This window comes from Streptomyces sp. NPDC007875, from assembly GCF_042868035.1.
Classification (GTDB): Bacteria; Actinomycetota; Actinomycetes; order Streptomycetales; family Streptomycetaceae; genus Streptomyces; species Streptomyces antimycoticus.
In genome coordinates, this window is record NZ_JBIADZ010000018.1 from 1 (window position 1) to 55,445 (window position 55,445).

A 55,445-nucleotide genomic window follows, 5' to 3' on the forward strand; every position below is an offset into this window, starting at 1 on the left:
CCGCACCTGTCGATGGTGCGCCCGGTCTCCCCGCGCAGCCCCGAGGGGTGCGAGGAGTGCCTGCGCCTGGGGTCCCCCTGGGTCCATCTGCGGCTCTGTCTGACCTGCGGACACGTCGGGTGCTGCGACTCCTCGCCGCTCAAGCACGCACGTTCGCACGCGTACGCCGAACAACACCCGATCGTCGAGCCCCTGGAAGCTGGCGAGACATGGCGGTGGTGCTACGCCCACGAGGCCATGGCCTGATGTGATGACGGACGAGGACCGGTCCCGGGGGGCCGCACCGGAGGAAGCCGTACCGGACGAGACCCCGGACGCTTACGGCGCGTATCCGCGGCTGACGGACGAGCAGATCGCCTTCCTCTCCCGGCACGGCACCCGCCGGTCCGTGGTGCCCGGTCAGGTGCTCATCCGCGACGGCGGGCGGCCCCCGGATTTCTTCGTCGTCCTCAGCGGCTCGGTCGCGATCACCGAGCACCGCGGCACCCCGGACGAGCGGCTCCTGAGGGTGCACGGCCCGGGGCGCTTCCTCGGCGAACTGGGCCTGCTCCAGGGGCAGGTGGCCTTCTACACCGCTCACGCCCGGGAGGCCGGGGAGGTGCTGGCCCTCCCGGTGGACCGGCTGCGGGCGCTGCTGGCCCGCGACCCCTGCCTCGGCAACCTCGTCCTCCGCGCCTATCTGGGCCGCCGCGCCCAGCTGGTCGGGGGCGGCGTCGGTTTCCGCATCCTCGGCTCGCGCTACTCGCCCGACACCCGGCGGCTGCGCGAGTTCGCGGCCCGCAACCGGCTGCCGCACCGCTGGATCGACCTGGAGGCGGACCAGGAGGCCGAGGCGCTGCTGCGCCGCGTCTCGGTCAGCCCGGAGGACACCCCGGTCATCATCTGGCGCGAGCACCACGTGCTGCGCAACCCCAGCAACGCCGAACTGGCCCAGCTCATCGGCCTCTCCCCACCGATGACCGCCCACAGCCACTGCGATCTGCTGGTCGTCGGCTCCGGCCCGGCCGGGATCGCCGCCGCCGTCTACGGCTCCTCCGACGGGCTGACCACCACGGTCGTGGACACGGTGGCCCCCGGCGGCCAGGCCGGCACCACGTCCCTGATCGAGAACTACTTCGGCTTCCCGGCCGGGATCCCCGGCTCGGAACTCGCCGAGCGGGGCATGCTCCAGGCGCGCAAGTTCGGGACGCAGGTACGGATCCCGGCGGAGGCGACCTCCCTCGAACCGGGCCACGGCCACTACCGCGTCACCTTCGCCGACGGCAGCGAAACGCTGTGCCGTACCGTCGTCCTGGCCACCGGCGCCCGGTACCGCCGACTGGACGTCCCCGGGATGGAGCGGCTGGAGCGGACGAGCGTCTACTACGCGGCCACCGTCTACGAGGCGCGGCAGTGCGGCGCGGCCCCCGTCGCCGTGGTCGGCGGCGGCAACTCCGCGGGCCAGGCATCGCTCTTCCTCGCCGAATGGGTGCCCCAGGTGCACCTGCTGATCAGGGGCTCGTATCTGGGCGCCCGGATGTCCCGCTATCTGGTCGACCAGATCGAGCGCCATCCGCGGGTGAACGTGGTGCTGGACAGCGAGCTCCGCGAGGTGCGCGGCGACGACGCCCTGCGGACGATCGTGGTCGAGCACCGCCGCACCCGGGAGCGCCGCACCCTGGACGCCTGCGCCCTGTTCGTCTTCATCGGGGCCAAGCCGTGCACCGACTGGCTCACCGGCGTCCTGGCCCTGGACGACCAGGGTTTCGTGCTCACCGGCGACGAGGCCGAGGCCCGGGCGGCCCACGGCGTCCGGGAGGGCCCCGGCCGCGGCTGTCTGAGCCTGGAGACCACGCTGCAGGGGGTCTTCGCCGCCGGTGATGTGCGCAGCGGCTCGGTCAAGCGGGTGGCCTCGGCGGCCGGCGAGGGGGCGATGGCCATCCACCACGTCCATGACCGCCTCGCCCGCACCGCCGCCGGGCCCGCCCACCCGAGCGCCGCCCCTCCAGCTCCGTCCGGCCGGTCCGCCGCGCCGGGCGGTGATCCGCACGTGTCCGCTTCACCTGCGCACCGCAACACCCGCGCAGCCGCTCCACCTGACCGGAGGACGAACACCATGGTTGCCACAGGCTTTGCCTCCTTCGACACGACGGTCGACAAGACCAACCGGCTCCTCAAGGAGATCGAGGACGCGTACGGCTGGCCCAAGGAGCGCCGCAAGCAGTCCTACGCCGCCCTGCGCACGGTCCTGCACCAGCTGCGGGACCGGCTGACGGTGGACGAGGCCGTGCAGTTCGGCGCACAGCTCCCGATGCTGGTGCGCGGCATCTACTACGAGGGGTGGAGACCCGCGGAGACGCCCGTGAAGATGCACAGCGAGGAGTTCTACCGGCGGATCCGGCACGACTTCCCGTACTCGATCCAGGGCGATATCGAACAGCTGGTGCACACCGTCCTGGAGACCCTGCAGCGCCATATCAGCGAGGGCGAATGGCACGATCTGCGGGCCCGGATGCCCGCCGACCTGGTCACCGTCATCCCGGCCTAACATGAACCACCTGGTGGTACTGTCGCACCGTTAGACGGTCTATGCGTAGTGCGGCGAGGAGGACGGGCGATGGGGACGGCAGCCGGAGAGGGCGGCGAGGGAGTACGGAGTGTACTGCGCGCACTGGATCTGCTCGCCCTGTTCGACGAGTCCCACCGCTCCCGCAGCGTACGGGAGTTGACCGACGCCACCGGACTGGCCAAGTCCACCGTGGTCCGTCTGGTGGCCACCCTTGAGCAGCGCGGGCTGCTGTGGAGCCGGGGGGACGGCCGGCTCACCCCCGGTGCGGGCCTGCTGCGCTGGGCGGCGCTCGCACAGGACGCCTGGCGGCTGCCCCCGGAGGCGGTGGAGTGCCTGCGCGTCCTCTCGGCGCGGTCCGGCGGCGAGTCCTCGCGGATCTACATCCGCCAGGGGGCCTCCAGGGTGTGTGTGGCCCAGCACGAGGGCACCCAGCAGCTGCGCCATGTGGTGCGCATCGGCGAGGAGATGCCCCTGTGGGCCGGTGCCTCCGGGCATGTCCTGCTCATCGGCGGCTCGCCCCGGACCCTGAGCCGGGTGGCCTCGGCGGCCGGGCGCGACCCCGACTTCGCCTCCGTCCTGGCCGAACGGGCGCGCCTCGCCGCGCAGCGGGGCTGGGCGGTCAGCCACGGCGAGCGCGAGGACGGGGTGTCCGCCGTGGCCGCCCCCGTCACCGACGCGGCCGGGCAGGTCGTCGCCGCGGTGGGCCTCGGCGGCCCCACCAGCCGCTTCACCGAGGAGCGCGTCGAGTCGTTCCGCCCGGCGCTGACCGAGGCCGCGAGGCGGCTGTCGGAGCTGCGGTTCCTCGGCGAGAGCGGCTGACGCTCACGCGCCCTCCGCACGCCCTGTGTTCCTTGTGCTGCCTGGGCTCCCCTCGCTCTCCGGCCGGATGAGGTCCCGGGGGGCCGGGCCCTCGTAGGAGGGCAGCAGCCGCCGGGGAAGAGGACCCTTGATCCTGGCCCCACCGGACGTCTCCTCCCAGGCGTGGGAGAGGATGCCCACGCCGCGGGAGAGCACGAACAGCCCGCGTCCGAGCTCGGGCGGAAAGCCGAGTTCGCTGTAGACGATGGCGGTGGCGCCGTCGATGTTCATCGGCACGGGACGGCTGCGGCCCTCCGCGAGCGCCCGCTCCAGGGCCGTCCCGGCGCGCAGCGCCCAGCCCGGGGCCTCGCCGTCCGCCACTGCCGCACCCACCAGGTCGAGCAGGGGGGTGCGGCGCGGGTCGTACGGGTGGAACCGGTGGCCGAATCCGGGGACATGGGAGCCCGTGGCACGGTACTCCGCCACCAGGTCCTTCGCGGCGTCATCGACGTCCGCCCCCTCGGCCACGGCCCGCTCCAGCTCGGTCAGCACCCGCATGCACTGCTGACCGGCCCCGCCGTGGACGTCTCCCAGGAGGTTCACCCCGGTGGCCACCGCGTTGTTCAACCCCAGGCCGCAGGTGGCCGCCATCCGGGCGGCGGCGATCGACGGGGCCTGGGGCCCGTGGTCGACGGCGGCGACGAGCGCGGCCTCCAGCAGCCGGCCCTGGGGCGGGGTGGGCAGCTCGCCGCGCAGCATCAGCCAGATGGTCTCCGCGAAGGACACCTGGCCGATCAGCTGCTCGACCGGGTAGCCGCGCAGCAGGATCTCGCCCGGCCGGATGCGGCTGACGGCGGTGGACCACCAGTCGGTGACCTCCCGCGGATCCATGACGCGGTGCTCACCGGCGGCCTCGCCCCGATGCTCGCGTCCGCCCTGCTGCTCTGGTTCGACCACAGCGTCACCGGCGTGGTCGTCTTCATCGCCCTGATGAGCGCGCTCACCGTGGCCACGGTGGCACTGGCGCGGGAGACGCGCGGGGCCGCCGAACCGACCGAGGAGGCGGCCGCACGGAAGCAGGACGTCCGGACGGCACCGTGACACCCCGGGGCGGGCGCTGCGGCCGCCGGGTCAGGCGCTGCCGGGGCACGCGCCGGCGGGTCAGGCGCTGCCGGGGTCCTCGAGGAACGTCCGCAGCCGGCGCAGCGTCTCGTCCGGAGCCTCCTCGGGAAGGTAGTGGTCGCACGGCAGGGCCTGCCCGCGCACATCGTCCGCGTAACCGCGCCAGATCTCCGGTACGTCGTAGTGACGGCCGACGAAACCGTGCGCGCCCCACAGAGCCAGCAGCGGTGCGGTGACCCGTCGGCCCGCGGCGGCGTCCGCGTCGTCGTGGACCAGGTCGATGGAGGCGGCGGCGCGGTAGTCCTCGCAGCTGGCGTGGATGGCCGCGGGATCCGAGAAGCAGCGGATGTACTCGGCCTGGGCCGCCTCGTCGAACGGGGTTCCGCCACCGTGGCGGGCCCCCATCCGGGTACGGATCCAGAACGCGGGGTCCTGGCCGATGAGGTGTTCCGGGATGCCGTTCTGCGCCGCCAGGAAGAACCAGTGGTAGTACCCGAGCCCGAAGTCCTTGTCGGCGTGCTGGAAGACGTACCGCGTGGGCACGATGTCGAGCACCGCGAGCGCGGAGACCGCCGCTGGGTGGTCGAGGGCCAGCCGGTGGCCGACCCGGCCGCCCCGGTCATGGCCGACGACCGCGAAGCGGTCGAAGCCCAGCTCCCGCATCACCAGTAGCTGGTCGCGCGCCATGGCCCGCTTGGAATACGTGGTGTGCTCGGCGTCGGACACGGGCTTGTGGCTGTCCCCGTAGCCGCGCAGATCGGTCAGGACCACGCGGTGGGTGGCCGCGAGCGCCGGGGCGATGTGGTGCCAGATCATATGGGTCTGCGGATAGCCGTGCAGGAGCAGGACGGGCGGCCCGTCCCCGGCCGTGCGCACGTTGATTCCCACACCCTCGACGTCAAGGGTGCGGCGGTCGAAGTCGCCCAGCAGCTGATCGCTCATGATCCGATCCCAGCAGCCGCCGCGGTGCGCGTCCAAGACCCGTTGACGACAATCCTTATAGGCGCCACCTATGGTCCGGTGAGGGTGGCAAGCGGACCTATGAACGCGGTGAGCGGCCTGTGAGGGTGGCGGGCGGACCCATGAGGGCGGCAAGGCGCGGGGAGGCGGCGCGGTGGATGTGCGGCAGTTGGAGTACTTCCTGGCCGTGGTGGACCACGGCGGATTCAACCGGGCGGCCTCCGCGCTGTATCTGTCCCAGCCCTCCCTGTCCCAGGCCATCCGCGCCCTGGAGCGCGACCTGGGCAGCGACCTCTTCCACCGCATCGGCCGCCGGGCGGTCCTCACCGACGCGGGCACGGCGCTGATCGCACCGGCCCGGGAAGCGGTGCGCAGCCTGCAGCTCGCGCGGGCCAGTGTGGAGTCGGTGCACGGGCTGCGCGGCGGCCGGGTGGACATCGCGGCCCCGCCCTCACAGGCCGTCGAGCCGCTGACGGGGCTGATCGACCGCTTCACCCGCGCCCATCCCGCGGTGTCCGTACGGGTGCAGGCCGCGTTCACCCCGCGCGATGTGACGGAGATGGTGCGCACCGGCGTGTGCGAGCTGGGGCTGCTGGCCTCCCCCGACGCCGCGCCCCAGGGCGATGTGCGCACCTATCCACTGCTCGAACAGCGCTTCGTCCTCCTGACACCCCCGGACGGGCCGTTCCGCCCCGGTGTGCCGGTGCGCCATGAGCAGCTGGCCGGACATCGGCTGATCGTGGGCCAGAAGGGCACCGGGATGCGCCGTTTCGTCGACGACCTCCGGGCCGAGGGCGTCGCGCTGACCGTCGTGGTCGAGACCGAGCACCGGGTGGCGATCCTGCCGCTGGTCCTGCGGGGCGTCGGCCTGGCCGTGGTCGCCGACGCCTGGCGCGGCCTCGCCGAGCGGGCGGGGGCGCTGGTCCTGGACCTCGAGCCGAGCACCAGCCTGCATATCGCCCTGGTCAGCCGGCGGGCCCCGCTGACGCCGGCGGCGGAGGCGTTCGTAAGAACCGCCACGGGCCAGGGAGGAACAGCCACGGGGCGTCCATAAGGCGGACCTATAAGACACATGGAATCTGCGTCTTGGACGCGGAAGACGCTCCCCTGCTGCAATCCCCTCCATGACGAACCGCCGCACGACCACCCACCGCATCGCCCTGATCCCCGGCGACGGCATCGGCAACGAGGTCATCCCGGCCGCCCGCCGCGTCCTGGACACCGTGGCCGCCCGGCACGGCCTCGGCTTCAGCTACGAGACGTTCGACTGGTCCTGCGAGCGCTATGTCAACCAGGGCGCGATGATGCCCGACGACGGTCTGGAGCGACTGCGCGGCCATGACGCGATCCTGCTCGGCGCGGTCGGCTACCCCGGCGTCCCCGACCATGTCTCGCTGTGGGGTCTGCTGATCCCCATCCGCCGGGGCTTCCAGCAGTACGTCAATCTGCGCCCCATCCGCGTCTTCGAAGGCGTGCCCAGCCCGCTGCGCGAGGCGGGGCCCGGCGATGTGGACCTCGTCGTCGTCCGGGAGAACGTCGAGGGCGAGTACGGCGAGATCGGCGGCCGCCTGGGGCGGGGGCTCCCGGAGGAAATGGCCGTCCAGGAGGCGGTGTTCACCCGTAAGGGCGTCACCCGTGTCCTGGACTACGCCTTCTCGCTCGCCGAGCGGCGCGGCGGCCACCTCACCTCGGCCACCAAGTCCAACGGCATCATCCATACCATGCCGTTCTGGGACGAGCTCGTGGCCGAACGCGCCGCCGCGTACCCGGAGGTGGCCTGGAGCCAGGAGCACATCGACGCCCTCGCCGCCAAGTTCGTCCTCGACCCGCGGCGCTTCGACGTCGTCGTGGCCTCCAACCTCTTCGGCGACATCCTCAGCGACCTGGCCGCCGCGGTCGCCGGCAGTATCGGCATCGCCCCCGCGGCCAACCTCAACCCCGAACGCGACTTCCCGTCCATGTTCGAACCCGTCCACGGCTCCGCCCCCGACATCGCCGGACGCGGTATCGCCAACCCGCTCGGCGCGATCTGGTCCGCCGCCATGATGCTCGACCACCTCGGTCACCCCGAGGCGGCCACCCGCATCACCGACGCCATCGCGACCGTTCTGGCGAAGACCCCCGTCCGCACCCCGGACCTGGGCGGCACGGCCACCACGGAGGAATTCACCGACGCCCTGCTCGAACTGGTCTGACGCGCCCGGGGTGGGGCTGGCCCCAGGGCGATCCGGGTGGCTGACCGGATCGCTCCCGGGCCCGGCGGCCTCTAGCGTGGCCATTCGGTCGCGCGGGGGCTCGGAGGGGGACATCGAATGAACGTGATCAAGCGCAGGCGGGTGCGGGGTGGATTCCTCACGCTGGCGGTGGCGATAAGTGTCGCGGCGGTGACACCGGCCGATACGCCGTGGCGGAACACGGCCGCCACGGCCACGGTGGCCGAATCGACCGCGGCCGAATCCACTGCCACCACATCCACCACTGCCACGTCCGCCAACGCCGCCGACCACACCCGGCTGCGCACACTCCTGCGGCGGCTGACCACGGTCGACGGCGCGCCCGGAGCGCTCGTGGAGGTGCGGAACCGGCGCGGCGGCAGCTCGGTGCTGACCAGCGGCGTCGCGGACGTGAGAAGCCATGCGCCGATACACCGCGACAGCAGGTTCCGGGTCGGCAGCATGACCAAGTCGTTCGTGGCGACCGTCGTGCTCCAGCTGGTGGGCGAGCGTCGCGTCGTCCTCGACGCGCCGGTGGAGCGCTATCTGCCCGGGGTCGTCCGCGGACACGGGAACGACGGGCGGCGGATCACCGTCCGCCAGTTGCTCCAGCACACCAGCGGCCTGCCCGACTACCTCGCCTACCTCACCCCGCAGGAGATCCTCGAGGACCCGCTCGCCCACCACGACATCCGCGACCTCGTGAACATCGCGCTCGCCCATCCGCCGACCTTCAAGCCCGGCACCGGCTGGCGTTACTCCAACACGGGCTATCTGCTCGCCGGGATGATCATCGAGAAGGTGACCGGCCACAGCTACGGCGAGGAGATCCACCGCCGCATCATCGCGCCGCTCGGGCTGCGCGAGACGTACGTACCGGGCGACGACCCGGCGATCCCCGGACCGCATCCGCGCGGGTATGCGCGGCCGGGCGAGGACGCCCCGCTCGTGGACGTCACCGCGGTCAACCCTTCGGTCGCGGGCCCGGGCGGCAGCATGATCTCCAGCGGCACCGACCTCAGCCGGTTCCTGGCCGCCCTCGTCGGCGGCAGGCTGCTGCGCCCGGCCCAGCTGCGGCAGATGATGAACACCCGCCCGACCGGCAACCCGGACGGCCGGGCGTACGGCCTCGGACTGGAGAGCAGGCCCCTGCCCTGCGGCGGCCTCTCCTGGGGGCACACCGGCGACATGCTCGGGTACGGGACGATGGGCGGCGCCACGGTCGAGGGCAGGCAGGCGACGGTCATGGTGAACGTCGACCCGGGCGGCTCGGACGCACAGGACGACGACATGCAGGCCGCCGTCCAGACGGCGCTCTGCGGGAGCCGGTAGCTCGGGACGCGGTACCGGCGTGCCCCGGCCGCACTGACGACGGGGCTCCCCGTGCCCGGGCGCGGCCGCGCCACGTGCTCGGGGAGCCCCGTTTCGGTGTCACTCGGCAGAGCGCCTCAGATCAGGATGATCAGGACTGGGGCCGGCTGCCGTGGTTGGCTCCGTTCTTACGACGGGCCTTCTTCTTGCGACGTCGCTTCGACGACATGTCGCCTCCTCTCCAACGATGCTTTCGCCCTATATGTACCGATCGCATCGGTATCTCAAGCGGTGATCACGCGGGCGCGTACCCAGCCCCGCCCCTCGCTACGTCACCCGCTTCCGTGAAGCACCTCACGTCACGGCCTTGCCTTGCCATCCCGAGGTGGGCGGGGCCACTGTGGAAGCGCCTGCCCCGCGAGTCACGGCACGAGCCACCCGAGTATCGGGGTCGACTGCAGGTAGACGAGCAGACACAGCGCAGGCACGAGTACGGCCGACGCGGTGTCCGCACCGCGAGTCCGGGCCATTCGAAGGTCAAGGTCGTAGCCGCCAGGGCGCCACTGTGTCAGGCCCAGGGTCGCTGGAATCGGCCCCGAGCCTGGCACGAGAAGCGGGTATTCAGTTCGAGTAGCCGACTCAGGCGGGGCCGGTGCTCGAGGAGTGCGCATTCGCGCGAGAACTTCCCGGAAGTCCCTGGAGGAACAGGGACGGGCCGCGATACAGCCGACGCGGCCAGGCGGCTGATGGCGGACGAGTCGGCCTGTACGCCGGGTTCTGTCTCCCGGGGACCTTGCGGACCCCGGGGAGGCGGCCATCCATCTAGGACCGGCGTTGCCGCCGGTCTCGTGCGGTCTACCCGCGGACTCGGGCGGGCAGCCCTCGATCGTCCGCGCAGAGCCGCCGTGTGGCGGCTCCTCTTGACCTTGCTCCAGGTGGGGTTTACCGAGCCGTCCGAGTCACCTCGGACGCTGGTGGTCTCTTACACCACCGTTTCACCCTTACCGGGGGCCGAAGCCCTCGGCGGTCTGTTTTCTGTGGCACTGTCCCGCGGGTCACCCCGGGTGGGCGTTACCCACCACCTTGCCGTGTGGAGCCCGGACGTTCCTCGGCGGGGCCCGAAGGACCCCGACGCGACCGCCCGGCCGGCTCGTCCGCCGTGATGACCATGATACCCGGCACCTCCGCCCGGCCGGCGACGGTCTGGCTGCGCTGGCCGGAGGTCGTAGGCTCGGGCGGGGCCGGGCGTGGTTCTCCGGGGCCGTCCCGCGCCCTGCCGTCCAACGACCCGTCGCTCCTGCCGCCAACGACCCGTTCGAGGAGATCCGCCGTGCTCGTCCTGCTGCCGCCGTCCGAGGGAAAGGCCACGGGGGGCTCCCGCTCCCCGCTGGACCTGGGAGCGCTGTCGCTGCCCGAACTGGGTGAGGCGCGGGCGGAGGTCCTGGACGAGCTGGTGTCGCTGTGTTCGGGCGACGAGACGAAGGCCGCCGAGGTGCTGGGGCTGAGTGAGGGGCTGCGCGGCGAAGTCGCGAAGAACGCGGCGCTGCGGGAGGCCGGGACCCGGCCCGCGGGCGAGATCTACACCGGGGTGCTGTACGACGCGCTCGGCCTGGCCACCCTGCCCGCCGCCGCCCGGCGCCGCGCGGGCCGGTCGCTGCTGGTGTTCTCCGGGCTCTGGGGCGCGGTGCGGATCGGCGACCGTATCCCCTCCTACCGCTGCTCGATGGGGGTGAAGCTGCCGGGGCTCGGCGCACTGGGCACGTACTGGCGGAACCGGACCCCGATGGCCGAGGTGATTCCGCAGGCCGCCGGGCGCGGGCTGGTGCTGGACCTCAGGTCGGCGGCGTACGCGGCGGCGTGGAAGCCCAAGGGGGCGCTGGCCGAGCGTACGGCGACGGTGCGGGTGCTCCAGTCGAAGATCGTGAACGGGGTCGAGAAGCGGTCCGTCGTCAGCCACTTCAACAAGGCGACGAAGGGCCGGATGGTACGGGACCTGCTGACCGCCGGGCTCGCGCCGAGCGGGCCCGGTGAGCTGGTGGAAGCGCTGCGGGGGCTCGGGTACGTGGTGGAGGCCGCGCCGCCGGAGCGGGCGGGGCAGGCGTGGGGGCTGGACGTGGTGGTGACCGAGCTGTAGGGCCTGGGAGCCGCCCGGGTGGCATTGGTGTTGCGGCATGTGCAACCGCCATTGCGCAGTGCGCGCACCATGGGCAGGATGGGCGCCGTGACTAGCACCGTGCCCTCCCCCGGTTTTCCGGACTCCTCGCTGCTCGACCTCGCCCCCGTCATCCCCGTGGTCGTCGTCCACGACGCGGCCCAGGCGGTCCCGCTGGCCCGTGCCCTGGTGGCGGGCGGGCTGCCGGTGATCGAGGTGACCTTCCGGACGCCCGCCGCCGCGGACGCGATCCGGGCGATCGCCGAGGAGGTCCCGGACGCGGTCGTCGGCGCCGGGACCGTCCTGAGCCCGGAGCAGGTGGAGACGGCCGTCGCCGCCGGGTCGCGCTTCCTGGTCACGCCCGGCTGGACGGACCGGCTGCTGGGCGCACTGGACGCGTCCGGTCTGCCGTATCTGCCGGGGGTCTCGACCACCTCGGAGGTCGTGGCGCTGCTGGAGCGCGGGGTCGAGGAGATGAAGTTCTTCCCGGCGCAGGCGGCCGGGGGCACGCCGTATCTCAAGGCGCTCGCCTCACCGCTCCCCCAGGCCCGCTTCTGCCCGACCGGCGGCGTCAACGCCTCGAACGCCCCCGAGTACCTGGCCCTCCCCAACGTCGGCTGCGTGGGCGGCACATGGATGCTGCCCGCAGACGCGCTGGCGGCGGGCGACTGGGGGCGCGTCGAGTCCCTGGCCCGGGAAGCCGCGGCACTGCGAGGGTGACAGCCGCTGCGGTCGGCGCCCCTGGTGCAGCTTCCCCGTGCCCCCCCTACCGCAGATGCGCCGTCTCGTTCAGCAGTCTCAACGACGCGTTCCCGTCCGCGTAGTACGCCACCGCCGACAGCGAGGCCGCCGAGAGCTCCATGCGGAACAGGGTCTCCGGCGGGGCGCCCAGGGCCAGCCGGACCAGGGTTTTGATCGGTGTGACATGGGTGACCAGCAGCACCGTACGGCCCGTGTAACGGGCGATCAGCTTGTCACGGGAGAGCGCGACTCTGCGCGTGACCGCCGCGAAGCTCTCGCCGCCGCCGGTCGGGGCCACCTTGCTGGAGGCCAGCCATGCCTCCAGGTCCTCCGGGTGGCGCTCCTTGACCTCCGCGAAGGTCAGGCCCTCCCACGCGCCGAAGTCCGTCTCCCGCAGCCCCTCCTCGACCCGGACGTCCAGGCCCAGGCGCCGGGCCACCGCGTCGGCGGTCTCCCGGCAGCGCCGCAGCGGTGAGGTGACGATGGCCTGGATGGTGCCGCGCGCGGCGAGCGCCGCCGCCACCCGCTCGGCCTGGTGGCGGCCCACGTCGGAGAGTCCGGGGTCGGTGCCGCCGCTGCCGGAGAAGCGCTTCTCGGGGGTGAGCGGGGTCTCCCCGTGCCGGAGCAGGACGAACGTGGCGGGGGTGCCCAGATCCGCCGAGCCCCAGCCCACCGCCGGGGCGCCGGTGGCGGCGGGCTCGGCGAGGGCGTCGTCGGCGGGGGCCGCGGACTCCGGCGCGCCCGCCGTCGGCGTGCCGCCGGGCGGCACGTTCGGCTGCCACTGCTCGCCCCGCTTGCCCGCGTCCATCGCCTCGTTGGCGAGCCGGTCCGCGTGCTTGTTCTGCTCGCGCGGGATCCACTCGTACGCCACCTGGCCGGGCGGCATGATCGCCTTGGCCTCGGCGGCGAGCGGCCGCATATCGGGGTGCTTGATCTTCCAGCGGCCCGACATCTGCTCGATGACCAGCTTGGAGTCCATCCGCACCCGGACCTCGGCCGCCGGGTCCAGGGCGTACGCCGCCCGCAACCCGGCGATCAGGCCCTTGTACTCGGCGACGTTGTTGGTCGCCGTGCCGATGTACTCGGCCACCTCGGCGAGCGGCTCACCGGTCTCCGCGTCGAGCACGACCGCGCCGTAGCCGGCCGGCCCCGGGTTGCCCCGGGACCCGCCGTCCGCCTCGACGACGAAGCGCCGCGCCATCGCCCTACAGCCCCGACTCGGGCGTACGGATCAGGATCCGGCGGCAGTTCTCGCACCGCAGCACCGTGTCGGGGGCCGCCGAGCGCACCTCGTTGAGCTCGGTGATGGCGAGCTCCTGGCGGCAGCCGTCACAGCTGCGCTGGTAGAGCCGGGCCGCGCCGACACCGCCCTGCTGCTCGCGCAGCTTGTCGTAGAGCTTCAGCAGATCGGCGGGGATGGTCCCGGCGATCACCTCGCGCTCCTTGGTGGCGGTCGCGATCTCGGCGTCGATCCCCTCGGCCGCCGCGTCCCGGCGCGACTGGGCGTCGCCGATCTTGGACTGGAGGGACTCCACCCGCTCGGTCAGCTCGGCGATCCGCTCCTGGACGGACTCCCGGCGCTCCATGACCTCCAGGACGACGTCCTCCAGGTTGCCCTGGCGCTTGGCGAGGGAGGCGATCTCGTGCTGGAGGTTCTCCAGATCCTTCGGCGAGGTGACGGCACCGGAGTCCAGGCGCTTCTGGTCGCGGGCGGCGCGCTGGCGCACCTGGTCCACGTCCTGCTCCGCCTTGGTCTGCTCGCGGGCGGTGTCGCTCTCCTCGGTCTGCGCGGCGATGAGCAGGTCGCGCAGCTGGGTGTGATCGGCGTTCAGCGTCTCGATCTCGGCGTGCTCGGGCAGCGTCCTGCGCTTGTGCGCGAGTTGCGACAGCCGGACGTCGAGCGCCTGGACGTCGAGGAGGCGGATCTGATCGGCGGGCGCGGCATTCAGCGTGGGGCTCCAGGGGAGTCGAGTGGAACGGAAAACGAGGTCAAGGGGGTCAAGAGGTTCAAGGGGCGGAAACTGCGAGCGGGCGTTGAGCGGAGCAGGGTCGAGCGGTCCAGGGTCAAGCGGAGAAGGACGGAGCGGCCGCGCGGACGGCGGGGGCCGTGGCGTGGGCCGTCCAGGGATCGGTGACGATACGGGAGACATGCGTACGCAGGCCCCAGCCGTGCCGGTCGGAGATCTCGTCCAACTGGGCCGCGGCCTGTTCGGTCCAGGGCCACTCGGTGGCCCAGTGCGCGGCGTCCACCAGGGCGAGATCGCTGTGCTCCCGTGCCTCCGAGGACGGGTGGTGGCGCAGATCGGCGGTGAGGAACGCGTCGACCCCGGCCGCGCGCACCGCGTCGAAGAGGCTGTCGCCGGAGCCGCCGCTGACGGCGACCCGGCGGATCGTACGGTCCGGGTCGCCCGCGGCGCGGATGCCCTGCGCGGTGGCGGGCAGCCGGGCGGCGGCGCGCTCGGTGAACTCCCGCAGCGTCTCGGGGTGGTCGAGCTCGCAGACCCGGCCCAGACCGCGGCGGCCCTCGGGGTCGGTGGCGTCGGGCACCAGCGGGCCGACGATCCGCAGGTCGAGCGCGCCGGCGAGGGCGTCGGAGACGCCGGGGTCGGCGGTGTCGGCGTTGGTGTGCGCCACGTGGAGGGCGATGTCGCATTTGATCAGCGTGTGCACCACCCGGCCCTTGAAGCTGGAGGCGGCGACCGTGGTCGTCCCCCGCAGATAGAGCGGATGGTGAGTGATCAGCAGATCGGCGCCGAGGTCCACCGCCTCGTCGGCCACCTCCTGGACCGGGTCGACGGCGAACAGCACGCGGGTGACCTCGGCCTCGGGGTCACCGCACACCGTGCCGACGGCATCCCACTGCTCCGCCCGCTCGGGCGGCCAGAGGGCGTCGAGTGCGGCGATGACGTCGTTGAGTGCGGGCACGGGGCAAGGCTACCTCCCGGATCAGGGCTGAGCCCTGCCCCGGCCTTCACCCAGCGCGACGACGATCGCCACGCGGGCTCCGCCCGGGACTACGGGCCTGGCCGACCTGGCGCGGGCGCCGGCGGCGGGCCGCCCGCACCGGTCCTCCGCCGAGCCTGCCCGGCACGTCCTGGACGTCATGCCCACCCTGCTCGACGCCGCCCCGGGAGCGGGGCTCGCTCCCGGGGTGGCACCGCGAATTCCGAGCGGACACGCTCATCCGTGGACGAGGTAGCCGCGGAGGTCGTCGAGGACCCGGTCGGCGGCGGTGACGCCGAGGCCCAAATACCAGGTCTCCTCGTCGACGTTCTTGGCCTGGCCGTCCTTGACCGCCTTCAGCTTCTTCCACAGCGGGTTGGACTGCGCCTGGTCGCGCTTGGTCGCCTTGGGGTCGCCGTAGACACCGGTGAAGATCCAGTCGGCGTCGGCGTCGTCGATCCGCTCCGGACCGATCTCGGCGGCGAGGTCGTTGATCTGCTGGTTCTTCGGGCGCGGCAGGCCGACGTCCTTGAGGATGGTGCCGATGAAGGACGCCTTGGCGTAGAGCCGGGTGGCCTGCGGCATGAAGCGGAGCATGGTGATGGTCGGCTTGTCGGGGCCGATGTCCTCGCCGAGCCTCTTCGCCTTCTGCTCGTACGCGCCCAGTGCGCGCTTGGCGTCGGCGGTCCGGTCCAGCGCCGCGGCGTTGAGGAGGTAGTTCTCCTTCCAGGTGAAGCCGGGGCGGATGGCGAAGACGGTCGGGGCGATCTGCTTCAGCTCGTCGTAGAGCGGCTCGGCGCGCAGCTTGCTGCCGAGGATCAGATCGGGGTGGAGGGCGTTGATGGCCTCGAGGTTGAGGTTGTTGATGGTGCCGACGTTCTTCGGGTTCCCGGCGTCCTTCTTGAGGTAGTCGGGTATGGCCTGGTCGCCCTCGGAGGGGGCGTAGCCGACCGGCTTCAGCCCCAGCGAGACGACATTGTCGAGCTCGCCGACGTCGAGCACCACGATCCGCTTCGGCTTGCTCTTGAGCTCGGTCTTGCCCATCGCGTGGGTGATGGTGCGGGGAAACGCGCCGGGCTCGGCGTCCGTGCCCATCTTCGCGGTCTGCTCGGCCGCCGTGCCGAAGTCCTTGCCGCCCTGGGCGACGGACTTGCCGCCCCCGCCGTTGCGCTTGGTGCCGTCCCCGTCGTCCGACGATCCACAGGCGGCGAGGGACAGCGCCGCGGCCAGGGCGAGGGCGAGGGCGGCACTGCCGCGGACGCGCAGGGACATGACGGAGCTCCTGGGATTGCAGGGGCGCGCCGTTCTCACGAGCGCGCCGGACGCACTTAGGTGTGCCTTACTTTAATCACAAACCATCCTCCCGTCGCTTACAGCACATTCACCCCCGACCCCTCAGGCGAATCGGGCAAGAGCCACACTTATGGGTGGAGCGCACCCATTACGGCCTTCGGTAGGGGGTACGAAAACTACGTTCAGTGGCCGGAGGTGACTGATCGATGACTGCCTGTGCCTTCGACACCGCCCTCGCCGGGGGCGTCGGCGACCGGCCACGAGGGGGCTTCACCATCGCCTCGGACCGCTCGTACGGCGCGCGGCTCGCGCTCAGCGACGAGGCGTGCTGCTGGTACCCCGAGCGCTGGACGCTGGACGGCCCGGAGCCCTACGCCGTGCCGCTGCCCGCCGCCCAGCCCGAGGAGCCGGACAGCGAACTGCTGCCACTGGCCGACGGGCAGGTGCTCATCCACCGCCGGGTGGCCGGACACCACGCCTTCTCGCTGCTCTACCCGGCCGGTCCCGGTACCGGCGAGCGCTCGCTCGGCGGCATCGACCGCGCCGAGGTCTCGCTGCTGCCGCCCGCGCCCGGCGGCCTGTGCGCGTTCGCGCTGGGGCGCGGGCCGCGGTCCACCTCCATCTGGCTGGTGGCCGGAGGCGGCGTGCTCGTCCCCCAGCATCTGGCCGAGGTGCCCGGCCGCTGTACGGGCGGCAGTTGGCTGGACCGTACGGGCCGGCTGCTGGCGCTCGACCGTGAACTCGACGGCCGGACGAAGACCGTGGTGGTCGATCTGCGGCGCGGCGGTGAGACCAGCCCGCTGCTGCAGATCACCGAGCGCAGTGACGACCGGCTGCTGCTCGCCGACCCCGACAGCGGTCTGCTGCTCGTACGGTCCGACGCGCCCGGGGAGGAGCGGCTGGGGTGGGGGGTGCTGGGCAGCACCCGGCCGGTGCGGTTCCCGGACTGTCTGCGGCCCGCGGGGTGGTCGCAGGCCACGCCGTTCGCGGTGCAGCCGGGGCAGGTGCTGACGCCGGAGGCGTGCGCGGTGGCCTTCCGCGTCGACGGACGGGGCGCGTCCGGACGGCCGTGGGTGGGCGTATGGCGCCCGGCCGATCGGCGGCTACGCGAGTTCTCCGCGCCGGAGGGCTGGCTTCCGGGCGCGGGTCTGTGGACCCGGGACGGCGAGCTGCGGCTGCCGTACGCGACCCCGCAGGTGCCTTGCGGGCTGGCCCGGGTGCGGCCGTCGGGCGTGCCGGGGGCGGTGCCGCCGAGGCTGTCGGGGGGGTCCTGGGTACCAACGGGGGCGACGGGTGGGGCGGGGGCGGCGCGGGTGGCGGACGTCCCGGAGGGGGCGGGTGGCCCGAGTGGTGTCTCGGGCGGGGCCTCCGGCGGTACATCGGGCGGGGCGGGCACGGCGGGTGCCGCGATCGGTGCGTCGGGCGGTGCCTCGAGCGCCCCGCGCGCGGCGGAACCGTCCGAGGCACCGGAGCTGTCCGGGACGCCTGAGTCGCCGTGGCCACCGGACAGCGCGACGGGACCGTGGCGACGGGACGATTCGACGGGACCGTGGCGATCGGACGACGCGATGGGGGCGCGGCGACCGGACGACGCGACGGGGTCGTGGCCACGGGACAACGCGACGGGATCGTGGCGGCCGGACGAGGCGACGGGGGCGCGGCGGATCGCGCGGGTGACACGGGTGTTGTCCGAGCCCTCCGGGCGGGTGGCCGAGTCCTCCGGCCGGGGGGCCGAGGGGCTCCCGCATCCCGCCCCGGCCGGGGCGGGGGCACGGGACGTACAGACGCCGCGGACGGCGTCCCCCGCAGCCGAGATCGCGACCCGGATCACACCGTGGACCCGGGTCGGCGGCCCCGGCGGCGCGGACCCCGCGCGAGTGCCTGGGCTGACGCCGCTGCGGCCACCTGGACCGGCACCGGAGTTGAGACCGTCGCGAACGGCCGGGCTGACGCCTGAGCTGAGACCCTCGCGAAACGCCGGACCGGCGCCTGAGCTGAGACCCTCGCGAACGGCCGGACCGACACCGTCGCGGACACCCGAGCCGATGCCCATGCCCGTGCCGGTTCCGGTGCGGGAGCGGTCGCCGATGCCGGTGCGGCTGCCGGAGCCCGAGGGCGGATCGGGTGTCGAGCCCTGGGGCGGGACCGGTTCATGGGCCGGGGTCGAGCAGGAGATGGGGCCCGAGCCGGACCCCGATCCCGGCTCCGGTGCGGACCCCGCCCTGCGGCCCGTACCGCTGCAGCAGGCCCCGCTCGCCCGGCCCCCGCAGCCCCGGCCACCCCGCTGGGTCCGGGACCACCGCCGTGGTTAAACTCGGGCGGGGGCTGCGCGTCCCCGCGTTCCGTCACGCGCGGGGCGCCCCGGGCGATGCGCATGGAAGGGCGTGCGACATCGTGGTGAGCCCCCTTCGCACAGTACAAAGCGATCTGACGGGGTGACGTACCCACCATGTCCGAAACCCACATCGACACGACCCAGGCGCGCCCGCGGGACGCCGCCGCGGCCCAGGCCGATGGCTCTCAGGGCAAGCACCGGGGGCAGGCAGCGTCCGAGGAGTCCCAGGCACCGGCCAACGGCCGCCACCGACGCCCGAACGGGAACGCCGCCTGAGATTCTCAGGATCTGAGATTCCCAGGATCGTCGGGAGAACCTCAGGCTCGTCCTGACGCAGGGCAGCCGGGCCCTCCGGGGAGCGTCTCCGATCGCGGGACGGGCTGGATTTCCCGCGGAAGTCCAGCCCGTCCGGCGATCGTGGGGCGCCCCGGCCCGGCCCCCACCCCCCCGGACCGGGCCGCCTCCCGTCACCCCCGCTTGAGGCCCAGCACCTCCACCGCCGCGAAGCTCTCCCCGCCCCGCTGCGCGAAGTACGGCGTCAACACCTCGTCCAGCTCCTCGAAGCCGAAGGCGTCCCCCTTGGCGTCCAGCTTCGCCGCCACCTTCGGCCGCTCCAGGATCGCCACCATGCCGCCGTGCACCACGAACACCTGGCCGTTCACCTTCGCCGCGCCCGGTGAGGCGAGATAGCCGACCAGCGGGGCCGCGTGTTCGGGGGCGAGGGCGTCGAGCCGGCCGTCCTCCGGAAGCTCGAAGTCCGCGAAGACGTCCTCGGTCATCCGGGTGCGGGCGCGCGGGCAGATGACGTTGGCCGTCACCCCGTACTTGGCGAGCGCCACCGCCGTGGAGGTGGTCAGCCCGACGATGCCGCCCTTCGCCGCCGCGTAGTTCGGCTGGCCCGGCGAACCGGCGAGGAACGCCTCCGAGGAGGTGTTGATGATCCGGCCGTGGACCGGGCCGCCCTCTGCCGCCTTGGACCGCTCGCGCCAGTGCGCGGCGGCGAAGCGGATGGTGTTGAAGTGGCCCTTGAGATGGACCCGGATCACCGAGTCCCATTCGTTCTCACTCATCGAGAAGACCATCCGGTCGCGCAGGATGCCCGCGTTGTTGACCAGGATGTCCAGCGCGCCGTAGGTGTCGATCGCGAGCTGGACCAGCTCGCCCGCCTGCGCGAAGTCGGCCACATCGCCCGCATGGGCCGTGGCCCGGCCGCCGGCCGCGCGGATCTCCTCGGCGACCTGCTCGGCGGGGCCGGCCGATGCCTCGCCCGAGCCGTCGCGTCCGCCCTGTCCGTAGTCGTTGACGACGACACTGGCGCCCAGCCGGGCCAGTTCCAGGGCCTCGGCGCGGCCGAGGCCGCGCCCGGCGCCGGTGACGATCGCGGTCTTCCCGGCCAGTGGGCTCCCGGTCAGTGGACTCCCCGCCAGGGGGCCCGTCAGATCTCGATGCATGTGCGCAGTGCCTCCCCGGTCCGCATCTGGCCGATGGCCTCGTTGATCTCGCCGAGCCGCACCCGGTGGGTGATCAGCCCTTCGAGGTCGATCCGGCCCGCCCGCCACAGGTCGATGGTGCGCCGGTAGGAACGGAGCACATCGCCGCCGCCATAGAGGGAGGGCAGGATCCGCTTCTCGTCGAAGAACAGCTCGAACATGTTGAACTGCAGGAAGTCGTCCAGCGCCCCGGCCCCGACCACGCACAGCGTGCCGCCGCGCCGGGTGATCTCGTAGGCCCGGCGGGCGGTGGCGGAGCGGCCCACGACCTCGAAGACGTAGTCGAAGCCCTCGCCCGCCGTGACGCTGTTCTTGGCGGCGTCGAGGCCGTCCGGCGCCACCGCCTCGGTGGCGCCGAAGCGCAGCGCGGCCTCGCGCCGCGACTCCACCGGGTCGACGGCGACGATCTGCGCGGCCCCCGACGCCCTGGCCCCCTGGATGACGCTGATGCCCACCCCGCCGCAGCCGATGACCGCGACCGACGCACCGGCCGCCACCTGGGCGGTGTTGAAGACGGCCCCGAGCCCGGTGGTCACCCCGCAGCCGATGAGGGCCGCGATGTCGTACGGGACGTCGTCGGGGATCGGCACGGCACAGGCGGCGGGGAGGACGATCTCCTCGGCGAAGGTGCCGGTCCCGGACATGCCGAAGAGCTCCTGCGGACTGCCGCCGGAGCGCCGGAAGTTGGGGGTTCCGGCGTTCATGAACCCGGTCAGGCACAGCTCGGTCTGACCGCGCTGACAGGCCGGACAGTCGCCGCAGGCGGGCAGCCAGCACACCAGCACCCGGTCCCCGGCGCTCAGCCCGGTCACCCCGTCGCCCACGTCGAGGACCTCGCCCGCGCCCTCGTGTCCGGGGATGAACGGCGCGGGCTGCGGCAGCACCCCGGCCATCGCGGAGAGGTCGGAGTGGCACAGCCCGGTGGCCCTCAGCCGCAGCCGGACCTTCCCGGGGCCGAAGCCCACCGCCTCGATGTCGTCGAGGACTTCGAGCTTGTCCTGTCCCGTCTCATGCAATACGGCCGCACGCACGACGCCTCCTTGGGGATCACACTGGGATCACGCCGGCTCAAGCCGGATCGAGCCCGTTCACGCCGGAACGCTGGGCAAGCCGGATCGAGCCCGCTCGAGCCGGATCAAACGTGGTCGACGATGGTGTCGGTGAGGACCGGCGCGTCGTCCCGCTCGACGGCGGTCGCCGTCACCTGGACGCGCCCCTCGTCCCGCCACATCCGCACGCGCAGGGTCTCGCCCGGGTACACCACCCCGGCGAAGCGGGTGGTGTACGAGCGCACCCGGGCGACGTCCCCGTCCAGCGCCGTGTCCACGACCGCCTTGAGCACCATCCCGTACGAGCACAGCCCGTGCAGGATGGGCCTCTCGAACCCCGCGACCTCGGCGAACGCGGGATCGGCGTGCAGCGGGTTCCAGTCCCCGGAGAGCCGGTAGAGCAGCGCCTGGTCCTCGCGGATGGCCCGCTCCACGGTGCGGTCCGGCTCCCGGGCGGGCGGCTCCACGCGGTCGGAGGGGCCGCGCTCGCCGCCGAAACCGCCCTCGCCCCGGGCGAAGATCCGGGTGTCGCAGGTCCACAGCGGGCCGTCCGCGTCGGCGACGTCGGAGCGCAGCACGATGACGGCCGCCTTGCCCTTGTCGTAGACCGCGGCGACCTTCGAGGTCTGGGTGGCGTCCCCGCTGACCGGGATCGGCCGGTGCAGTTCGACGGTCTGACCGCCGTGCAGCACGGCGGCGAGGTCGACGTCGATCCCGGGTGCGCCCATGCCCCCGGCGACCGCCATGCCGCCGCCCGCGACGGTCGCGAAGCTGGGGAGCACATGGAGCCTGCTCTCCAGGGTGTAGCGGAGCTCTTCGGGATCGGTGGCGGGGATTCCGGCGCCGATGCCCAGGTGGTAGAGCTGGATGTCCTTGTGCCCCCAAGTGAGAGCGGTGCTGCGGGGTTCGGCCGAGATGGCCTTGGCGGCATCGATGGGCATAGGGCGACAGCACTCCTTGGTCCGCTCGCTCGGCCACGGTCCGAAGACCCCGGCCCGCCCGTCCGCACCGTCGGCCGTGCCGGGGTCGTCGCTGGTCGGCCGGGTCGCGTCGCTCGCATGGACATGTAGAACGCGTTCTAGCCGATGGCACCCTGTATAGCCCAATCGCTCCGAAGGGGGAAGAGTGCTGACGGCCCATCAGATCGCCATCGGACCGCTATCGGACCGTCGTCGGATGACCTTCGGATGACCGCTGTCCGGGGTGACGAAGGTCCCGGGACAAATGTCACGGCCATCCCCCGACATCCGCATCTGCCCAGCTCATAGCGGCTTCCGTAAGGTCGGACGCATGTATGCCACCGCCGCGCGCATCGAGCGCCTCAAGCCGCCGGGCCGCCGCGCCTTTCTGCCCTGGCTTTTCATGCTCTCGGGGGATGTGCAGGCGCTCTTCAAGGGGAAGACCCCCCTGCCCTGGCTCGGCGGCGCCGGGGCGGCGGCCTTCGTCGCGCTCTACGTGACCGCCGTCTACACCAGCCTGGACGAGCGCCGCCGCCACACCCGGGCCCCGCTGCTGGCGCTCGCCGGGCTGGCGACGGTCACCTACGCGCTGGGCATCGGCTACGCCGGGGACTGGCTGCTGTGCTTCCCGCTGCTGTCACTGGCCGCCGGGATCGTGCTGCGCGGGGGGAGGCGGCCGCTGGGACCGGTCATCCTCGTCCTGTCCGGCTCCGCCGGGATCATCGCCGGGATCCGCGGCGGCGCCTCGGACTCGCTCACCGTCTCGTACGGGACGATCCTGTCCGGCCTGGTGACAGCGGCCATCCTGTCGCTCTTCGAGACCGTCGCCCAGCTCCGTGCCACCCGCCAGGAGCTGGCTCGTACGGCAGTGGAGAAGGAGCGGCTGCGGTTCTCCCGCGATCTGCACGATCTGCTGGGCCACACCATGTCGGTCGTCGTGGTCAAGGCGGAGGCGGTGCGCCGGCTCGCCCCGAAGGACCTGGAGGCCGCGCTGGGGCAGGCCGCGGACATCGAGGCGGTCGGGCGGCAGGCGCTCACCGAGATCCGCGAGGCCGTCACCGGCTATCGCGAGGGCAGCCTGGCCACCGAGCTGGACCGGGCCCGCTCGGCGCTGGACGCCGCCGGTATCGAGGCCGCCGTCCGCCGCTCCGGGCCGCCGCTGGCCCCGCAGACCGAGGCGCTGCTGGGGTGGGTGGTCCGCGAGGGCGTCACCAATGTGGTGCGGCACAGCGGGGCGGCCCGGTGCGAGATCGAGGTGCGCGGCGGCATGGACCGGATACGGCTGGAGATCACGGACGACGGGGGCGGCGTAGGCTCCCGTGCCACCGGTGCGAGCGCGATGAGCACGGCGGGCGGCGGAACGGCAGAGGGCGCAATCGGCGGTACGGGCCTCAAGGGCCTGGCCGAACGGCTGTCCGCGGCGGGCGGCTCTCTGGAGTCCGGCCCCGGCGGGCGCCGTGGCTTCCGGCTCGTCGCCGAACTGCCGGTGGATACGGAGGACCCGATGGAGCCCGAGGTCAAGGAGGCCGGGACGGCGTGAACGACGCGGACGGTGTGAGCGACACGCAGGGTGCGCAGGGCGTGAACGAGGCGAAGGGCGTGATCAAGCTCCTGCTCGCCGAGGACCAGGGGATGATGCGGGGCGCGCTCGCCCTGCTGCTCGGGCTGGAGGAGGACTTCGAGATCGTCGCGCAGCTCGGGAACGGCGACGAGATCGTGCCCCGGGCCCTGGAGGCCCGGCCCGATGTGGCGCTGCTCGACATCGAACTCCCCGGCCGCAGCGGTCTGGACGCCGCCGCCGCGCTGCGCGAGGCGCTCCCGGAGTGCCAGGTGCTGATCCTCACCACCTTCGGCCGCCCCGGCTATCTGCGCCGGGCGATGGAGGCGGGCGCGGCCGGGTTCCTGGTCAAGGACGGCCCGGTCGAGGAGCTGGCGGTGGCGATCCGCCGGGTACTGGCCGGTCAGCGCGTCATCGACCCGGGCCTGGCCGCCGCCGCCCTCAGCGCGGGCCCCAACCCGCTGACCCAGCGCGAGCGCGATGTGCTCTCGGCGGCGGTGGACGGGGCGACGGTCGCGGACATCGCGGCCAAGGTCCACCTGTCCCCGGCCACCGTGCGCAACTACCTCTCCTCGGCCATCGGCAAGACGCAGACCCGCAACCGCATGGAAGCCGTCCGCGCCGCCCGCCAGAACGGCTGGCTGTGAGCTCCGCGCACCGGCCGACCCCTCCCCTCCCGCCTGGGAGGTCGTACGGGAGGATGGGCCGGTGACTCAGTCTGCTGCCGCCGCCGCGTCCGCGGTTCCCGACCGCACCGTGCTCGACGCCTTCGAGGGGGCAAAGGGCTTCATGCCGCTGGACGAGGGGCTGGCGCTGCACGCGGCCGCGGCCGACGCCGCCGGTCGGCTCGGGCTGCCGCTGCTCGAAGTCGGCACGTATTGCGGGCGCTCCACCCTTCTGCTGGCCGACGCCGCCCGCGCGGCGGGGACGGTCGTCGTGACCGTGGACCATCACCGGGGCTCGGAGGAGCAGCAGCCGGGGTGGGAATACCACGATCCGGAGGTGGTCGACCCGGAGGTGGGGCGGATGGACACGCTGCCCACCTTCCGCCGCACCCTCCACCAGGCGGGGCTGGAAGACCATGTCATCGCCGTGGTCGGGCGGTCGCCGCGGGTCGCGGCGGTGTGGGGGCGGCCGGTGGGGTTGGTGTTCATCGACGGCGGGCACACCGACGAGCACGCGAGCGCCGACTACGAGGGCTGGGCGCCGCATCTCGCGCCGGGCGGGCTGCTGGTGATCCACGACGTCTTCCCGGACCCGGCCGACGGCGGCCAGGCGCCGTACCGGATCTACCGCCGCGCGCTCGACTCCGGCGCGTTCACCGAGGTCTCCGCGACCCGCTCGCTGCGCGTACTGCGCCGCACCGCGACCGCCCCGGCCGCCTGAGCCGCGTAACGCGGCCCCCGGCCTCCTGGTCGTACACCCCGGCCCGGCGGCAGATGACCCCGTCCCCCCGCCGGAGGGCATCCGCGTCGTACGCCGCGGCCAACGCGCCCGCCGCCCCCGGGACCTGCTGGAAGGCCCGCCCGCCGCCGCACGCCATGCGGCGTGCGGCCTGGGGCGGACGGCCGCCGTCGTCCCCGCGCCTGAGATACGGCGGTGGCACGACTACCATCGCCCGCGTGTCCAACGGCAGCTTTCCTCCTGAGCCCGGTCGTCGCGGCGGCACCCTCGCCATCGTTCTGGTGGCGCTGATACCTGCCTGCTTCGCCGGCTGGCTGCTGTGGAGTTCGCTGGGCGGTTCGAAGGACGACGGCGCGGACGGGGCGGGCGCGCCCACGACCTCCTCGACGTCCTCCCCCTCGCCCCCGTCGTCCGGCGCGCCCTCGTCGCCGACGCCGTCCGAAAACGCGTCCGGAAAGCCCCTCGAGGGCAAGGTCGTGGTCATCGACCCCGGCCACAATCCGAACAACCGCGACCACCCCTCGCAGATCGCCCGGCTCGTGGACATCGGCACCGACGAGAAGGAGTGCGACACCACCGGCACGGCCACCAACTCCGGCTATGCCGAGGCGTCCTTCACCCTCGATGTGGCGCGCCGCGCCCGCGCCCTGCTCGAAGCACGCGGCGCCACGGTGCGGTTCACCCAGGACGGCGACCGGTCGTACGGGCCGTGCGTGGACGAGCGTGCGGAGATCGGGAACAAGGCCCACGCCGACGCCGTGGTCTCCGTGCACGCGGACGGTGCGGCCGCCGGGGAGCGCGGCTTCCATGTGATCCTGCCCAAGTCCGTCCGGGGCGGCGGCGCGGACACCTCCGCCATCACCGCCCCCTCCCGCCGGCTCGGCGAGCGGCTGCTCAGCCGGTTCGCCAAGGCCACCGGCAGCGAGCCCGCGCAGTACATCGGCGACGGCAGCGGGCTGGACGTCCGGGGCGATCTGGGCGGGCTCAACCTCTCCACCGTCCCCAAGGTGTTCATCGAGTGCGGCAATATGCGCGACTCCCAGGACGCCGCCGAACTGACCGACAAGGCCTGGCGCGAGCGCGCGGCGGACGGTGTCGCACAGGGCATTACGGACTTCTTGAACGAGTAGCGCTTCCACAACCGAACGGGAGGTCACGAGCGGGATACCGATGGGACACCTCCGGTCTCCGCAGGCAGATTCACCCGTACGATGGGGCCCACCCCCGACGCCTTCGCGCCACGCGCCTGGCGGCAGCGCTACGTTAAGACGAAACCGACAAAGGACCTCACGTTGAACATCCGCTCGCTCACTCGAGGCGACGGCGTGGTGATCGGAGCAGCGGTGCTGCTGTTCATCGCCTCCTTCCTCGACTTCTACACCATCGACTGCGGCGGCAGCAGCTTCTGCAAGGACGCCGGTGAGAACGGATGGAAGTCCGACTTCTTCCCCGTACTGCCATCGATCTTCCTTGCCGGGGTGATCGCCGCGGTGCTCATCGTCTCCGCTCGTTTCCAGCCCGCGGGCCGCAACCTCTTCGGGCTCTCGCTCGACCAGTGGGGCACGGCGCTCGCGGTCTTCGCGGCCTGGAGCTCGCTGTGGACGATCATCGGTGGCCCGGAGGGGGTCGACAAGGGCGTCGGACAGATCCTCGGCCTGATCGGCACGCTGGCGATGGCGGCGGTCGCGCTGCTCACCCAGCGCGTCCCGGCTCTGAAGGCCCCGCTGTTGAACGCCTCCTCCGGCCCGGCCCCGTCCCCGTACGGTGCCCAGGGCCCGCAGCCGGGGTACGGGTACCCGGGTGGTGCCCAGCCCGGCGCCCCCGCGCCGTACGGCGCCCAGCCCGGTCAGCCGCAGCCGGGGCAGCCGCAGCCCGGCCAGTCCTTCGGCGGCCAGCCGGCCCCGGCCCCGGCCCCGGCGCCCTCGGGCGGCGGGGACTTCGCCCCGTTCTGGTTCGCGGTGCCGGTGGCCCGCCCGCTGTACGCCGAGGACGGTTCGTCGAGCACCATCGCCGAACTGGCCCCCGGCACCTGGTACCTCGCGGTGGAGCAGCGCGGTCAGGCGCTGGTCGCCCAGACGCAGGACGGCCGTCGCGGCGTGCTGCAGGACACCACGGGGATCCAGCGCGGCTGAGCCGAGTTGAGCCGCGCGTTCCATGACGCGCCCCGTGCGCGTCGCGCATGACGCGCAACGGCCCCTCGCCCGTAACGCTCGGGCGAGGGGCCGTTGCCATGTGCGCCCCCGGCCCGTACAGTCCGGCCGGTGCGGCTGACCTGCCGTCAGTCGCGTCCACCCTGTCCGGCGGAACGAGGGGGCTTCCATGCGGCTCGGTCTGGCGCTCGGCTACTGGGGCCGTGGCCCCGACCCCCGTCATCTGGAACTCGCCCAGGAGGCGGAGCGGCTGGGCTACCACTCGGTGTGGACCGCCGAGTCCTGGGGCTCGGACGCCTTCACCCCGCTCACCTGGCTCGCCGCGCACACCACCCGGATCGCGCTCGGCACGGCGGTCGCCCAGATGGCCGCCCGCACCCCCACCGCCACCGCGATGCAGGCGCTCACCCTGGACCATCTCTCCGGCGGCCGGATGATGCTGGGCCTGGGGCTGTCCGGACCGCAGGTGGTCGAGGGCTGGTACGGACGCCCGTTCCCCAGGAGCCCGCTGACGGCGACCCGTGAGTATGTCGAGGTCATCCGGCAGGTGCTGGGCCGTGCGGCGCCGGTGCGGCTCGACGGGCGCTACCATCCGCATCCGTACGCGGGCCCGGACGCCACCGGTCTCGGCAAACCGCTGAAGCCCATCGTCCATCCGCTCCGTGCCGATCTGCCGGTGCTGCTCGGGGCGGAGGGGCCGAAGAACATCGCCCAGACGGTGCGCATCGCCGACGGCTGGCTGCCGCTGTACTGGTCGCCGTCGCGGACGGAGCTCTATCAGGAGGCACTGGCCGACGCCCGGGACGGCTTCATGGTGGCGCCGATGACACAGGTGCGGGTGTGCACCGATGTGGCGGAGGGGCTCAAGCCGGTGAAGGCGATGCTCGGCTTCTACATCGGCGGGATGGGCCACGCGGCCCGCAATTTTCACGCCGATCTGATGGCCCGTTTCGGCTACGAGGCCGAGGCGCGCCGGGTGCAGGAGCTGTTCCTGGCGGGCCGGCGCGCGGAGGCGATCGAGGCGGTGCCGGACGCGTTCGCCGATGAGATCTCGCTGGTCGGGCCGCGTGAGCGGATCGCGGAGCGACTGGAGTTGTGGCGCAAGGGCCCGATCACGGATCTGCTGGCGCTGGCACCGGATCCGCAGACGCTGCGGGTGCTGGCGGAGCTGGCGGGCTGAGCGCGTCGTACGGGTGTGCGGCCACGCCGTAGTTTGGCTTGGCGGAGGCGGGCAACACGTGAGGCATGTCACGAAGTTATCGCCACGGAAGCAACCAGGCGGCGACCGTCGTGGCGGTCGTCGCGGACGTCATGGCCGTCATCCTCGGCCTCTGGATTCTGTTCGCCCTTCTCGACGCCAACCGCGCCAATGACCTCGTCACGGTGGTCCATGACGCGGCGAGCTGGCTCGCGAGCTGGTCCCATGACCTGTTCACCATGGACACCGACTGGCTCCGGACCGTCCTCAACTACGGCCTGCCGGCCGTGGTGTACCTCTTCATCGGCCATGCCATCGCGGGACGGCTCCGGCGGGGCTAAGGGGTTCCGACGGTCCGTGACGCCTGCGGCGGGCCGCTCCCCCTCCCCGCCCCTTCCCCCAACTGGGGCTCCGCCCCAGACCCCGGGTTCCAGGGGTGAGGCCTCGCACGCGGCGGAGCCGCATGTCGAAGCGCCCCTCAGGGGCGCGGGGCTGTGCCGATATGCGGCTCCGCCGCGCGGGCGCGACCGGCCACGACGGCGCCGCGGCCGATCGAGGCAGGTCGGGGCACTTCCAGCGGAGCGCTGACCGGATGTGTCCGGCGCTTCGCCGGGAGCACCCTGAGGTGCCGTCGATCGCCTGCCGCATCGTCGTGGCTGATCGCGCAGTTCCCCGCACCCCGTGGGGCGCATATCGGTGCTGCGGGAAGGGGAGGGGAGCAGCCCGCCACAGGCGTCACGATCCGCCGGCCACGGCCTAGGCGCAGCAGTCCGAGTCCAGGCCGCGCGGCAGGCCCTCGCCGCCGAAGACCGCTGTGGTCGCCTCGTCGCCGCCCAGGGCCGCCACGGCGAGCAGCAGCGACCCGGCGGTCCAGGTGGTGCGCTCCTCCGGCCAGACCGCGTCGTCCTCGAAGACGTAGCCCGTCCAGTACATCCCGTCCTCGGCCCGCAGCGGCCGCTGGATCCACCTCAGGATGTCCACCGCGTGGTCGGACTCCCCCATCGCCCAGAGCGCGAGCGCCAGTTCGCAGCTCTCGCCGCCGGTGACCCAGGGGTTGGTCGAGACACAGCGCACCCCGAGCCCCGGGACCACGAAGCGGTCCCAGCCCTCCTCGATGCGCTCCTTGGCGGCGGCGCCGGTGAGGGCGCCGCCGAGGACCGGGTAGTACCAGTCCATCGAGTAGCGGCGCTTGTCGAGGAACCGCTCGGGGTGGTGGCGGATGGCGTGGCCGAGCAGCCCCGCCGACAGCTCCCAGTCGGGCTGGGGCTCCTCGCGGTGCTCCGCGATGGCCAGGGCGCAGCGCAGCGCCTGGTAGACGGAGGAGGAGCCGGTCAGCAGGGCGTCGGGGTCGATGGTGCCGTCGGTGCCGCGCCGCCAGCCGATCTGGCCGCCGCTCTGCTGCATCCCGAGGACACACTCGACGGCGGCGAAGACGGTGGGCCAGATCCCGTCGAGGAAGGCGTCGTCGCCGGTGGAGAGGTAGTGGTGCCAGGCGCCGACCGCGACGTAGGCGCAGAAGTTGCTCTCCCGGCCGCGGTCGGTGGGGTCGGCGGCGGCCACGCCGTCCGGGGTGTCGGGGTAGGCCGCGTACCAGGAGCCGTCGGGGTTCTGGTGCCGGACCAGCCAGCCGTAGGCGGCCGTGGCGCGCTCGTGCTCGCCCGCCGCGTCCAGCGCCATCGCGGCCTCGATGTGGTCCCAGGGGTCGAGGTGGTGGCCGCGGAACCACGGTATGGCGCCGTCCGCGTGCTGGACGGCGGCGATGCCCTCGACCGTGCGCAGCACCTGCTCGGGGCTGAGCACCCCGGGCAGCGCGAGCCGTTCGGTCCGGGGGCCGGGTCGCGGTCCGAGCGCCGTCACGCCTGCTCCTCACGCGGTGCGTGGGGCTTGGTCGCGTAGGCCACGAAGCTCTTGCCGACGATCGGGTTCAGCGCGCGCTCGGCGACCCGGGTGGCCAGCGGCTTCTTCATGATGTCCCACACCAGCAGCTTGTGGTACGCGCGCACCGGCAGTGCCTTGTCGTTGTCCACCCCGAACGCGCACTTGAGCCACCAGTACGGGCTGTGCAGCGCGTGTGCGTGATGGGTGCCGTACGGCCGCAGCCCGGCCTCGCGCATCTTCTCCAGCAGCTCATCGGCGCGGTAGATGCGGATATGGCCGCCCTCGACCTCGTGGTAGGCGTCCGACAGCGCCCAGCAGACCTTCTCGGGGCCATAGCGGGGCACGGTGACGGCGATCCGGCCGCCGGGCCTGAGCACTCGCACCATCTCGGCGAGCACGCCCTTGTCGTCGGGTATGTGCTCCATCACCTCGGAGATGATGACCACGTCGAAGCTGTCGTCGGGGAAGGGCAGGGCGAGGGCGTCGCCCTCCATGGCGGTGGCCGTGGCGCCCGCCGGGGCCTCACCGGCCTCCTTCATGGCGGCGAACCACTTGGCGACCTCGCGTATCTCCTCGCCGTTCTGGTCGAGCGCGACGACCTGGGCGCCGCGCCGGTAGCACTCGAAGGCGTGCCGGCCGGCGCCGCAGCCGAGGTCGAGGACGCGATCGCCGGCGGCGAGGGGGAAGCGGGAGAAATCGACGGTCAGCACGGGGGTCTGCTTTCGTCCGGCGGGTTCGTGGGGCGGGAGGGGCAGGGGGCGGGGCTCAGCGGCGGGTGGCCGGCGCGGATACGCCGATGGCCCGGCGGTACTGCTCGACGGTGCCGCGCGCGGCCTGTTCCCAGGTGAAGCGGCGCAGCACCCGTTCACGGCCCGCGGCGCCCAGCCGTCGTCGGAGGTCGGCATCGCCCAGCAGCCGGATCAGGGCCGCGGCGAGCGCGTCGGCGTCGCCGGGCGGTACGGCCAGGCAGGTCTCGCCGTCGGGTCCGGCGACCTCGGGGATCGCGCCGCCGGTGGTGGCGACCAGCGGGGTGCCGGTGGCCATGGCCTCTGCGGCGGGCAGCGAGAACCCCTCGTACAGCGAGGGCACACAGGCGATCTGGGCGCCGCGCACCAGGTCCACCAGTTCGGCGTCGCTGATGCCCTTGACGAACTCGACGGCGTCTTCGAGTCCGTGGCGCGCCATGGTGGCGGCCACCGGCCCCTCCTGCGGCCGTTTGCCGACGACGACCAGATGGGCCTCGGGGTTCTCGGCGCGGACCTTGGCGAGTGCCTCGATCAGATACACCAGGCCCTTGAGCGGCACATCCGCGCTCGATGTGGTGACGATGCGCCCGGGGGTCACGGGGACGGCGGGGTCGGGCGAGAAGAGCCCGGTGTCCGCGCCGATGTGCACCACATGGATCCGGTCCGGCCGCACCCCGAGGTCCTCGACGATCTCCCGGCGGGAGGAGCCGGAGACGGTGAGCACCGAGGGCAGCCGCCGGGCCACCCGCTTCTGCATGCGGGTGAAGCCGTACCAGCGGCGCACGGAGAACCGGCGCTTCCAGCCGTCGGCGGCGTCCAGCTCCAGCTGCCGGTCGACGGTGATCGGGTGGTGGATGGTGGTGACCAGCGGGAAGCCCAGCCGGTCCAGGCCCAGCAGCCCGTATCCCAGGGTCTGGTTGTCGTGGACGATGTCGAACTGGCCGAGGCGCGCGGCGAGATGCCGGCGGGCGCGCAGGCTGAAGGTGAGCGGCTCGGGGAAGCCGCCGGTCCACATGGTGGAGACCTCCAGGGCGTCGACCCAGTCCCGGTACTCCTCGCGCCGGGGCGTACGGAACGGGTCGGGCTGGCGGTAGAGGTCGAGGCTGGGCAGCTCGGTGAGGGTGACGCCCTCCACGGCGTCCAGCACCGGATACGGCTGGGCGCCGATGACCTCGACGGTGTGGCCGAGCCGGGCGAGCTCCCGGGAGAGATGGCGCACATAGACGCCCTGACCCCCGCAGAATGGATTCCCCTTGTAGCTGAGCAGGGCGATGCGCAGCGGCCGTTCGTCGGTGGCGGTGGGGGGCGCTGCTCGAAGCGGGTCGGGCCCGGTCTCCTGCGCGGCCTCTGCGGTCACTCGCGCCCCCTCCTTGGTGCAGTTCAGCGGGAGCGTATCCGCTTCCGTTTATCTAGAACAAGTTTCACTAGCGCATCCCCTGAGGAGTCACGAAGATACCTGCCCCACATGGCCGCTCCAGGGCCGGGGCAGGTGATCCCTACCACTCGGTAGCCAGGGCGCCGGGGAGAAGTTGACGACGGGCGTGTGCACCGGGCGGGCCGCCCGCCGACCCGGCCGCGAGTGCCACGCGGCGACAACCCGTCCCAACTGCCGCGACAGCAACCTGCCTCAACTGCGCGGACACGGGCGCTTAGGGGAGGACCCGCGCTAGCCTAGAACGAGTTCCAGTGACTCGCAGGCCCCGGGCCCGCCCTGCCATCATGCACGATGTCCGCTTGCCGCCGACCCGCACACGCAACACATTCGAAGTGGGACACATGACCGCAGAAGTCAAGCCAGCCGCCCTGCAGCTGACCGAGCGACAGGAGGCGCGCCGCCGACGCATCCTGCACGCCAGCGCCCGGTTGGCCAGCCGAGGCGGCTTCGACGCGGTCCAGATGCGCGAGGTCGCGGAGAACTCCGGGGTGGCGCTCGGCACCCTCTACCGCTACTTCCCCTCCAAGGTCCATCTGCTGGTCGCGACGATGCAGGACCAGCTGCAGCATATGCATGAGACGTTGCGCAAGAGGCCGCCGACCGAGGAGGAGCCGGCCGCCCGGGTCGCCCAGACGCTGATGCGCGCCTTCCGCGCCCTGCAGCGCGAGCCCCATCTGGCCGACGCGATGGTGCGTGCCCTCACCTTCGCCGACCGGTCGGTCAGCCCGGAGGTGGACACGGTCTCCCGGCTCACCACCGCGATCATCCTGGACGCCATGGGCCTGGACGACTCCCCGACGCCCGAGCAGCTCTCCGCGGTCCGTGTCATCGAGCACACCTGGCATTCGGCGCTGATCACCTGGCTCTCGGGGCGCGCCTCGATCGCCCAGGTCAAGATCGACATCGAGACCGTCTGCCGTCTGATCGACCTCACGGCCCCCGCCCCGGCCGGGTAACCGGGCGTACCGCACGCCAGGGGCGCATGGGCTAATTCTTGCGCCCCTTCGAGCTCCCGGAAATGGTTTGTGCGCCCTCGCGCCCCCTCTTGGCTCAAATTCCGCGTTCACGCCCTGCCCAATCCCGGTATTCATGAACGGCGCGCGACAGAGCGACAACGGCGCGCGACGAGAGAACGCATCGTGGGGGGTGGAGAAGTTCGTGATCAGGTTACTTCTGGTACACGAGTCAGGGCTGCTGAGATCGGCCCTGGCCTCGGTCATAGGGGCCGAACCAGACATCGAGGCGGCCGCGTGCGCCTGGCGTGACGCGCGTAGCAGAGCCCGTTCCATGGCGCCACAGGTGTGCGTGGTGGACACGGACTGCCCAGCGGCCGACAAGGCGGCACGCAAGGGCGAATGGGGGAGGTTCGTCGCCTCCGCCTCTGGGGAGGGCGGGGACTGCGGGCTTCTGGTGCTGGTCAACTCGGAGCGGCCGGGCCCACTGCGCCGCGCCCATGAGGCCCGGGCACTGGGGTACGTCGACAAGGACGCCCCACCACAGCGGCTGATCGAGGCCATCCGGCGGGTGGCACGGAAGGAGCGCTATGTCGACGACGCGCTGGGCTACGGCTTCCTCCAGGCGGCCAAGATCCCACTGACCGAGCGCGAGCTGGGCGTGCTGTCCCTGGCCGCCGACGGCGCCTCCATCTCGGAGATCGCCCGTACGCTCCATCTGTCCACCGGAACGATCCGCAACTACCTGGCCGCGATCACCCGGAAGACCGGGGCGCGCAACCGTGTGGACGCCATACGGATATCCCAGTGCGAGGGCTGGGTCTGACCTCTGCCGACGGCGGTTGGGGGAGCCGCTACTCGTCAGGGGGAAAGACCTGTTCACCGGTGTCCGACAGGCGCAGGGCGATCGCCTCGACCGGGCAGCCCTCGGCCGCCGCGAGCACCGCCTCGGAAGCATCGGCCTCCGTCTCGACGGGATGCGACTGCCGCGCCCCGTCGAGCCGGAAGCCGCCCGGCGCGGTGCTCACGCACATCCCCGAGCCGATGCACACGCCCCGGTCCACCTCGATCCGCCAGCGGTCCCCCATCAGTCCGTCTCCCCGTCCCAGCCCTGGGGCAGGTGGATCATCTTGTGCTCCAGATACGCGGAGAACCCCTCCGGGCCGAACTCCCGGCCCAGACCGGAGTTCTTGTAGCCGCCGAACGGCCCGAGCATGTCGAGGCTGAAGGTGTTGACCGAGTAGGTGCCGGTGCGGATGCGCCGGGCGAAGTCGATGCCGTGCCCGACGTCCGCCGTCCACACGGAGCCGGACAGCCCGTAGTCGGAGTCATTGGCGATCCGGGCCGCCTCCTCCTCGTCCCCGTACGGCAGCAGACAGATCACCGGCCCGAAGATCTCCTCACGGGCGATCCGCATGCCGTTGCCGACATCGCCGAAGAGCGTGGGCTCCACATACCAGCCGGTGTCCAGGGCCTCCGGACGGCCACCGCCCGTCAGCACCTTGGCGCCCTCCCGCTGCCCCAGCGCGATGTAGTCCAGCGACCGCTTCTGCTGCCGCCGCGCCACCAGCGGCCCGACCTGGGTGGCCGGGTCCAGGGGGTCGCCGACGACCAGGGCGGAGGCGGCGGCCGCGAACCGCTCGGCGATCTCGTCGTAGTGGCCGCGCGGCGCGAGGATCCGGGTCTGGGCCACACACGCCTGGCCGTTGTTCATCCAGGCATTGGGCACGATCCCGGCGACGGCCGCCTCCAGGTCCGCGTCCGGCAGGATCACCGCGGCCGACTTGCCGCCCAACTCCAGCGTGACCCGGGTGAGATGGCGCGAGGCGACCTCCATCACCCGCTTGCCGGCCGCGACCGACCCGGTGAACGACACCTTGTCCACGCCCGGGTGGCCGACCAGGTACTCGCTGACCTCGCGGTCGGCCGGAAGGATCGACAGCACCCCCTCGGGCAGCCCCGCCTCGGCCGCGATCTCCGCCAGGATGTAGGAGTCCAGCGGCGTCTCGGGGGACGGCTTGAGGATCACCGAGCACCCCGCGAGCAGCGCGGGCGCCAGCTTCGCGGCCGCCACGAACTGCGGCACGTTCCACGGCACCACGGCCGCGACCACCCCGACCGGCTCCCGACGCACCAGCAGCGGGCCGAGCACCCCGGCCCGCCGCTCCTCGTAGCCGAAGTCGCGGGCCACGGCGATGGCCGCGTCCCACACCATCATCGCGCCGAGCGCCTGGGCGAGGACGCTCCACGAGTACGGGGAGCCGTTCTGCGCGCTGATGACCCGGGCGATCTCCTCATGGCGTACGGCGATGGCGTCCTTGATCCGGGTGACCACCGCGATCCGCTCGGCCACGTCCATCCGGGGCCAGGGACCCTCGTCGAACGCCGTCCGCGCCACCGCGACCGCCCGGTCCACATCGCCGCGCGCGGCGTGTGGCACCCGGCCGATGACCTCCTCGGTGTGGGGCGAGACGACCTCGATGGTGTCCTCGCCCGCCGGGTCGGTCAGCGTGCCGCCGATGAAGAGCTGCCCGTGCTCGATGAGATCGCCCATCGTTTGCCTCCGGCCGATGACTGAGGGGTACGTCCGGCTGGCCCGCGCCCGGGGCCGCCGACAGCCGGCCCGCACTCGGGGCCGCCACCAGCTCGCCCGATCGCGGGGCCGCCACCAGCTGGCCCGATCGCGGACCGCCACTGGCTCGCCCGGTCCGGGGCCGAAAAACTCGCCCGAACCCGGGGCCGCCAATATCTGACGCTGCATCAGAACTGATACCAGTTCCAGCTATAGTGAGCAATGCTTGTGTCGAGGAGAGGGGGAGCCGATGGCGCAGGTGACGCGGGTGACCGAGCATGGCGGCGGGGTGTGGAGCATCCCGGTCCCGATCCCCGACAATCCGCTCGGGCACACCCTGGTCCACCTTCTCGACACCGACCGCGGCCCGGTCCTGATCGACACCGGCTGGGACGACCCCACGGCCTGGGACACCCTCACCGCCGGGCTCGCCGCATGCGGCACCTCCGTCTCCGAAGTCCACGGCGTCCTCGTCACCCATCACCACCCCGACCACCACGGGCTGTCCGGCCAGGTGCGGGAGGCGTCCGGCGCGTGGATCGCGATGCACGCCGCCGACGCCCAGGTCGTCCGGCGCACCCGCGAGGCCGAGCCCTCGCGCTGGCTCGTCTATCTGGAGGAGAAGCTCAGCGCGGCCGGGGCGCCCGAGGAGCATCTGGCCCCGCTGCGCGCCACCCGCGCGTCCGGCCGCGCGGGCCTCCCGGGGCAGCGGGCCGCCCTCCCCGACCGCGAGATCGTCCCCGGTGAGCTCCTCGATCTGCCCGGCCGCCGGCTGCGCGCCGTCTGGACCCCCGGCCACACCCCCGGCCATGTCTGCCTCCACCTCGAAGAGGCCCACCCGGCGGCCGGCGAGGGCATGCCCGGCCATGGCCGCCTCTTCTCCGGTGACCATCTGCTGCCCGAGATCACCCCCCATATCGGGCTCTACGAGGACCCCGACGACACGACCGTCATCGACCCCCTCGGCGACTACCTCGACTCCCTCGAACGCGTCGCCGCCCTCGCCCCGGCCGAGGTGCTCCCCGCCCATCAGTACGCCTTCACCGACGCCGCGGCGCGGGTGCGCGCGCTGCTGAGCCACCACGAGGAGCGGCTGGCCGGGCTGCTGGACCTGCTCACCACCCCGCTCACCCCGTGGCAGCTCGCCGAATCCATGGAGTGGAACCGCCCCTGGGAGCAGATCCCCTACGGCTCCCGCAACATCGCGGTCTCGGAGGCGGAGGCGCATCTGCGCCGGCTGGTGAAGCTGGGCAGGGCGGAAGCGGTGCCGGGCAGCAACCCCGTGATGTACCAAGCGTTTTGAGTGGCGGATGGGGGGTGCGAGTCGCCCTGGCCGGAAGCTAGCCTTACCCGCTCCGGCGCACTCACCCCCGTATCAGCAGGAGCATGCGTGACGAGCCCCACCCGCGATTCCGCCCCCACTCCAGGCCCGGATTCCGCCCCGGCACCCGATCCGGCAGCCGGTCCGACACCGCCCCCGGGCTGCCCCGCGCACTCCGGCCGGGCGCCGGCCGGGGAACGGCTGGAGTCCCTGCACGGCCCCGAGTTCGCCGCCGACCCGGCCGCCACCTACGCGCGGCTGCGGGAACACGGGCACATCGCGCCCGTGGAGCTGTCGCCCGGCGTCCCCGTCTCGCTCGTCACCAGCTATCAGACCGCGCTGGACATCCTGCGCAGCCCCGAGACGTTCTCCAAGGACGCGCGCCACTGGCAGGCTCTCGCCGACGGCACCATCCCCCTGGACAACCCCGTGGTGCCGATGATGATGTACCGGCCGAACGCGCTGTGCAGCGACGGCGAGGCGCATCACCGGCTGCGCTCGGCGATCTCCGACACCCTCGACCGGCTGGACATCCACGCGCTGCGCCGCTACGTGGAGCGCAGCGCCGACTTCCTCATCGATCTCTTCGGCCCCAAGGGCGAGGCCGATCTGCTCAAGGAGTACTCCGCCCGGCTCCCGCTGCTCGTCTTCAACCAGCTCTTCGGCTGTCCGCCCGAGTTGAGCGACAAGCTCGTCAGGGCGCTCTCGGCGCTCTTCGACATCACCGAGGACTCCGAGCAGGCCAATGTGCTCCTCGCGGAGACCCTCTTCGAGCTCATCGCCCTCAAGCGGGCCACTCCGGGTCCGGACATGACGTCCTGGCTGATCGCCCACCCCTCCGAGCTCACCGACGAAGAGCTGGTCCACCAGATCGTCGTCCTCGTCGGCGCGGGCACCCAGCCGCAGCAGAACCTGATCTGCAACGGGCTGTTGCTCCTGCTGTCCGACGAACGGTTCGCGGGCGCTCTCGCGGGCGGCACCATGCTGATCGAGGACGCGCTCAACGAGGTGCTGTGGAAGGACCCGCCGCTGGCCAACTTCTGCATCCACTACCCGCGCCACGATGTGACGGTCGACGGACACCGGCTGCCCAAGGGCGAGCCCGTCGTCATCAGCCTCGCCGCCGCCAACAACGACCCGTATCTGCTGTCGAACCGGCGCGGCAACCGGGCACATCTGGCGTGGAGCGCGGGCCCGCACACCTGCCCCGCGAAGGACCCGGCCCAGGTCATCGCCGCCGTCGCCATCGAGAAACTCCTCGACCGGCTCCCCGACCTCGAACTGGCCGTGTCCGCCGAGGAGTTGGAGTGGCGGCCCGGCCCCTTCCACCGGGCCCTGGCCGCGCTGCCGGTGCGCTTCCCGAGGACGGCCGCCAAGTCCGATGAGGCGCTGGCCGAGATGGTCGCCGCGGCGACGGCGACCGGCGCGGGAGCGGTCGGCAGCACACCGCCCGTCGCCGGGGAGAACACCGGGCAGACCGGGGAGACCTCCCCGCACGACGGTCCCGCTGAGACCGCGCCGTCGGCGAACGACACGGCTTCCACCGCTACGGCGCCGGAATCCGGCTCCGAGCACGAGGCCCGCCGCCGCTGGTGGAAGTCCCTGGCCCAGTGGTGGCGCCGCGGGTAGCGCAGAGCGCGCTGTCCCCCGGCTCCCCGCGTTATCGGATTGCCGGGTGGTGTCCGGCCGCGTAGCGTCGCGGCGCATGACCGCGACGCTGCGCACCGCGCGCCTGCTGCTCGAGCCGTACCGGCCCGAGGACGAGGACGCCTTCGTGGCGCTGTTCCAGGACCGGCGGGTGTCCCGCTGGATGGGGGACGGGAGGCCCGCTCCGGAGGCCGAGGACCGGGCGCTGTTCGGGCGGATCTTCACCAAGGTCTATGACCGGCGGCTGTTCGACGTCTGGGCCGTCCGCGAGGACGGCCGGTACGTCGGCCACGCCGAGATCAAGCCGACCGAGGTCACCGGCGGCCACGAGATCGTCTACGCGCTGGCGCCGGAAGCGTGGGGGCGCGGTCTGGGGACGGAGCTGGCCGAGGCGGTCGTCGGCCACGGCTTCGGCGCGCTCGGCCTGAGCGCGGTGCACGCCACGGTCACGGCGGCCAACGACGCTTCGCTGGCCGTGCTCGCCCGGCTCGGCTTCGCGCACGGCCGCGACATCGAGGAGGACGACGGCACCACGACGCGCTGTCTCACGCTCGTCCGGGGCGACCGGCGTCGGCGAGCGGCACCCGTGGGGGGCTGAGGACGGCGGAGGGCGGCTGAGGTCGTCCGATAAGTCGGCGGATAAGCTGTCCGTAAACTTCATACGCGTCCGATCGGGGGAAGCCGGTGCGATTCCGGCGCTGACCCGCAACCGTGAGCGCGCCCCGCGGGGCGTACGAGCCGGAACACCCGGGCGGGCGCGACGACGCAGGCTCCCGCCGCCGGAGGACCGGTGGCGGCACCGTCGAGGTATGCGGAGCTGAGCCGGGTGCCAGACGTGTCGCGGAGCGGTCCGCGCGCGGATGGACGGCCGTGCGCGGCTGCGTGCGCCCGTCCATCGACCGAGAGGCACCACAGCCATGAACATTCGCCGCAGCGTGGCGGCTCTTTCCCTGTGCGCCGCCCTGGGCGCGGCCGCCGGGCCAGCCGCTGTCGCCGATGACAGCCCGGCCGGGCGTTCCAAGGGGCTCTACGGCGCCAAGGACCCCAAGTTCGACGGGGTGTGGCGGCAGTCGCTGGCGCTGCTCGCCCAGGACGCGGTGGGCGTCACTCCGGCGAAGTCGGCCATCGACTGGCTGGCCGGGCAGGGGTGCGCGGACGGCGGTTTCGCGGCGTATCGCGCGGACACCTCGAAGGCGTGCGACCCGAAGAAGGGCGAGTTCACCGACGCGACGGCGGCGGCGATCCAGGCGCTGGCCGCGGTGGGCGGGCGCGCCGACGCCGTGGAGAAGGGCATCGGCTGGCTGAAGCGCCACCAGAACGACGACGGCGGCTGGGGCATGAACCCGGGCGGGCCGAGCGACGCCAACTCCACCTCGGCGGCGATCGGCGCCTTCGCCGCCACGGGTCAGGACCCGGCGAAGCTGAACTCCAAGGGCGGCAAGAGCCCGTACGACGCGCTGCTCGGACTGCAACTGGGGTGCTCGGCGAAGGCGCAGGAGCGCGGGGCGTTCGCGTACACCGCGGACAAGGGCAAGCCCGTCGCCAATGAGCTGGCCACCGCGAGCGCCGCGCTGGCCGCCCAGGGCAAGGGCTTCGTCTTCGAGACCGTCGGCAAGGACCGTGGCGCCGCCCCCGAACCGCTGCGCTGCGCGGGCGGGAAGAGCGGGGCCGACAAGGCAGACGGGGCCGGTACGCCGAAGGGCGCCGCCGAGGCCGCGCTGGCCCATCTGTCCCGCGTCATGTCCGACACCGATATGCATCTGAAGTCCGCGATGCCCGGCGCCAAGGACCAGCCCGACTTCGGCGGCACCGCCGACGCCGTGGTGGCGCTCGCCGCCGGGGAGCACAGCGCGACCGCGGGCAAGCCGCTGCAGTGGCTGCAGGGCAAGGACAGCGGCGCGGCGGCCTGGGCCAAGGGCGACCCGGGCGCGCTCGCCAAGCTGATCCTCGCGGCCCACGCGGCCGGCGCCAACCCGCGCGACTTCGGCGGCGCCGACCTCGTACAGCAGCTGAACGCCACCGGCCCGAAGCCCGAGGCGGCGGCCCCGGGCGCGGAGTCGGACGACAAGAGCGAGAAGAGCGAGAAGAAGAGCGACGACGGCGGGGTCGGCGGCGTCTGGTGGACCGTCGGAGTCTGCGCGGTCGCGGGTATGGGCATCGGCTTCCTGATCAGCGGCCGAAAGAGGCGGCAGCTTTGACCCTGCGCACGGATGTGATGTCGGCCCCGCACACGCACGTGGCCTCAGCCTCGCCCACCCAGGCGGCTTGGGCGCGGCGCGCCCAGGCGGCTTCTGCCCCGCACACCGGGGCGGCTCGGGCTTCGCGCACCGGCGCGGCTCGGGCGGGGCGCGCCCGCGCGGCTCGGGTGCGGTACGCGTACGCGGCATGGGCCCTGTGCACCCGCGCGGCTCGGGCCCTGTACGCGGCATGGGTACCGTGCACCCGCGCGGCTCGGGTCCTACGCAGCCGCGTGGCCTGGGCCCCGCGCGCCTACGCGGCCTCGACCATACGCACGCACCCGGCTTCGGCCCCGCGCACCCGCGCGGCGTGGGTCCGGTGCGCGTACGCGGCATGGGCCCTGTGCACTCGCACGGCTCGGGCCCTGCCCAGCCGCCCGGCTTCGGCCCGGCGCGCGTACGCGGCCTCGACTCCACGCACACACCCGCCCTTCGCCGCGCGCACCCGCACCGCCCGGCTGCTGTTGCCCGCCGTCGCCGCGCTGCTGCCCGTCCTCGTCCTGTTCGCGATGTTCGGCGCCGCCCCCGCGCAGGCTGCCGACGGGTATCGCTACTGGTCGTTCTGGCAACGGGGCGGGGACGGCGGAGGCTGGACCTATGCCGTCCAGGGGCCCTCGTCGGCGCGGCCCGGTGATGGTGACGCGATCGGTTTCCGCTTCGCGGTCAGCGAGGACTCCGACGACGCCACCCGGCCGCGCGGCACGGCCGGTTTCACCGCCGTCTGCGCCGACACCCCGGCCAAGGGCGGCACCAAACGGGTCGCGGTGGTCCTCGACTTCGGCACGGCGGCCGACGCGCCCGACCACCGGACGCCGCCCGCGCCCCGCACGGAGTGCGCACAGGTCGGCGAGGACGCGACCGCCGGGGAGGCGCTCGCCGCGGTCGCGAAACCGCTGCGCTACAACTCCGCCGCGCTGCTCTGCGCCATCGCCGGATATCCGGAGTCGGGCTGCGGTGACAAGGTGACCACCTCCGGAAACGCCCACGGCGCCCCGGAGGGCGACGGCGGCGAGGCGAGCGACGGCGCCGCAAGTGGCCCCTCCGCCGGGCTGATCGGCGGCCTCGCCGCCGTGGTCATGCTCGGCGCCGCGGCGGTGTGGCAGGCGCGCCGCCGTCGCGTATGAGCGCGCGGATGACCGCCATGCCGCCACCGCGCGCCACTCCCGACGCCACCGCCCCGCGCCGCAACCGCACCGGGTTCCGCCCCCGGCCGCGCGCCGGGGCACCGCGCGGCAGTGCCCCGCGCGGCGGAAGCGCGCTGCACGCGGGGGCCTGGTGGCTGTGGGCGCTCGGGCTGGCCACGGCCGCGTCCCGGACCACCAACCCGCTGCTGCTGGGGCTGCTCATCGCGGTCGCGGGCTATGTGGTGGCCGTGCGGCGTACGGACGCCCCGTGGGCCCGCTCGTACACCGCGTTCCTCAGGCTGGGCCTTGTGGTGCTGGCCATCCGGTTGTTCTTCGCGGTCTTCTTCGGCTCGCCGATCCCCGGGACGCGGGTGCTCTTCACGCTCCCCGAAGTCCCGCTGCCCCACTGGGCGCAGGGAGTGCGGATCGGCGGCCGGGTGTCGGCCGAGGGGCTGGTGTTCGCGCTGTACGACGGGCTCCGGCTGGCCACCCTGCTGATCTGCGTCGGCGCCGCGAACGCGCTGGCCAGCCCGGCGCGGCTGCTCAAGTCGCTGCCCGGCGCGCTCTACGAGGCCGGGGTGGCGGTCGTGGTGGCGATGACCTTCGCACCGCATCTGGTGGCGGACGTCCAGCGGCTGCGCTCCGCCCGCCGGTTGCGCGGCCGCCCCGACCGCGGGGTGAAGGCGTTGCTGCAGGTCGGACTGCCGGTGCTGGAGGGCGCGTTGGAACGGTCGGTGGCCCTGGCGGCGGCGATGGACGCGCGCGGCTACGGCCGCACGGCCCACGTCCCGCCCGCCGTCGCCCGTACCACCACCGCGCTGACGCTGGGCGGGCTGCTCGGCGTCTGCTGCGGTACGTACGGCCTGCTCGCGGCCGAGGGCGCCGACTACGGCCTGCCACTGCTGCTCGCGGGACTCGCCGCCGCGCTCGGCGGACTGTGGCTGGGCGGCCGCCGCTCGGTACGCAGCCGCTACCGCCCCGACCGCTGGGGCGTCCGGGCGTGGCTGGTGGCGGGGTCGGGTGCGGCGGTAGCGGCGCTGATGATCCGAGCCGCCTCGTACACCCCCGGGGCCCTCCAGCCGTCGGTCGTCCCGCTCACCGTCCCGACGCTGCCGCTGTGGCCGGCGGCGGGGGTACTCCTGGGCCTGCTCCCGGCCTTCGTGTCCCCGGCACCGACACTGCCTCCGGCCCGCGAACCGGCTACGCCTGACAGGGCCCCCGCCAAACCGGCCCAAGCCCGGGACCGGCAGAACACCCGTCCCGCAGCCGAGCGGCACCGGCAGCCCGACGACTCGGCCACGGAGCCGCCCCCGGGCGCGCCCCGCGAACCGGCCGCGCCGAACGACACCCCCGCCAGCCCGGCCCACGCCCGGGACCGACGGCGCCCCAAACCCCCGGGCACCGGTCCCAGCACCCGACCCGCCACCGAGCCGTACCCACGGCCCGACGGCGCAACGACGGAACCGCCCCCGGCCCCCGATGCCCACCCCACCCCCACCGCACCAACCCCGCCCGGCGAGCAAGAGGACGAGCGAGCCGGGGCGGGGTCCGAGGAGGCCACACAGTGATTCGGTTCGAGCAGGTGTCGGTCCACTACGACGGGGCGGCGCGGCCCGCACTCGCGGGGGTGGACCTGACCGTCCCCGAAGGGGAGCTGTGTCTGCTCGTCGGCCCGTCCGGGGTCGGCAAGTCGACACTGCTGGGCGCCGTCTCCGGGCTCGTACCGCATTTCACCGGTGGCACCCTGCGCGGCCGCGTCACCGTCGCGGGCCGGGACACCCGTACCCACAAGCCCCGTGAACTGGCCGATGTCGTCGGCACCGTGGGGCAGGACCCGCTCGCGCACTTCGTCACCGACACCGTCGAGGACGAGCTGGCCTACGGCATGGAGTCCCTCGGCATCGCGCCGGACACCATGCGCCGCCGGGTCGAGGAGACGCTGGACCTGCTGGGCCTCGCCGAGTTGCGGGACCGTCCCATCGCCACGCTCTCCGGCGGGCAGCGGCAGCGCGTGGCGATCGGCTCGGTGCTCACCACCCACCCCCGCGTCCTGGTCCTCGACGAACCGACCTCCGCGCTCGACCCGGCCGCGGCCGAGGAGGTGCTGGCCGTGTTGCAACGACTCGTGCACGACCTGGGCACCACCGTGCTGATGGCCGAGCACCGCCTGGAACGGGTGGTGCAGTACGCGGACCAGATGATCCTGCTGCCCTCCCCCGGCGCCGCCCCGCTGACCGGCGCACCGGCCGAGCTGCTGCCGGTGTCGCCCGTCCAGCCGCCCGTGGTGGCGCTGGGCGGCCTCGCGGGGTGGCCGTCGCCGATGCCGCTGTCGGTACGGGACGCACGTCGCAAGGCGGGACCGCTGCGGGAGCGGCTGGCGTCGCTCGCCCCGCGGGCGGTGGCCGATCCGCCGCCGGGCGAGCCGGTGGGCGAGATGGCGCGGCTGTCCGTGCGCCACGGCCGGGTCGAGGCGTTGCGCGGGGTGGACCTGTCGGTGCGGCCGGGCGAGACGGTGGCGCTGATGGGGCGCAACGGGGCGGGCAAGTCCACGCTTCTGGCCGGCCTGGTCGGGCTGCACGAACCCGCCTCGGGGTCGGTGCGGGTCGGCCCGGACCGGGTCGTACCGCATCGCACCCGCCCCGCCGAACTGCTGCGCCAGGTGGGCCTCGTGCCCCAGGAGCCGCGCGATCTGCTCTACGCGGACACGGTCGCGGCCGAATGCGCGGCGGCCGACCAGGACGCGGGCGCGGCGCCCGGCACCTGCCGTGAACTGGTCGGCCGGCTGCTGCCGGAGGTGGCGGACTCCGCCCATCCGCGTGATCTGTCGGAGGGACAGCGGCTCGCGCTCGCCCTGTCCGTCATCCTCACCGCCCGTCCGCCCCTGCTGCTGCTCGACGAGCCGACGCGCGGTCTCGACTACGCGGCGAAGGCGCGGCTGGTGGAGGTGGTGCGGGGGCTGGCGGCGGACGGCCACGCGATCGTGCTGGCCACCCACGATGTGGAGCTGGCGGCCGAACTCGCCCATCGCGTTGTCATCCTGGCCGAGGGCGAGGTGGTCGCGGACGGGCCCACGGCGGAGGTGGTGGTGTCCTCCCCCGCGTTCGCCCCGCAGGTGGCCAAGGTCCTGGCGCCGCTGCCGTGGCTGACGGTGCCACAGGTGCGCGAGGCGCTGGAGGGAACACCGTGAGCGGGCGGCGGCATCGGAACAGCGAGCCGCGCGGGGCCGCGGCGTACGACACGAAGCCGACCGCGGCGTCCAGCGGCCGCATCCGGGCCGTACGCCTCGGCCCGCGCTCGGTGGCGGCGCTCGCCCTCGTCTCCGCGATCGGTGTCGTCGCCTTCGGCTGGCCGCTGTTCGCACCGGGCGACTCCGGGATCACCACCCACGCCGCCGACGCGCCCTGGCTGTTCGCCGCGCTGCTTCCGCTGCTGCTGGCCGTGGTCGTGGCGACCATCGCGGACACCGGTCTGGACGCGAAGGCCATCGCGATGCTCGGAGTACTGGCGGCGGCGGGGGCGGCCCTGCGTCCGCTGGGCGCGGGGACGGCCGGGATCGAGCCGATGTTCTTTCTGATGGTGCTGTCGGGGCGAGTGCTGGGCCCCGGTTTCGGCTTCGTCCTCGGCGCCGTGTCGATGTTCGCGTCCGCGCTGCTCACCGGCGGCGTGGGGCCGTGGATGCCGTTCCAGATGCTGGCCATGGGCTGGGTGGCGATGGGCGCGGGACTGCTGCCCGGCGCCGCCCGGCTGCGCGGCCGGGCGGAGTCGCTGCTGCTCGCCGGGTACGGGGCGGTGGCGTCCGTGGCGTACGGGACGGCCATGAACCTGCAGGGCTGGACGCTGATGCAGGGCATGGCCTCGGGGATCTCCTACGTCTCCGGCGATCCGCTCGACGAGAACCTCGCCCGCTTCGTGGCGTACTGCCTGGCCACCTCGCTGGGCTGGGATCTGCCGCGCGCCGTGGTCACGATGGTGCTCACCCTCACCCTCGGCGGCGCCATCCTCAAGGCCCTGCGCCGAGCGACCCGCCGTGCGGCCTTCGAAGCCCCGGCCACCTTCGAGGCCCCGGCCGCCGTCGAGACCTCGGCCCCGCTGACGCCCCCTAGGGCGCGTACCGAGTCCTGATCAATCTGTCGATTCACTCTCGTGGCTGCGGTACGGCAAGACCTCGCGAAGAACTCAGTTCGAGCGCGACCGAGCGTCTCGGAACCAGGTCACCACAATCAGAGCCGCGGTGACGTACATCACGACGCTGAAGTTGGCCACGGATTCGACGTACTGCTCGTAGCCGTCTGCGCGCAGCTGAAGCGCGAGGGAACCAAGCGCAGTACCAAGCGCGGCGGTAGCGCCGGCGGTGGCGACGAATGGAGCCTTCGTCATTGGTGCTTCCTCCAAGCCACGAGACGATTGATCAATACCGAGATTACATGCATTGCCATGTCACTGCCGTAAGCGGGCGGACGGTCGGCCCAAGCACCAACTCCAGCGGCGGCCAGGGCAATAGCCGCGTCGAGGTGACCCGTGTGATCGCTGCCTGCGGGCGGATCGCGGTTGCGCGGCTCAAGGGATCCCAGTGGCCCGGCAACAGCCACTAAAGCCGCTGAATAATCGTCCCCGTAGCCAACGCCCCACCCGCGCACATCGTGATCAGCGCGAATTCCTTGTCCGCGCGCTCCAGCTCATGCAGCGCCGTCGTGATCAGACGCGCCCCCGTGGCTCCCACCGGATGGCCCAGGGCGATCGCGCCGCCGTTCACATTCACCTTCTCCAGGTCCTGTCCGAAGACCCGCGCCCAGGACAGCACCACCGAGGCGAACGCCTCGTTGATCTCGACCAGGTCGATGTCCTTCAGCGTCATCCCGGCCTTGCCCAGCACCGCCTTCGTCGCGTCGATCGGCCCGTCCAGATGGAAGTGCGGATCGGTGCCGACCAGGGCCTGGGCCACGATGCGGGCGCGTGGGCGCAGCTTCAGTGCCCGAGCCATCCGCTTGGAGGCCCACAGCACCGCACACGCGCCATCGGAGATCTGGGAGGAGTTGCCCGCGGTGTGCACGGCGGTCGGCATGATGGGCTTGAGTCCGCTCAGCGCCTCCATGCTGGTGTCGCGCAGCCCCTCGTCCCGGTCGACGGCCCGCCACATGCCCTCTCCGGCCGTCTGTTCCTCCTCGGTCGTGGGCACCTGCACCGCGAAGGTCTCGCGCTTGAACCGCTCCTCCGCCCAGGCCCGCGCCGCCCGCTCCTGGGAGATCAGCCCGAGGGCGTCCACGTTCTCCCGGGTCAGGCCGCGGTGGCGGGCGATCCGCTCGGCCGCCTGGAACTGATTGGGCAGATCCACGTTCCACTCCTCCGGGAACGGTTTGCCCGGGCCGTGTTTGGAGCCGCTGCCCAGCGGCACCCGCGACATGGCCTCGACCCCGCAGCCGATGCCGATGTCGATGACGCCGGTGGCGATCATGTTGGCCACCATATGATTGGCTTGCTGCGACGAGCCGCACTGGCAGTCCACCGTCGTCGCCGCGGTCTCGTACGGCAGGCCCATCGTCAGCCAGGCGGTGCGGGCGGGGTTCATCGACTGCTCCCCCGCATGGGTGACCGTACCGCCGACGATCTGCTCGACGCAGTCGGGCTGGATGCCGGTACGGGCGAGGAGTTCGCGGTAGGTCTCGCCGAGCAGATAGGCGGGGTGGAGGTTGGCGAGCGCGCCTCCGCGCTTGCCAATGGGGGTGCGTACGGCTTCGACGATGACGGGTTCCGCGGCCATGGCTGTCTCGTCCTCTCATCGCATCCGCGGGGCTCCCGGCAGCGCCCGCGCCAGAACTAGTACGCGTTCTAGTTCTTCAGCTCAGTCTGCTGAGGCCCGGCCCGGCGGCGCAAGGGTTGTGCAGGGGTTGAGCGGACCAGGAGCGGTATCAATCCCCGAAAACAATGGCCGCGTTCTCTCTTGCGACTTGTAGAACCCGTTACTACGTTGCGGACACTTCTGATAGGCCGTCAGATCTCCCGTCAGATCTCTGGAGTGGCCATGTCCTGTCCAGCACTCCCCGAAGGCTTTGACCTCACCGACCCCGACCTCCATCAGCACCGGGTGCCACTCCCGGAGCTCGCCCGACTGCGGCAGACCGCCCCCGTGTGCTGGATCCCCCAGCCCCACGGCATCGCCGGCTTCGGCGACGACGGCTACTGGGCCGTCACCCGCCACGCCGATGTCAAGGAGGTCTCCACCCGGCCGGAGATCTTCTCCTCCCACGCCAACACCGCGATCATCCGCTTCAACGAGCACATCCAGCGGGACCAGATCGACGTCCAGAAGCTGATCATGCTCAATATGGACCCGCCCGAACACACCCGGGTCCGCCAGATCGTCCAGCGCGGCTTCACCCCGCGCGCCATCCGCGCCCTGGAGGACGCCCTGCGCGACCGCGCGGAACGCATCGTGGCAGGGGCCCGGGAGAGCGGCAGCGGGGACTTCGTCACCGATGTCGCCTGCGAACTGCCGCTGCAGGCGATCGCCGAGCTGATCGGCGTCCCCCAGCAGGACCGGTCCAAGATCTTCGACTGGTCCAACAAGATGGTCGCGTACGACGATCCGGAACTGGCCATCACCGAGGAGATCGGCGCCGAGTCGGCCATGGAGCTGATCTCGTACGCCATGAACCTCGCCGCCGACCGCAAGGCGTGCCCGGCCAAGGACATCGTCAGCCGGCTGGTGGCCGCCGAGGACGAGGGCAATCTGGGCTCGGACGAGTTCGGCTTCTTCGTGCTGCTGCTCGCCGTCGCCGGCAACGAGACCACCCGCAACGCCATCAGCCACGGGATGCACGCCTTCCTCAGCCACCCCGACCAGTGGGAGCTGTTCAAGGCCGAGCGCCCGGCCACCGCCGCCGATGAGATCGTGCGCTGGGCCACTCCCGTGATGTCCTTCCAGCGCACCACCACCCAGGACACCGAACTGGGCGGCCGGCGCATCGAGGCGGGCGCGCGGGTCGGTGTCTTCTACTCCTCCGCCAACAACGACCCCGAGGTCTTCGACCGCCCCGAAGACTTCGACATCACCCGCGACCCCAACCCCCATCTGGGCTTCGGCGGTGGCGGACCGCACTTCTGCCTCGGCAAGAGCCTGGCGGAGCTGGAGATCCGGCTGATCTTCCAGGCCATCGCGGACACCCTCCCGGACATCCGGCTCGCGGGTGAGCCCCGGCGGCTGCGCTCGGCCTGGCTGAACGGGATCAAGGAGCTGAGGGTGACGTACACGTAAGCTATTCGTGGCGTGCCAGGAGTCCCACAACCTCCCGGACGCGGGCACACTGACCGCCATGAGCGAGATGTACGGTCCGCACGGCGCGGCGGGCGATCGGCGAAGACTTTTCGACTTCATAGCCCTCACCGCCCGCCTTCGTGACATCGAGCGCGCCAACAACGCCACCCCGGAGCGCAAGGAAAGTGTCGCGGAGCACTCCTGGCATCTGGCGATGGTGAGCTGGATACTGCACGGCGAGTTCGAACGCGAGGCCGGGCAGCGGCTCGACCTCACCAAGATGCTCAAGCTGTGCCTGATGCACGACCTCGTCGAGATGGACGCGGTGGAGCGGGGCGCCGGGGGCGGTGAGCCCCCGCGCTTCGCCTCGCTCCCCGCGCCGCTCGGCACCGAACTGCCGGCGCTGTGGCGGGAGTACGAGGAGGGCCGTACGCCCGAGGCGTGTCTGGTGCGCGGGGTGGACCGGCTCAACCCCACCCTGATGCGCTGTCTGACCGGCCAGGGCTGGGGCGATATGGCCACCGACGGCCACGCTCCCGTGGACGCCGAGGCGCTGGACGGGCTGCATCTGCCACGGGTCGCCGTGAGCGAGACGCTGCGCGCGCTGTACGAGGAGATCAGGAACGCCTCGGTGGAGGGCGGGCTGCTACCGCCGTGAGGCCCGCCCGCCCTCCGGAATCCCGAGACGCCCCCGGAGCGCCGCTACTTGAACGGCACGTTGACGCACGCCACCCGGGCGCCCGCCTGCCCGGCCTTGCCCTGTGTGGTGCCCGTCGCATGCTTGTGGATCACCACGGAACGGGCCTCACCGGACCTGAAGTTCCACTTCACCCAGGACTTGGCCCAGCCCTTGCCGTTGCTCTTGGTGGTGAGGTCCAGCCACACCTCGTTGTGCGGGTTGGCGTACTTCGGGTTGGTCGAGGGCTGCTTGGGGTCCTTCTTGTTCTGGTAGTGCGGCCCCGACGAGTCGGGCTTGGTGCCACACGGCTTCGTATGGACATGGATCCCGAAGTGGTGATCGGCCGGGAGGCCACGCACGCTGATGAACACGAACGTGCCCTTGTGCATCGGGTAGTGGCCGTGGTCCTCCCCACCTTCGTGGTGGTTCTTCATGCCCTTGCCGCTCAGCCGCGCCTCCGCGATGAACACCGACGCGGACGTCGGCACCAGCGACTTGTCGTACGTCACCGCACTGGCGGTCTTCGCCTGCGACGCCGGCTGGAAACTGTCGTGGACGATGACGAAGGGGTGCGGCGGCGCGGCGGCCGCGGGGGTCGCTATGGCCATCGAAGCGCCCATCGCGACCGCCGCGGTTACTGCCTTCACCAGGGACATCGTTGATCCCTCCTCGGTCGGGGTCCCCGCCCCCCGTCTCGATTCCCGGATCCCCCCGTTTAACGCGCTTTCACGCCTTTCCGCCCCCTTCTCACCACGCTAGACCCGCTGGTCATGCCGCTCAACGCGAGCCCGTCCCTCTTTCGGGGGCTCAGCCCCGGCATTGGCGGGCTCGGCGTCGTCGTGCTGTCCGCTGCGCTGCCGCACCAGCCCCGGCACCAGCCCTCTGGCCCGGGCGAGCGCGGCGCCCATCGCCGCCGACAGCGGCGGCGCCTCCTCGCGCGGGCGCTTGCCCACACCGAGCAGCACGTACTGCAGCCCGAACCCGGCCGAGACGATGACCGCGCCGCCGATCGCGTCCAGCACATAGTGGTTGGCGGTGCCCACGATGACCGCCGTCGTCAGCAGCGGGTACAGGATGCCGAGCGCCTTCGCCCATACGTACGGCGCCACGATCGCGATGACCACGCCGCACCACAGCGACCACCCCACATGCAGCGAGGGCATGGCCGCGTACTGGTTGGACAGCTTGGTGAGGGCGCCGAAGTCCGGGTTGTTCAGATCCTGCGGGCCGTGCGCGGTGTCCACGTACCCGAGCCCCATCAGCCGCGGCGGGGCCAGCGGGTAGAGCCAGAAGCCCACCAGGGCGAGCATCGTGGCGAAGGCCAGCGGCGTACGGGCCCAGCGGTAGGTCGCCGGGCGGCGGAGATACAGCCAGGCCAGCAGGGACAGCGGGATCAGGAAGTGGAAGGTGCTGTAGTACCAGTTCATGAAGTGCTTGAGCCACGAGGTGTCCGCCACGATGGCGTTGAACCAGTGCTCGATGTCGATGTGCAGCCACCTCTCGGCGGTGAGCACCTGGTCCCCGTGGCCCTCGGCCACACTGCGCTCGTCCGGTGCATGGGCCCGGATCCAGGAGTAGGCGAAGTAGCCGACGCGGATCAGCATCAGCTCGAGCATCAGGTTCGGGCGGGACAGCGGCCGCTTGAGGAAGCGCAGCAGCGGCATCCAGGCGAAGCGGCTCTTGGCCGGGTCGGCGACCGGCGTCGGCTCGGGGACGTCCCAGCGCGGCGAGGTGCGGGAGTGGAACGGCACCACACAGGCGGCGACGAGCGCGGCGAGAAGCGGCGCATTGTAGCCGATATGGCCGAGGATCTCGATGTCGGGCAGCAGCGCGGTGCGGCTGAGCGACATCGCCAGCACCACCAGAACCGGCCACACCAGCCGGTCGGAGGCGCGCCGCCCCACCCGGCCGACCACGGCCAGCAGGATCCACAGCTGCTGGTGCTGCCAGGAGGTGGGCGAGACCGCGAGCGCGACGCTGCCGGTGATGGCGGCGGCGAGCAGCAGCTGCCCGTCCTTCGCGTAGTGCACCGCGCGCCGCAGGCCGATCACCGCGACGGCGACCGCGAGCACGGCCAGCAGCGCCAGCTCGACCGGGCCCTCGAGACCGATGCGCAGCAGCAGCCCGTGCAGCGACTGGTTGGCCAGGCTGTCGGCGGGCGCGCCGAGCCCGGCGCCGCCGATGTGGTGGCCCCAGTACGTCCAGGAGTCGTGCGGCATGGCCGCCCAGGCGAGCGCGGTGCACACGGCGAACGTGGCGCCCGCGAGCGCCGCCGCCCGGCGCCGTCCGATGAGCCACAGCACGACGGCGAACAGCAGCAGCGCGGGCTGCAGCGCCGCGGCGACCCCGATGAGCACACCGGCCTGCCGCCCGGAGGTTCTGGGCAGCACGGTGAGGACGACCAGAAGCACCGGGATGATGCTGGTCTGGCCGAGGGTGAAGGTGTTGCGCACCGGAAGCGAGAGCACCAGCAGGCTGATGGCCAGCGGTGCGGCGATCAGCGAGGTGCGGCGGGAGACCGGGCCGGGCAGCGACCGGGCCACGACCAGCCCGAGGACCACGACCAGCAGCAGGGTGCCGAAGGTCCAGGCGACCCCGAGGCTCTGCTCGGCGGCCCGGGTCAGGGGCTTGAGGACGAGCCCGGAGAACGGTGTGCCGGTGAAGGAGTCCCCGTCGTACAGCGACCCCCTGACATGCAGCACACCCTCTTCGCCGATCCAGGTCTCCAGGTCGGTCAGCCGCTCATCGGGGGGCAGCCGCAGCACCGCCGCCGCCTGACGGACCGCCAGTACGCCGGCCAGGAGCCACAGAGCCGCGAGCCCCATTCTGGTCCGTGACGTCCGCGCCCCGACGGCACCGGGACCCGGCCCCGTGTCCGGGGTTCTCCTCAGTCCGCTCCGCTCCACGTTCGCCACGCCCTGCCGCTCCCCCACTCGCCCTTTTCACCTGTCCTGGATGTTTGGAGACCCTACTGAGCCCACTACTCAGACGCCGAACACTCCCACTTCACCTGACCGTCGTCCGAGGTTGTCCGAAAGATGTCAGGCTTTGGCAGGGTGCTTGCGCTCCGTATGAGTCCGTACGGTCCAGCCCAATTTCACCAGGGCTGCGGGGTGCGCCGCGAATCGGGACTCGCCGCGCGCTGAAATGTTCCCGGCGTCACTCCGAAGCACCGCACGAACCACCGGTGGAAATGGCTCTGGTCGGCGAACCCCGCCTGGGCCGCGGCCTCGGCCGCGCTACGGCCCGCCACCAGCAGCCCGCGCGCCCGGCGCAGCCGAAGCTGCCGCTGGAAGTCGCTCGGCGCCATCCCGTACGCGGCGCGGAACGCCCGGTAGAGCGCGAAGCGGCTGCACCCGGCGGCCTCCGCGAGCCGCGCCGCCGGGATCTCCTCCAGGTACGCCTCCTCCAGCAGCGCCCGGGCCCGCCGCGCGGCCCGCGCCTGCTCACCGCTCCCGCCCGGCAGCTCCCGGGCGCGCAGCGGCCCGGTGGCCCCGCGCCGCACCAACGCCCCGACGGCCGCCGTCAGCCGCTCGTCCCGCTCCAGCGGACCGGCGCCGCCGACCAGGGCGGTGTGCAGCCGCAGCAGGGCGGGGACCAGCACGGGATCGGAGACCACCGGCCGGTCGAACAGCGGCAACGCCGCCCGGCCGGCCGCGCGGTCGGCCACATCGGCGAGGACATTCCGCATCACATCGGGACTCATGTGGACGATGCGGTACTTGTAGCCGAGTTCGGCGGCCGCCTCCCCGTCATGCGGATCGTCGGGGTTGAAGACCATCACCATCCCCGCCCCGCTGGTGCGCAGCGCCCCCCGGCACCGGAAGCGCTGGGCGCCGATCTCGGTGACCGCGAAGGAGTAGGCGTCATGGCTGTGGGGATGGAAGCGATGGCTGAAGAAGTGGGCGTGCATGGCCTCCACGGACTGGTCGGGATCGCGCCAGTACCGGACCCAGTCCGCGGGCCCCCGTTCCCCTTCTCCTGCTACACCCACGCCCCCATTGTGCCGCTGTGCCGCGTACCGCCCCCGCACCAGCGTTCAAGACCGCGGGCCGCAGCGGTGGCGAGACTGCCGTCCATGCGTTTCGACACCAAGATCGCCGTCATCGTCCGCACCGACCTCGCCGACTGGCAGAAGCTGAACGTGACCGCGTTCCTCTCCAGCGGCCTGGCACACGCGACGGACGAGATCGTCGGCAAGCCGTACGAGGACGCTTCGGGCAACGTCTACCTCCCGATGTTCCGCGAGCCGGTCCTCGTCTACGCCGCCGACGCCCCCGCCCTCACCCGCACCCACGCCCGCGCCCTCTCCCGCGACCTGCCGACCGCCCTCTACACGGAGGAGCTCTTCGGCACCAACAACGAGGACGACAACCGCGCGGTGGTCCGCGCCATCGACGCCGACGCGCTGAACCTGGTGGGCCTCGCGGTCCATGGGCCGCGCAGCCAGGTGGACAAGGTGACCAAGGGCCTGAAGCTGCACGGCTGAGGGTGAGGCACCGCGGATGCACGGCATCGGCTACGGCAAGATGGGGCCATGAGCGTAGTCAAGATCAATGTGCTGACCGTGCCGGAGGAACAGCGCGAGGTGCTGGAGAAGCGCTTCGCGTCGCGCGCCGGAGCCGTGGAGGGCTCCGACGGTTTCGAGTGGTTCGAGCTGCTGCGCCCGGTCGAGGGGACCGACCAGTACCTCGTCTACACGCGCTGGCGCAGCGAGGAGGACTTCCAGGCGTGGATGGAGGGCCCCATGAAGGCGGCCCACCAGCGCGGCGGCGAGGACGCCCCGAAGCAGAAGCCCGCCGCGGCCGGCTCCACCCTGTGGTCCTTCGAGGTCGTCCAGCAGGCCGCGCCCAAACAAGGCTGAGCCGGGCCCTTTACGAACACCGTCAGCCCCCTGGCCCTGACCAGAGGGCTGGCGGTTTCGTGGTGCACCCGTCAGTACGACCGACGGAGGGTCACGTGCACCGATACACATCGGGGGCACTGGCACGGCGGCCACACCGACGTCTCCAGCGGCATCAGGGGGTCGGTGGACCTGACCACACGCGTCGGCCCGTAGGTCTTCCCGCTGTCCCGCGAAACACGCAACGTCATCATCGCGCGGCCCTTCACCGGGCTGCCTCGTTGTGAAGCGGGCCGTCGTGGTGCCGCTGGAGTTCGATGAGACAGGTGGTCGCCCACTTCTGATCGCCGTTGCGCCTTGCCTCGGCTTGCTGTCGTAACAGCGCCCCGCACACATCACGGTCGTCGTTGGGCGTGTTCGCGGGTGGGGTGGCTGGGCTAGTGTCCGACACGTTGTCGCTCCTGTTGGCGATGGCCATGCCCCCGGGCCGGTCGCACGGTCGCGGGGGTCCTTGCGTACGCCCAAGACAACCGC

51 protein-coding genes, 1 other RNA gene, 1 pseudogene and 1 riboswitch are annotated in these 55,445 nt (G+C 72.6%); of the genes and pseudogenes, 32 read left to right on the forward strand and 21 right to left on the reverse strand.

Going from position 1 to position 55,445, the window contains the following annotated elements:
* The 3 genes from ACFYOY_RS30975 to ACFYOY_RS30985 all read left to right on the forward strand — a co-directional run.
* Positions 1-246 (forward strand): UBP-type zinc finger domain-containing protein (locus tag ACFYOY_RS30975; RefSeq protein ID WP_388590806.1); only part of this gene is annotated, 246 nt, incomplete at its 5' end.
* Positions 247-250: 4 nt separating this feature from the next.
* Positions 251-2,527 (forward strand): FAD-dependent oxidoreductase, encoded by a 2,277-nt coding sequence (locus tag ACFYOY_RS30980; RefSeq protein ID WP_351883052.1) that lies wholly within the window; start codon positions 251-253, stop codon positions 2,525-2,527.
* 69 nt (positions 2,528-2,596) lie between these two features.
* Complete coding sequence (locus tag ACFYOY_RS30985; RefSeq protein WP_388590808.1) at positions 2,597-3,367, forward strand: IclR family transcriptional regulator; 771 nt, start codon at positions 2,597-2,599, stop codon at positions 3,365-3,367.
* A 3-nt stretch (positions 3,368-3,370) separates the two neighbouring features.
* Here ACFYOY_RS30985 and ACFYOY_RS30990 read toward each other — a convergent pair whose 3' ends face one another.
* On the reverse strand, positions 3,371-4,237 hold the full coding sequence (locus tag ACFYOY_RS30990) for a citryl-CoA lyase (protein ID WP_388590810.1): 867 nt from the start codon (positions 4,235-4,237) through the stop codon (positions 3,371-3,373).
* 6 nt (positions 4,238-4,243) lie between these two features.
* Between ACFYOY_RS30990 and ACFYOY_RS30995 the strand changes: the two genes are divergently transcribed.
* Positions 4,244-4,447, forward strand: coding sequence for a hypothetical protein (locus ACFYOY_RS30995; RefSeq protein ID WP_351883046.1), 204 nt, complete (start codon positions 4,244-4,246; stop codon positions 4,445-4,447).
* A 60-nt stretch (positions 4,448-4,507) separates the two neighbouring features.
* On the opposite strand, the gene ACFYOY_RS31000 is transcribed toward ACFYOY_RS30995, so the two are convergent.
* Entirely contained in the window at positions 4,508-5,410 is a 903-nt protein-coding gene (locus tag ACFYOY_RS31000; RefSeq protein WP_351883044.1) for an alpha/beta hydrolase, read from the reverse strand.
* Positions 5,411-5,582: 172 nt separating this feature from the next.
* On the opposite strand from ACFYOY_RS31000, the gene ACFYOY_RS31005 reads away from it, so the two are divergent.
* The 3 genes from ACFYOY_RS31005 to ACFYOY_RS31015 all read left to right on the forward strand — a co-directional run bounded on the left by ACFYOY_RS31005 (position 5,583) and on the right by ACFYOY_RS31015 (position 8,973).
* Positions 5,583-6,482 carry a LysR family transcriptional regulator gene (locus ACFYOY_RS31005; protein ID WP_351883042.1) on the forward strand — a complete coding sequence of 300 codons (900 nt, stop codon included), beginning with the start codon at positions 5,583-5,585 and terminating at the stop codon, positions 6,480-6,482.
* 70 nt (positions 6,483-6,552) lie between these two features.
* The gene (locus ACFYOY_RS31010) at positions 6,553-7,623 is read left to right on the forward strand and encodes a tartrate dehydrogenase (protein WP_388590813.1); all 1,071 of its coding nucleotides are present in this window, start codon (positions 6,553-6,555) and stop codon (positions 7,621-7,623) included.
* A gap of 117 nt (positions 7,624-7,740) precedes the next feature.
* Entirely contained in the window at positions 7,741-8,973 is a 1,233-nt protein-coding gene (locus ACFYOY_RS31015; protein WP_388590815.1) for a serine hydrolase domain-containing protein, read from the forward strand.
* Between the two features lie 130 nt (positions 8,974-9,103).
* Here the strand turns inward: ACFYOY_RS31015 and ACFYOY_RS31020 are convergent, their stop codons facing one another.
* Positions 9,104-9,181, reverse strand: a complete 78-nt coding sequence (locus ACFYOY_RS31020) for a 50S ribosomal protein bL37 (RefSeq protein WP_370443954.1) — start codon at positions 9,179-9,181, stop codon at positions 9,104-9,106.
* Positions 9,182-9,702: 521 nt separating this feature from the next.
* Positions 9,703-10,105: RNase P RNA component class A (rnpB, locus tag ACFYOY_RS31025), an RNA gene on the reverse strand.
* Positions 10,106-10,282: 177 nt separating this feature from the next.
* Here rnpB and yaaA point away from each other — a divergent pair.
* Together yaaA and eda are read left to right on the forward strand one after the other, a co-directional pair.
* Positions 10,283-11,086 carry a peroxide stress protein YaaA gene (gene yaaA, locus ACFYOY_RS31030; protein WP_351883036.1) on the forward strand — a complete coding sequence of 268 codons (804 nt, stop codon included), beginning with the start codon at positions 10,283-10,285 and terminating at the stop codon, positions 11,084-11,086.
* Positions 11,087-11,164: 78 nt separating this feature from the next.
* Positions 11,165-11,824 carry a bifunctional 4-hydroxy-2-oxoglutarate aldolase/2-dehydro-3-deoxy-phosphogluconate aldolase gene (gene eda, locus ACFYOY_RS31035; RefSeq protein ID WP_388590817.1) on the forward strand — a complete coding sequence of 220 codons (660 nt, stop codon included), beginning with the start codon at positions 11,165-11,167 and terminating at the stop codon, positions 11,822-11,824.
* Between the two features lie 46 nt (positions 11,825-11,870).
* On the opposite strand, the gene ACFYOY_RS31040 is transcribed toward eda, so the two are convergent.
* The 4 genes from ACFYOY_RS31040 to ACFYOY_RS31055 form a co-directional block, all read right to left on the reverse strand.
* Positions 11,871-13,046, reverse strand: coding sequence for a bifunctional RNase H/acid phosphatase (locus tag ACFYOY_RS31040; RefSeq protein ID WP_388590819.1), 1,176 nt, complete (start codon positions 13,044-13,046; stop codon positions 11,871-11,873).
* Between the two features lie 4 nt (positions 13,047-13,050).
* A complete protein-coding gene (locus tag ACFYOY_RS31045; protein WP_351883116.1) occupies positions 13,051-13,794 on the reverse strand; it encodes a C4-type zinc ribbon domain-containing protein in 744 nt (247 codons plus the stop codon).
* A 115-nt stretch (positions 13,795-13,909) separates the two neighbouring features.
* Positions 13,910-14,770: a Nif3-like dinuclear metal center hexameric protein gene (locus ACFYOY_RS31050; protein ID WP_388590821.1), complete on the reverse strand. Its 861-nt coding sequence runs from the start codon at positions 14,768-14,770 to the stop codon at positions 13,910-13,912.
* 255 nt (positions 14,771-15,025) lie between these two features.
* Complete coding sequence (locus ACFYOY_RS31055) at positions 15,026-16,060, reverse strand: ABC transporter substrate-binding protein (RefSeq protein ID WP_388590823.1); 1,035 nt, start codon at positions 16,058-16,060, stop codon at positions 15,026-15,028.
* A gap of 227 nt (positions 16,061-16,287) precedes the next feature.
* Between ACFYOY_RS31055 and ACFYOY_RS31060 the strand changes: the two genes are divergently transcribed.
* Positions 16,288-18,393, forward strand: a complete 2,106-nt coding sequence (locus tag ACFYOY_RS31060; protein ID WP_388590825.1) for a hypothetical protein — start codon at positions 16,288-16,290, stop codon at positions 18,391-18,393.
* A gap of 137 nt (positions 18,394-18,530) precedes the next feature.
* The gene (locus ACFYOY_RS31065; protein ID WP_351883024.1) at positions 18,531-18,692 is read left to right on the forward strand and encodes a hypothetical protein; all 162 of its coding nucleotides are present in this window, start codon (positions 18,531-18,533) and stop codon (positions 18,690-18,692) included.
* Between the two features lie 191 nt (positions 18,693-18,883).
* Here ACFYOY_RS31065 and ACFYOY_RS31070 read toward each other — a convergent pair whose 3' ends face one another.
* The 3 genes from ACFYOY_RS31070 to ACFYOY_RS31080 all read right to left on the reverse strand — a co-directional run bounded on the left by ACFYOY_RS31070 (position 18,884) and on the right by ACFYOY_RS31080 (position 21,896).
* Complete coding sequence (locus ACFYOY_RS31070) at positions 18,884-19,867, reverse strand: 3-oxoacyl-ACP reductase (RefSeq protein ID WP_351883022.1); 984 nt, start codon at positions 19,865-19,867, stop codon at positions 18,884-18,886.
* Complete coding sequence (locus ACFYOY_RS31075) at positions 19,852-20,937, reverse strand: Zn-dependent alcohol dehydrogenase (RefSeq protein ID WP_351883020.1); 1,086 nt, start codon at positions 20,935-20,937, stop codon at positions 19,852-19,854. The genes ACFYOY_RS31070 and ACFYOY_RS31075 overlap by 16 nt, the downstream gene beginning before the upstream one ends.
* A gap of 104 nt (positions 20,938-21,041) precedes the next feature.
* Positions 21,042-21,896: a MaoC/PaaZ C-terminal domain-containing protein gene (locus ACFYOY_RS31080; protein WP_351883018.1), complete on the reverse strand. Its 855-nt coding sequence runs from the start codon at positions 21,894-21,896 to the stop codon at positions 21,042-21,044.
* A gap of 349 nt (positions 21,897-22,245) precedes the next feature.
* Here ACFYOY_RS31080 and ACFYOY_RS31085 point away from each other — a divergent pair, with 349 nt between their 5' ends.
* The 7 genes from ACFYOY_RS31085 (at position 22,246) to ACFYOY_RS31115 (ending at position 28,565) form a co-directional block, all read left to right on the forward strand.
* Positions 22,246-23,454 (forward strand): histidine kinase, encoded by a 1,209-nt coding sequence (locus tag ACFYOY_RS31085; RefSeq protein WP_351883016.1) that lies wholly within the window; start codon positions 22,246-22,248, stop codon positions 23,452-23,454.
* Positions 23,455-23,513: 59 nt separating this feature from the next.
* Positions 23,514-24,119: a response regulator gene (locus tag ACFYOY_RS31090; RefSeq protein ID WP_388590999.1), complete on the forward strand. Its 606-nt coding sequence runs from the start codon at positions 23,514-23,516 to the stop codon at positions 24,117-24,119.
* A 142-nt stretch (positions 24,120-24,261) separates the two neighbouring features.
* Positions 24,262-24,858 carry a class I SAM-dependent methyltransferase gene (locus ACFYOY_RS31095; protein WP_351883112.1) on the forward strand — a complete coding sequence of 199 codons (597 nt, stop codon included), beginning with the start codon at positions 24,262-24,264 and terminating at the stop codon, positions 24,856-24,858.
* 236 nt (positions 24,859-25,094) lie between these two features.
* Positions 25,095-26,006 carry an N-acetylmuramoyl-L-alanine amidase gene (locus tag ACFYOY_RS31100; protein WP_351883014.1) on the forward strand — a complete coding sequence of 304 codons (912 nt, stop codon included), beginning with the start codon at positions 25,095-25,097 and terminating at the stop codon, positions 26,004-26,006.
* A gap of 162 nt (positions 26,007-26,168) precedes the next feature.
* A complete protein-coding gene (locus ACFYOY_RS31105; protein ID WP_351883012.1) occupies positions 26,169-27,008 on the forward strand; it encodes a hypothetical protein in 840 nt (279 codons plus the stop codon).
* A gap of 187 nt (positions 27,009-27,195) precedes the next feature.
* Positions 27,196-28,206 (forward strand): LLM class F420-dependent oxidoreductase, encoded by a 1,011-nt coding sequence (locus tag ACFYOY_RS31110; RefSeq protein ID WP_351883010.1) that lies wholly within the window; start codon positions 27,196-27,198, stop codon positions 28,204-28,206.
* A gap of 65 nt (positions 28,207-28,271) precedes the next feature.
* Entirely contained in the window at positions 28,272-28,565 is a 294-nt protein-coding gene (locus ACFYOY_RS31115; protein ID WP_043237004.1) for a hypothetical protein, read from the forward strand.
* 415 nt (positions 28,566-28,980) lie between these two features.
* Here the strand turns inward: ACFYOY_RS31115 and ACFYOY_RS31120 are convergent, their stop codons facing one another.
* Genes ACFYOY_RS31120 through ACFYOY_RS31130 form a run of 3 tightly spaced genes read right to left on the reverse strand, consistent with a single transcriptional unit; the run spans position 28,981 to position 32,205 of the window.
* A complete protein-coding gene (locus ACFYOY_RS31120; protein WP_351883008.1) occupies positions 28,981-30,081 on the reverse strand; it encodes a prenyltransferase in 1,101 nt (366 codons plus the stop codon).
* Positions 30,078-30,812, reverse strand: a complete 735-nt coding sequence (locus ACFYOY_RS31125; RefSeq protein WP_351883006.1) for a methyltransferase domain-containing protein — start codon at positions 30,810-30,812, stop codon at positions 30,078-30,080. Before ACFYOY_RS31125 ends, ACFYOY_RS31120 begins: the two co-directional genes overlap by 4 nt.
* A gap of 55 nt (positions 30,813-30,867) precedes the next feature.
* The gene (locus tag ACFYOY_RS31130) at positions 30,868-32,205 is read right to left on the reverse strand and encodes a glycosyltransferase family 4 protein (protein WP_351883004.1); all 1,338 of its coding nucleotides are present in this window, start codon (positions 32,203-32,205) and stop codon (positions 30,868-30,870) included.
* Positions 32,206-32,624: 419 nt separating this feature from the next.
* On the opposite strand from ACFYOY_RS31130, the gene ACFYOY_RS31135 reads away from it, so the two are divergent.
* Together ACFYOY_RS31135 and ACFYOY_RS31140 are read left to right on the forward strand one after the other, a co-directional pair.
* Complete coding sequence (locus ACFYOY_RS31135; RefSeq protein WP_078641115.1) at positions 32,625-33,239, forward strand: TetR family transcriptional regulator; 615 nt, start codon at positions 32,625-32,627, stop codon at positions 33,237-33,239.
* Between the two features lie 202 nt (positions 33,240-33,441).
* A complete protein-coding gene (locus tag ACFYOY_RS31140; RefSeq protein ID WP_351883002.1) occupies positions 33,442-34,062 on the forward strand; it encodes a response regulator transcription factor in 621 nt (206 codons plus the stop codon).
* Between the two features lie 28 nt (positions 34,063-34,090).
* Here ACFYOY_RS31140 and ACFYOY_RS31145 read toward each other — a convergent pair whose 3' ends face one another.
* Together ACFYOY_RS31145 and ACFYOY_RS31150 are read right to left on the reverse strand one after the other, a co-directional pair.
* Positions 34,091-34,324 (reverse strand): ferredoxin, encoded by a 234-nt coding sequence (locus tag ACFYOY_RS31145; RefSeq protein WP_059148499.1) that lies wholly within the window; start codon positions 34,322-34,324, stop codon positions 34,091-34,093.
* Positions 34,324-35,790, reverse strand: a complete 1,467-nt coding sequence (locus ACFYOY_RS31150) for an aldehyde dehydrogenase (protein ID WP_351883000.1) — start codon at positions 35,788-35,790, stop codon at positions 34,324-34,326. Before ACFYOY_RS31150 ends, ACFYOY_RS31145 begins: the two co-directional genes overlap by 1 nt.
* Positions 35,791-36,058: 268 nt before the next feature.
* On the opposite strand from ACFYOY_RS31150, the gene ACFYOY_RS31155 reads away from it, so the two are divergent.
* The 8 genes and pseudogenes from ACFYOY_RS31155 (at position 36,059) to ACFYOY_RS31190 (ending at position 46,259) form a co-directional block, all read left to right on the forward strand.
* Positions 36,059-37,111, forward strand: a complete 1,053-nt coding sequence (locus ACFYOY_RS31155; protein WP_351882998.1) for an MBL fold metallo-hydrolase — start codon at positions 36,059-36,061, stop codon at positions 37,109-37,111.
* 87 nt (positions 37,112-37,198) lie between these two features.
* A complete protein-coding gene (locus ACFYOY_RS31160; protein WP_351882996.1) occupies positions 37,199-38,758 on the forward strand; it encodes a cytochrome P450 in 1,560 nt (519 codons plus the stop codon).
* 76 nt (positions 38,759-38,834) lie between these two features.
* Positions 38,835-39,374: a GNAT family N-acetyltransferase gene (locus tag ACFYOY_RS31165; protein WP_351882994.1), complete on the forward strand. Its 540-nt coding sequence runs from the start codon at positions 38,835-38,837 to the stop codon at positions 39,372-39,374.
* 76 nt (positions 39,375-39,450) lie between these two features.
* Positions 39,451-39,525: riboswitch (cobalamin riboswitch) on the forward strand.
* Between the two features lie 168 nt (positions 39,526-39,693).
* Positions 39,694-40,974 (forward strand): prenyltransferase/squalene oxidase repeat-containing protein, encoded by a 1,281-nt coding sequence (locus ACFYOY_RS31170; protein WP_351882992.1) that lies wholly within the window; start codon positions 39,694-39,696, stop codon positions 40,972-40,974.
* Between the two features lie 548 nt (positions 40,975-41,522).
* Positions 41,523-42,137, forward strand: coding sequence for an SCO2322 family protein (locus tag ACFYOY_RS31175; protein ID WP_351883110.1), 615 nt, complete (start codon positions 41,523-41,525; stop codon positions 42,135-42,137).
* Between the two features lie 8 nt (positions 42,138-42,145).
* Positions 42,146-43,339 (forward strand): annotated as a pseudogene (locus tag ACFYOY_RS31180) (energy-coupling factor transporter transmembrane component T); the annotation flags it as partial.
* Positions 43,340-43,701: 362 nt separating this feature from the next.
* Positions 43,702-45,324 carry an ATP-binding cassette domain-containing protein gene (locus ACFYOY_RS31185; protein ID WP_351882990.1) on the forward strand — a complete coding sequence of 541 codons (1,623 nt, stop codon included), beginning with the start codon at positions 43,702-43,704 and terminating at the stop codon, positions 45,322-45,324.
* Between the two features lie 80 nt (positions 45,325-45,404).
* Complete coding sequence (locus ACFYOY_RS31190; protein ID WP_351883108.1) at positions 45,405-46,259, forward strand: ECF transporter S component; 855 nt, start codon at positions 45,405-45,407, stop codon at positions 46,257-46,259.
* A 54-nt stretch (positions 46,260-46,313) separates the two neighbouring features.
* On the opposite strand, the gene ACFYOY_RS31195 is transcribed toward ACFYOY_RS31190, so the two are convergent.
* Both ACFYOY_RS31195 and ACFYOY_RS31200 read right to left on the reverse strand, forming a co-directional pair.
* Entirely contained in the window at positions 46,314-46,514 is a 201-nt protein-coding gene (locus ACFYOY_RS31195; RefSeq protein ID WP_351882988.1) for an SCO3870 family protein, read from the reverse strand.
* Positions 46,515-46,725: 211 nt separating this feature from the next.
* On the reverse strand, positions 46,726-47,895 hold the full coding sequence (locus tag ACFYOY_RS31200) for a steroid 3-ketoacyl-CoA thiolase (protein WP_351882986.1): 1,170 nt from the start codon (positions 47,893-47,895) through the stop codon (positions 46,726-46,728).
* A gap of 261 nt (positions 47,896-48,156) precedes the next feature.
* On the opposite strand from ACFYOY_RS31200, the gene ACFYOY_RS31205 reads away from it, so the two are divergent.
* Both ACFYOY_RS31205 and ACFYOY_RS31210 read left to right on the forward strand, forming a co-directional pair.
* The gene (locus ACFYOY_RS31205; protein WP_351882984.1) at positions 48,157-49,389 is read left to right on the forward strand and encodes a cytochrome P450; all 1,233 of its coding nucleotides are present in this window, start codon (positions 48,157-48,159) and stop codon (positions 49,387-49,389) included.
* A gap of 58 nt (positions 49,390-49,447) precedes the next feature.
* On the forward strand, positions 49,448-50,047 hold the full coding sequence (locus ACFYOY_RS31210) for an HD domain-containing protein (protein WP_351882982.1): 600 nt from the start codon (positions 49,448-49,450) through the stop codon (positions 50,045-50,047).
* A 44-nt stretch (positions 50,048-50,091) separates the two neighbouring features.
* Here ACFYOY_RS31210 and ACFYOY_RS31215 read toward each other — a convergent pair whose 3' ends face one another.
* From ACFYOY_RS31215 to ACFYOY_RS31225, 3 genes are all read right to left on the reverse strand, one after another.
* Complete coding sequence (locus ACFYOY_RS31215; RefSeq protein ID WP_388590834.1) at positions 50,092-50,724, reverse strand: superoxide dismutase family protein; 633 nt, start codon at positions 50,722-50,724, stop codon at positions 50,092-50,094.
* 99 nt (positions 50,725-50,823) lie between these two features.
* Positions 50,824-52,893 carry a bifunctional glycosyltransferase 87/phosphatase PAP2 family protein gene (locus ACFYOY_RS31220; protein ID WP_351882978.1) on the reverse strand — a complete coding sequence of 690 codons (2,070 nt, stop codon included), beginning with the start codon at positions 52,891-52,893 and terminating at the stop codon, positions 50,824-50,826.
* Positions 52,894-53,165: 272 nt separating this feature from the next.
* The gene (locus ACFYOY_RS31225; RefSeq protein ID WP_351883106.1) at positions 53,166-53,981 is read right to left on the reverse strand and encodes an AraC family ligand binding domain-containing protein; all 816 of its coding nucleotides are present in this window, start codon (positions 53,979-53,981) and stop codon (positions 53,166-53,168) included.
* A 165-nt stretch (positions 53,982-54,146) separates the two neighbouring features.
* Here ACFYOY_RS31225 and ACFYOY_RS31230 point away from each other — a divergent pair, with 165 nt between their 5' ends.
* Together ACFYOY_RS31230 and ACFYOY_RS31235 are read left to right on the forward strand one after the other, a co-directional pair.
* Positions 54,147-54,557, forward strand: coding sequence for a DUF2000 domain-containing protein (locus ACFYOY_RS31230; RefSeq protein WP_351882976.1), 411 nt, complete (start codon positions 54,147-54,149; stop codon positions 54,555-54,557).
* A 48-nt stretch (positions 54,558-54,605) separates the two neighbouring features.
* Positions 54,606-54,932, forward strand: a complete 327-nt coding sequence (locus tag ACFYOY_RS31235; protein WP_351882974.1) for an antibiotic biosynthesis monooxygenase — start codon at positions 54,606-54,608, stop codon at positions 54,930-54,932.
* The last annotated feature ends 513 nt before the right edge of the window (positions 54,933-55,445 follow it).

What these genes read in the sequence shown, in the direction of transcription:
- ACFYOY_RS31175 (WP_351883110.1), top strand. Translation starts at nt 41,523, where the DNA reads ATGTTCGGCGCCGCCCCCGCGCAGGCTGCCGACGGGTATCGCTACTGG.
- ACFYOY_RS30990 (WP_388590810.1), bottom strand. Translation starts at nt 4,237, where the DNA reads ATGGATCCGCGGGAGGTCACCGACTGGTGGTCCACCGCCGTCAGCCGC.
- ACFYOY_RS31205 (WP_351882984.1), top strand. Translation starts at nt 48,157, where the DNA reads ATGTCCTGTCCAGCACTCCCCGAAGGCTTTGACCTCACCGACCCCGAC.
- ACFYOY_RS31220 (WP_351882978.1), bottom strand. Translation starts at nt 52,893, where the DNA reads ATGGGGCTCGCGGCTCTGTGGCTCCTGGCCGGCGTACTGGCGGTCCGT.
- ACFYOY_RS31015 (WP_388590815.1), top strand. Translation starts at nt 7,741, where the DNA reads ATGAACGTGATCAAGCGCAGGCGGGTGCGGGGTGGATTCCTCACGCTG.
- ACFYOY_RS31055 (WP_388590823.1), bottom strand. Translation starts at nt 16,060, where the DNA reads ATGTCCCTGCGCGTCCGCGGCAGTGCCGCCCTCGCCCTCGCCCTGGCC.
- ACFYOY_RS30985 (WP_388590808.1), top strand. Translation starts at nt 2,597, where the DNA reads ATGGGGACGGCAGCCGGAGAGGGCGGCGAGGGAGTACGGAGTGTACTG.
- ACFYOY_RS31215 (WP_388590834.1), bottom strand. Translation starts at nt 50,724, where the DNA reads ATGTCCCTGGTGAAGGCAGTAACCGCGGCGGTCGCGATGGGCGCTTCG.
- ACFYOY_RS31010 (WP_388590813.1), top strand. Translation starts at nt 6,553, where the DNA reads ATGACGAACCGCCGCACGACCACCCACCGCATCGCCCTGATCCCCGGC.
- ACFYOY_RS31060 (WP_388590825.1), top strand. Translation starts at nt 16,288, where the DNA reads ATGACTGCCTGTGCCTTCGACACCGCCCTCGCCGGGGGCGTCGGCGAC.
- ACFYOY_RS31225 (WP_351883106.1), bottom strand. Translation starts at nt 53,981, where the DNA reads ATGCACGCCCACTTCTTCAGCCATCGCTTCCATCCCCACAGCCATGAC.
- ACFYOY_RS31155 (WP_351882998.1), top strand. Translation starts at nt 36,059, where the DNA reads ATGGCGCAGGTGACGCGGGTGACCGAGCATGGCGGCGGGGTGTGGAGC.
- ACFYOY_RS31200 (WP_351882986.1), bottom strand. Translation starts at nt 47,895, where the DNA reads ATGGCCGCGGAACCCGTCATCGTCGAAGCCGTACGCACCCCCATTGGC.
- ACFYOY_RS31210 (WP_351882982.1), top strand. Translation starts at nt 49,448, where the DNA reads ATGAGCGAGATGTACGGTCCGCACGGCGCGGCGGGCGATCGGCGAAGA.
- ACFYOY_RS31165 (WP_351882994.1), top strand. Translation starts at nt 38,835, where the DNA reads ATGACCGCGACGCTGCGCACCGCGCGCCTGCTGCTCGAGCCGTACCGG.
- ACFYOY_RS31085 (WP_351883016.1), top strand. Translation starts at nt 22,246, where the DNA reads ATGTATGCCACCGCCGCGCGCATCGAGCGCCTCAAGCCGCCGGGCCGC.
- ACFYOY_RS31145 (WP_059148499.1), bottom strand. Translation starts at nt 34,324, where the DNA reads ATGGGGGACCGCTGGCGGATCGAGGTGGACCGGGGCGTGTGCATCGGC.
- ACFYOY_RS31020 (WP_370443954.1), bottom strand. Translation starts at nt 9,181, where the DNA reads ATGTCGTCGAAGCGACGTCGCAAGAAGAAGGCCCGTCGTAAGAACGGA.
- ACFYOY_RS31135 (WP_078641115.1), top strand. Translation starts at nt 32,625, where the DNA reads ATGACCGCAGAAGTCAAGCCAGCCGCCCTGCAGCTGACCGAGCGACAG.
- ACFYOY_RS31150 (WP_351883000.1), bottom strand. Translation starts at nt 35,790, where the DNA reads ATGGGCGATCTCATCGAGCACGGGCAGCTCTTCATCGGCGGCACGCTG.
- ACFYOY_RS31195 (WP_351882988.1), bottom strand. Translation starts at nt 46,514, where the DNA reads ATGACGAAGGCTCCATTCGTCGCCACCGCCGGCGCTACCGCCGCGCTT.
- ACFYOY_RS31230 (WP_351882976.1), top strand. Translation starts at nt 54,147, where the DNA reads ATGCGTTTCGACACCAAGATCGCCGTCATCGTCCGCACCGACCTCGCC.
- ACFYOY_RS31000 (WP_351883044.1), bottom strand. Translation starts at nt 5,410, where the DNA reads ATGAGCGATCAGCTGCTGGGCGACTTCGACCGCCGCACCCTTGACGTC.
- ACFYOY_RS31115 (WP_043237004.1), top strand. Translation starts at nt 28,272, where the DNA reads ATGTCACGAAGTTATCGCCACGGAAGCAACCAGGCGGCGACCGTCGTG.
- ACFYOY_RS31080 (WP_351883018.1), bottom strand. Translation starts at nt 21,896, where the DNA reads ATGCCCATCGATGCCGCCAAGGCCATCTCGGCCGAACCCCGCAGCACC.
- ACFYOY_RS31170 (WP_351882992.1), top strand. Translation starts at nt 39,694, where the DNA reads ATGAACATTCGCCGCAGCGTGGCGGCTCTTTCCCTGTGCGCCGCCCTG.
- ACFYOY_RS31110 (WP_351883010.1), top strand. Translation starts at nt 27,196, where the DNA reads ATGCGGCTCGGTCTGGCGCTCGGCTACTGGGGCCGTGGCCCCGACCCC.
- ACFYOY_RS31040 (WP_388590819.1), bottom strand. Translation starts at nt 13,046, where the DNA reads ATGGCGCGGCGCTTCGTCGTCGAGGCGGACGGCGGGTCCCGGGGCAAC.
- ACFYOY_RS31065 (WP_351883024.1), top strand. Translation starts at nt 18,531, where the DNA reads ATGTCCGAAACCCACATCGACACGACCCAGGCGCGCCCGCGGGACGCC.
- ACFYOY_RS30980 (WP_351883052.1), top strand. Translation starts at nt 251, where the DNA reads ATGACGGACGAGGACCGGTCCCGGGGGGCCGCACCGGAGGAAGCCGTA.
- ACFYOY_RS31070 (WP_351883022.1), bottom strand. Translation starts at nt 19,867, where the DNA reads ATGCATCGAGATCTGACGGGCCCCCTGGCGGGGAGTCCACTGACCGGG.
- ACFYOY_RS31095 (WP_351883112.1), top strand. Translation starts at nt 24,262, where the DNA reads ATGCCGCTGGACGAGGGGCTGGCGCTGCACGCGGCCGCGGCCGACGCC.
- eda (WP_388590817.1), top strand. Translation starts at nt 11,165, where the DNA reads ATGGGCGCCGTGACTAGCACCGTGCCCTCCCCCGGTTTTCCGGACTCC.
- ACFYOY_RS31235 (WP_351882974.1), top strand. Translation starts at nt 54,606, where the DNA reads ATGAGCGTAGTCAAGATCAATGTGCTGACCGTGCCGGAGGAACAGCGC.